Source organism: Micromonospora sp. 4G55, assembly GCF_016803375.1.
On record NZ_JAEVHN010000004.1, the window covers coordinates 1 to 53,730 of the forward strand.

The following is a 53,730-nucleotide window of genomic DNA, read 5'->3' on the forward strand; positions in this document are numbered from 1 at the left end:
TGGTACATCCGGCGGGTCCCTGGGGCGACGAGTGCCCCGTCGGGTCCCGCGGGAAGGTGGGCCGCCGTCGCGGGGGCTGGTTCCGATGTCTCCGGGGTGTCGTCGAGGTCGGCCGGTGTGGCGAGGTCGGCCCGTGTGGCGAGGTCGGCCGGTGTGGCGAGGTCGGCCGGTGTGGCCAGGTCGGCAGGTGCGGCGGGTGCGGCCGATGCGGCGGTAACGGCCGGTGCGGCGGTCCGCGTCGCGGAGTCGGCCGGTACGCCGCTGGCGTCCCGGTCGCCAGCCGGCGCACCGAAGCCCAGCGGTTCGGCTGCGGTCGGGAGCTTCGCTGCGGTCGCGCCAGCGAACGGCCCCGTGCCGGCCAGGTCGACGGGCTCCGGCTCGTCGGTCGTGCCACCAGCGGCCGGCGTCATGGCCTGCGGCACGGCGGGGCCGGCGGACAGCGGACGGAGGATGTCGGTCGGCTCGACGACCCGCGCTTCGGCGGTGCGCGGCAGGAGCGGCCAGCGGAACGACGCGGCGGCGGCTGAACCGAGCACACCGGCGGCGACGGCGAGCAGCGCGCCGTAGTACGGCGTGATCTGGTACCGGTCGACGGCGTCGCCGGGACCGGCGGTCAGGTAGGCGAACGCGACCAGCACCGTGCCGGCTGTGCCGGTCGCGCCGTTGACCAGCGGCGGATGCCCGCGCCAGCGGGCCAGCCCGCTGGTCGCCGCGCCGATGAGCAGGGCCACCGCCGGCAGAATCAGGATCGCCTGCCGGTGTGCCGCGTCGGCGTCGAGCCCGGCCGGCTCCAGCACACCGAGCCGTACGGCGGGCAACGGCCCGGCGGTTGCGAGCGACGGGACGACCGAGACGAGTGCCAGCAGCCAGACCACGCCGCCCACCGCCGCGATGTTCCAGCCCAGCGGCGGCTTCACCAGTACGGCGATCGCGGCACCCGCGCCGACCAGCGCGCCGAGGGTCGCGCAGATGCCGACGGCCAAGATCGGGTCCACAGAGAAGCGCTCGGCGGCCTGGGCCGGCCGGACGCAGAGCGGCGCCACGACGGTGGCGCCCAGCGCGGCGGCGGCGGCGACGGCGACCAGTCTGCCCGTGCTCCCCAGCACCCCGATCCGGCGGGCCAGGCGTGCGGTGACGACGGTGCCGGCTACGGCGGCGTGTGCCGCGAACCAGCCCACCCAGACGAGCTGGGCAGGCCACTGGTTGACGGTGGTGCCGGTGGAGGTGCCGGTGAGCTGGACGATGCCGAAGCTGAACGCGATGCCGAGCTGACCGGCACCGGCGAGCACGCCCGTCCCGAGCGCTGTGAGCAACAGGTTACGCCAGGTGCGACAGACCATGTCCGGCACGTTACGCACCCAGTGCAGCGGTTTCCGCGGAATGCCGGATTCAATGTCGGACCGCCGTGCCAGCGGTTACTTCAGTTCGACCAGGCGCGCCACGTACGTCGTGCCGCCCACATTGGTGGGCATGTGGACGGTGCCCGGTCGCGGTAGACGACGCCGCCGGTCGGATCGTCGGCGTCGATGCGGGTGCCGTCCACGGTCTGCACCACGTTCTTCGCGCCCTGGATCGCCACCACCAGGTACGGGTGGTCGTGCCGGTGCAGCGGCTGCCGCTCACCCGGCTCCAGCCGGCCGGTACAGCCCGAACAAACTGGCTGGCACCAAGGGATTCGCCGAGAATGCGTAGCCCGTGTGGGGAATTGGTCCGTGTCGATCATCGTGCACGAACGATTCCCAATGGCGTAGCTCGGCGCCGGTGGTTACCTGGGTGCCAGTCGTAGTTACCCGATAGGGGCCAACGACCTCGCCGCCGCCTGCCGACGCTCGCGCTGGTTACTCGAAGTCGTCGTGCCCGTGGTCGGGGATGGTGGTGGCGAGGTGGCGAGAGTGAGGGGGCCGGGGTGGCCTTGGAGCTGCCAGATCGGGCCGGAGGGGTCGAGGCCGGTGTGGGTGGCGTGGTCGCGGCTGGCGGTGGCGGCGGGTACCGGGACATGGGTGGCGGCGAGGTGTTGGTGGAGGTGGTGGGCGCGGTCGGCGGAGTGCAGCCAGAACAGCACGGGCCAGCGGGGTCCGCCGGCTTGGGCGAGGCGGGCGTAGCCGATGAGTTTGCGCATCAGCTCGGTCAGGGGTTCGCCGCCGGTGTCGTATTCGAGGAAGAACGGCACCTGAGCGCCGGGGGCGGTCCACACACCGTGTCCGTCAGGGCGGATCGGCGCGGCGAGGGCGTGGAGGCCGACGGGGTCGCCCGGGCGGGCGAACGCCCCGGTCTGCGAGCAGCGGGATTCCGGCCACCAGCGGGTGAGGGTGTGGTCGAGGTGGGTGCGGGCGTGGCCGGCGAGGTCGGTGAAGAAGCCGTTGACGCCGAGCCTGTGGCCCAGGGTGCGGGCGGCTGTCCACCGCCGCCGGTTCGTCTTCGCGTAGCCGGGTCGGGGTGGTGGTTGGTCGCGTTGGGCGGCGACGACTTCGGCGCCGAGTTGGTCGATGACGTAGTGAAACGGGAACGAGCCGCCGTCGGGCCGGAACGGCCGGAACCGGTCCACCACCCGCAGCGCGGTGAGTCGGGCCAGTCGGTGTTGGGCGAAGTCCAGGGACGGGAACAGGGCGTGAGCGAGTTGGGGCGTGGTGAACACGCCGTGGTCAGTGAGCCACTCGAGGAGGCGATGGTCGCGTGCGGTCAGGACGGACTGCACGCGCAGGACCTGATCAGGCACAGCTGAATCCCTTTCTGCGATGTGCGGTAGGGAAGAGATGACACGGAGGTGTCTCTGAGCAGCGGCTGGAGCTGTTACACCGGCCGGGTGCTGTACTGACAGCCGCTGGTGGGGGTCCGTGTCGTCGTCCGTCTGAAGACGGACCCCGAAATGCCGACCAGCACGGACCGGAACGCGGACAGCAAGCCGAAATTCGAATACGCCAGACGCAGCCACCCGTCCTCCCAGAGCAGCCGTTGGCGTGCGTAGAGGCGACCGGCAGGGAGCACCGGGTAGGGGTGATGCAGCGGGGTACCCGGGACCGCGGGCTCTGGCTGCCGCAGTGAGCGGACGACGCGGCGGCCGGGTGGGGACCAGGTGCGTCGGCGGCCCGAGATCGCCGGCACCAGACACGACGCCCGACGAGACCGCCGACAGGAAGAGTCTGCGCAGTGAGGGAGGGCCTCGGACGACGCCGAGACAGCTGGCGGCGGCCCGGGGCGTGGACGTTAGGGCCGACAAAGGCAAGGGGTGGTAGATAGGGGCCGTTTCCTCAGTCTGTGGGAAGACTGAGCCCTGCCATGCGACACGGCGACCAGTACCAGGAGGGACGGCCTCGCGTCAGATCTCCGGTGGGGACGGGCACTTTCGGCACTACCGTCTTGAGAAGTTCCGCACTCTCAAAACGGTCTTTGTCAGCTTCCGCGAACACCCCCACGTCTGACACGCCTCTGACAGCAGAGGCATAGGCTGTGACAGCCAGCTCACCGCACCATGCGGCAGCGTTCGCAGGGGTGCTGACAGCCCCAGTCGGACGTCGGCGGGCGTTCTGACAAGCGTTGAACCTGATTGTCAGACAGCGTTGTCAGACTCCGGCAAGGTGCGGGCCGCCCTGACAACCTTGACACCTCACCCCTCCTGGCGCCTCGGGCGTCTAAAGTGGCGGGACGAGCCTCACCGCGCCGGTCCGGATCCTGACAAGCGAGCAATGTCATCGGCGTCTATCGCTGACGCCGCCGCCCTGCCAGGCGTAGGAGCTGCGGGTAGACACCAAACATCAGGCCGAGCAGAAGTACGACGGACGTGTCCAGCTGGCGACGATGCGTCTGCGGCCGAGTTCTGACAGGGGCGACGCGGCTTGCATGCCCGGGTCTGACAACGGGTGTTGTCAGGCGCAGTACCTGAAGGTCCGACCGTCGACAGCACCCCGGCGCGGACATCGTCGGTTTACATTTGAAAATGTCCGATGCCGGATGACATGACATCGCTCTGTCAGCCGCCGACACCGAATGTCAGGCGCCGCCGGTCAGGCGCGCCGCCCCACGGGCCGATGTCACCGACGACGACTGCTAACAGCTAGGCCACGCCGTGAGGCGAATGTCTTGGCCCGGTAACCGCCGGACCTGCCCCATCGGGTGCCGCCGAAGGCCGCCGGAGCGCTGACAGCGACGACCCCGTTGCGGCGGCGCGTTCTGACAGGACCTTCCCGACCTACACCAGCGCGCCGCACAGACACCGCCTCTCCGGCCGGCAAGAAGAAAGGCCGGCACCGGGCTATGTGGAGAGTGAGAGGCGCTGTCAGGGGCCTGTCAGACCCGGGGGTGTTCGTCAGAGCTGACAGACGCCGATTTGACGGTGTTAGGGCATCTCGTCGCGCGGCGCGGAGCCGACATTCACATGAGCGAGCACACGCTGCAGCACGAGCACCCCACCCGGCCCGTCGACCACGGCCCGGCCTCGGACACCGGCGCCGACCCGACCCACCCGGATCCGGCGATGGGCAGCAGGCCCGGCACAGGCCCGCACGGCCGCGACAGCGATGTGTGGACCAAGCAGCGGATCCTCACCCTCGGGGCGGTCACCGATCTGCCCCACGACAGGCCGGATCTTCGGCCTCGGCCGCTGCCTGGCATACGAACTCGCCCGCAACGGCGACTTCCCCGTCCGGTCGTCCAAGCTGGCGGCGTTGCCGTTCGCCGTGGACCTTGCCGCGCTCGTCGCTGAGCGTTTGTGGTGCGAGCATGCGGGATCGCGCGATGGCGTCCGTCACGTGGTGGGTTTCCGCGCAGCTCATCTGGTTCCACCGAGGCGTTCGGCTCGGCATGGCCCGCAGTTGTGTGCGGGGCAGCCGCGGTGGCGGCCGCAGGAAGCGCCAGCGCGTCGGGACGTTGCTCTCCGCGCCCGCGTTGGTTGTGGATGGTTCAAGGACGGTTTGCACGACGTGGACGTCGTGTCGTTGCGTCGTGCACGTCGCCCCGTTCGGTCATGGGCGTCACCCCGGTCGGCATCGCGGTCGATGTTGGCGTCGTGGTGGCAGCCGGACGCAGGGTCGGCGAGCTGGTGCGGCCGGCCGGAGCGCGGCTCGGCAAACGGATCGAGGGAGGCGGGGTGTTCGCGGCGGCGTTGCAGGGCGAGGTCCCAGACCACCGGGCGGCGGTCGGGCGGCATGAACGCGACGTGGCGTTGATCGCCGCGTCGGATCAGGCCGCGGCGGGACAGTTCGGTCAGGTCGCGTTGTACCGATCGCACGGACTTGCGGGCGTAAAGCGCGAGGCGTTCCTGTGACGGGTACGCGCCGCGGCCGTTGGCGCCGGCGTGGTTGGCCAGGCCGATCAGCACGGCGAGGCATTGCGGGGGAACGTCGGGGGCGTCGTTGAGCGCCCATGAGACGGCTTCGATGCTCACGAGGAGGCTCCGAATCTCAAAGTTGGTGGCGGGGTGGCTACTTCTGGGCGGGAACCGTCGGCGGGCGTGGTCGGCCGCTGCGTGCCCGGTAACGGCAGGGAGCACGGGAGTCCTTGGCATCCGATCGCCGCCCACCACGGGCTGCCAGGCGTTCCCGCTCGCAGTCGGTCGTCATATCAACGGCCTCCGTGCAGTCGCTCCCTGATGATCAGATGGCATCTGACATCCCTTTTCCGGCTCATCACCGAGGGCGCTCTCCGCGGCGACGATGGCCAGGAGGAGGAACGCGTCACGGGCCCCGTGGGGTGGGACGCGACGATGAACGCTCGACTTTCGGAAAAGATCAAGTCGTTCTGACACGACCTGGTCAGGGGTGGGAAGTCTTCACCGAGCCGAAGGACCATGGCGTCGAGACCCCGGGCCTACCTCCGGGACCCGGACGGCCACCTGATCGAGCTTGGTCAGGCCACTGGGATCCTCGCCCAGATGGGTCGCGCCGCCTCCGCCTGAGCCTGATGGTCAGCGCCGCCGGCAGCTCTGGTCATGGCCAGAGCAGCCATCGTGATCGGGCCCATGGTGATCAGGCGGCGGGTACGGTGAACGTCGTGGAGGATCTCGGCGCGAAGGTCTCCTATCTCGCGCTCCCCGTCGGCACCCGGGTCTACGACGTCGACTCGGCACCCGTCGGCGTGGTCGAGCACGTGCTGACCGACGAACCGAAGGACATCTTCCACGGCATCATCGTGGCACCGTCGGGGCCGGACCAGTCCCACCGCTTCGCCCACCGGGAGCAGATCGCTGACCTGTACGAGCGGGGGGTCGTGCTGTCGGTACCCGGTGCCGAGATGCACGAGCCGGGCGAGGACCGGCCGGCCGGAGTGGTCGAGGAAGCGGCTCACAACCCTGTGCAAGCGGACCTGCGCCGCGCCTGGCAGCGGCTGAGTCGACCCCGCTGAACCCGCCGGGTAGGCCCGACGCCAGGGGACCATGATCGGCGGTGCCGCCGCTCACCCTGGCTCATGCCTCCCTGTGAGACGGAGCCTGGTGAGGGGGTCCATGTCTACGAAGACCCACATCCCGCGTCTCGCCTGGGATGCCGCCCGCGCCATCGTCGACGCCTCGGCCGACCCGGCGCAGGTGGCCTGGTAGTCGGGCCGGCCGGGTTCCAAATGTGGCGCGAAGCAACCCGACGGGCCTCGCCCCACGCGTGGGAAGAGGCGATAGCCAGGATCTCCCCCGGTCCGTCGGAATTCGAGTATGCGGTGGGTGTCCTGCTGGTTCACCGATCGGGAGGAGGCGAGGTCACCCCCTCTCCAGGAAGGCTGTCGAGGTACCAGGTCGTTTGGCACCCGGAGAGGTGAAGTGCCTTGACTGTCTCTGCTACGCGACGCTCCGGACCGCACCAGACCCAACCGAGGCGCATCGAGGTCGGGAGTTCGTAACTGCAATCTTGGTGTTGGCGGTCGGATGATCGCTCCGATCCGTGCCGGCATCCGCCCACACACACCGGCCCCGGCCGCGGAGCGAGGTGATGGGTCCAACGTGGGACGGCGATTCGGTCCAGAGGAGGATCAGGTGGAATACGAGGATTTCATCAACGCAGTAGCCACGCGGGCAAAGGTGTCGACCGATCAGGCGGCGACCCTCACCCGCGCAACGTTGGAGACATTGGCAGATCGGATCAGCGCCGGCCAGGCAGAGGACCTTGCCTACCAGCTTCCCGAAGGGCTCGACGATCACCTGCGCAAACCGCCACCGCACAGAAGGGAGGAACATGCCAAGTCGTTCGGGTTCGAAGAGTTCGTGCGACGGGTGGCGGACCACCAGGCCATCGACCGTGCGCTCGCCGGTCCCGGGGTCGGCGCGGTGCTCACCACGCTCCGTGAGGCTGTTTCCCGTAACGAGTTCGAGGACGCGCTGGCCCAGCTTCCAAAGGAGTTCCGGCAGGTGATCGAACCGGTCGGCGCCGGTGGCCGGCAGCGCCCCGGCTCGTAGCACGCACCGTTGCCCGAGAGAGAACAATTCTCGACGCCGCCACGCATCCCGACTGGTCCGGAAGGAGAACTGGTGAACTACGCCGAATTTCTCGAAGCGGTGGGGAAGCGGGCCGAAATGCCGGCGGCGGAAGCGGCGAACGTCGTCGGAGCCACGCTGACAACCTTGGCGGAACGGGTCAGTGGCGGCGAGGCGCGGCACCTGGCCACCCAGCTGCCCGAGGAGGTGCGAGGGTACCTGCACAAGGACGTGGACTTCGCCGAACAGCTCGACCTCGTGGAGTTCCTCAACGAGGTGGGGGTCCGCGCGGGAACGGATGACGACCGGACCGCCGAGGTTGCCCGCGCCGTGTTGACGACCCTGCGCGAGGCGGTGAGCGCCGAAGACCTCAAGGGCCTGGAATCCGAGCTGCCGAAGGACATCCGGCGGCTGCTTCATCCGTTGGACCGCGGCATCGGCGGCTGAACCGAGCCACGTCCTGGCCTGATCCGGGTACGGTGCGCGGGTGGAGGTTGGATTCGCCCCGCCCGTCTCCGGCTCGTGGGCCACACCAGAGAACATGATCCACGTCGCCCGCCGCGCCGAGCAGCTCGGATACCACTCGCTCTGGACGTTCCAGCGTCTCCTGGTCCCCGCTGACCTCGGCTGGAGCGAGACCTACCACAGCGTCCAGGACCCGCTGACCACGCTGGCGTTCCTGGCGGCCCACACCACGCGGGTCCGGCTCGGCGTCGCGGTGCTCAACATGCCGTTCATCTCTCCGGTGCTGCTGGCCAAGCAGACCGCGACCCTGGACATCCTCGCCGGCGGACGGCTCGACGTGGGACTCGGCCTCGGCTGGGCGGACGAGGAGTATCAGGCGACGGGGGTGAGCAAGCATCGGCGGGGCCGTCGGGCCGAGGAGTTCCTCGCCGTTCTTCGCGCCCTCTGGCAGGACGACGTCGCCGCGCATCGCGGCGAGTTCTACCAGATTCCGCCGACGCGCCTGGAGCCGAAGCCCGTGCAGCGGCCACACCCGCCGATTCTGCTCGGCGGCCAGGCGCCCGCCGCGCTGCGCCGGGCCGGCCGGCTCGCCGACGGGTGGGTCAGTGGCAGCCAGGCGGACCTGACGAGCATCGGCGAGGCGATCGCGACCGTCAAGGCCGCCGCTGCGGAGGCCGGCCGCGATCCCCGCTCACTGCGATTCGTCTGCCGCGGCGCGGTCCGCGTACGGCCCACGGGCCCGCCCGAGCGCGAGCCGCTCACCGGCACGCTCGAGCAGATCCGGTCGGATCTCGGCAGACTTGCCGAAGCCGGCATCACGGAAATGTTCGTGGACCTCAACTTCGATCCGGAGATCGGCTCACCCCGCGCCGACGCGCAGGCGTCGCTGCGCCGGGCCGACGAGGCGCTCGACGCCCTCGCACCGGCCCGCTGACACCCCCGACCGGCGCTCACCCGGCCGGTTCGGCTGCCGCGTCCGTCGCAGACCACGCCGACCAGCCGGTCACCGCTACCGCGATCACCGGCCCGGCTGGTGGCCGCTGGACGTACTGCGGGTACTTGTCGGCCAGCGCCGCGCGGGCCGCGGCCTCCTCCGCGCGGTCCTCCACCAGCCGGCCGTGCCCGTCCAGGCGGACCCACCACAGCCGCGACCAGTCCTCGTCGTACTCGTCGACCAGCAGGCAGGCATGCCCCGTCGCCCGGATGTTCTCCAGCCGGCGCAGCCGCCGGTGACGCTTGGGCTTCTCGTCCACCGCGTGGTAGACGACATCGTCGAGCAGGACGAAGCACACGGGCACCAGGTGAGGACGCCCATCCGCGCGGACGGTGGTCAGCCGGGCCACCCTGGCCGACCGGACCCGATGCCGGATGTCGTCGGCGGGCACGGACCCGACGGTAACAGCCGACACCGGTCATGGTGACTCGTTGTGGCCAGGCGTCGTCGAGCCGGTGGGTGTGCCGGCGGCGCAACCGGGTACGCCCCGTCGATTGGACGCGGGGGAGGCGTGATGGCGAGCGAGGCGCCCGACTACTTCCAGCCCGAGGCTGGACTGGTGCTCACGCACCTGCTGATCGTGCGGGATGTGGACCGTTCCCGGGAGTTCTACCAGCGGGTGCTGGGAGCGACGGTGGTGCGGGAACGCCAGCCGGCGATCCTGCGGTTCCACAACAGCTACATCGTGATCAACAGCGAGGGCGGTCCGACCGACGACAAGCCGGGGGTACGAGCACAGGCGCCGCCGGATCCGAACACGCTCAGCAGCGCCATGAACATCCGGGTCAGCGACGTCCGAGCCGTCTACGAGCAGTGGCGGTCACGGGGTGGGGAGTTCCTGACCGAGCCGAAGGATCATGGCGTCGAGATCCGGTGCTACCTGCGCGATCCGGACGGCTACCTGATCGAGCTCGGTCAGGGCACCGGGATCCTCGCCGAGATGGGTCGCGCCGCCTCCGCCTGAGCGACCGACACCCGCACCCCAGGTCGGCCGCATGCGGGGAACCCAGCGCGGGGCAGCCACGTCGTAGGGGGCATGACGGGTAGCAGCGCCCACGTACCCCACCCAACGGCCGCCACCGGCGTCCCCCGAGTCATGACTCCCGCTCGCGTCATGGGACTGGCCCTGGTCGCCGGCCTGGCGCTGGTCACCGGCTGTACGGCCGAGCCGGCCCCCGTGCCGCAACGGGACCGGGGAGTGCCCGCCGGCGGGTTCCAGCTCGTCGCGTTCGACTCCTGCCCCGAGGCGCTGCGGCAGCTGAAGACAGCTGCCAAGGCGTACGTCGGGCCCTGGGGGTTCGAGCCGAACGGGGACATGCGTACCTTCGGCCGCGCCGAACGGGCTGCGGCGCCCGCCGCGGCGGGGTCGGCGGACACGGCGTCCAAGGGCTACTCGGGCACCAACACGCACGAGGCCGGGGCCGATGAACCGGACCTGGTCAAGACCGACGGCAAGCGGATCGTCACCGTGAACCGCGGCAAGCTGTACGTGGTCGACCCGGCCACCCGCCGGCTGACCGGAGAGCTGGACCTCGCACCGGGTGCCGATGAATTCGGCGGGGCCGAAGACGCCCTGCTGCTGCAGGGTGACCGGGCGCTGGTGCTGCGCCGCAACGGGTGGGCCGGGATGACGAAACCGGCCGTCCCCCGGGGAGGCGCGGCCGACACCCGGATGCCGGACGGCATCGTCGGCCCCCAGCTGATCATGGTCGACCTGTCCGGCGCGCCGAAGATCGTCGGCGAATACCGGATCGACGGCAGTCTGGTGGACGCCCGCCAGGTGGGCGCCACGGTCCGGGTCGTGGTCCGCTCCGCGCCCCGGCTGAACTTCCCGTACCGGGAACGGGCCACCGATGAGCAGCGCACCACCGCCAACCGCGCGATCATCGACAACGCCACCGCCGACGACTGGCTGCCCCGGTACGAGAGCACCTCCGGCGGGCGAACCAGCACGGGACGGGTCGGCTGCGAACGGGTGAGCCGACCGGCCGCCTACTCCGGCACGTCGCTGGTGACCGTGCTCAGCTTCGACCTCGGTGCGGCCACGCTCGGCGCCGGCGACCCGGTCACCGTGATCGCCGACGGCGACACCGTCTACAGCAACGGACCCCGGCTGTACGTCGCCAACGACCAGCGCTGGCGGGTGCTGCCGATGCTGACCGCGCGCAACATCGCACCCGATCCCCGGGACGAGACCACCGAGATCTACCAGTTCGACACCTCGGGCGCGGGTGCCCCGCGGTACGTCGCCTCCGCGTCCGTACCGGGCTGGCTCATCAACCAGTACGCCATGTCGGAGTGGGACGGGCACCTGAGAGTGGCCACCACCAGTGGCCGCACCTGGGGCGACAGGCCGAACTCGACGTCCAGCGTGTACGTCCTGCGCACCGACGGCACAGCGCTGACCCAGGTCGGCAGGGTCACCGGACTGGGCAAGGGCGAACGGATCTACGCGGTGCGGTTCGTCGACGGCACCGGGTACGTCGTCACCTTCCGGCAGACCGACCCGCTCTACACCGTCGACCTGCGTGATCCGAAGGCGCCGAAGGTGAGCGGCGAACTGAAGATCAACGGGTATTCGGCGTACCTGCACCCGGCCGGCGACGGACGGCTGCTCGGTGTCGGGCAGGAGGCATCCGACCAGGGCCGGGTCCAGGGCACCCAGCTCTCGCTCTTCGACGTCGCCGACCCGACCAGGCCGACCCGGATCGCCCAGCATCACGTCAAGCAGGGGCACTCCGAGGCGGAGTTCGACCCGCACGCGTTCCTCTACTGGCCGGCCGAACGCCTGGTCGTGGTCCCGTTGACCGTCTACGACACGGGCCTGCCGAGCAACGTGGCGCTGGCGCTGCGGGTCGGTGACGGCGGGTTCACCGAGGCCGGCACGGTCGACCACAGGCTGGGCACGCACCGTCCCGACGAGCTGGCGATGATCCGCCGCTCACTGGTGGTCGACGGAGTCCTCTGGACTGTTTCCGACGCCGGCCTCAAGGCGACCAGCCTCGCCACCATGAAGACCCTCGGCTGGCTGCCTACGGCGTGACCGGAATGGTGGTGTCCGGGCTGCCCGCCGCCCCGGGCTTGGACCCGGTCGAGGTGTACGCGTACGGGCGGCCGGCGCTGCCTGCCCCGCGCCGACCACGACGACCCCTGCGCCCGCCGCCTCCGCCGCTGAACAGGCGTACGGGCAGCGGCATGGCCCCCGGCCTGCGCAAAGAGCCACGTCAGGCACGACGCACCAGGTTTGTTCGTCACGATTCGGGTCATTCGTGAGCGCGGGCGACATCAGGTCGGGGAGACGGTGAGGTGACTGGTCGTGGACCTCTTGCGCAGGAAGTCGGTCGAGCAGTCGATGCGCGACACGGAGCAGCCGGAGCACCGTCTTCGCAAGGACCTCTCCGGGCTGGACCTCACCGTGTTCGGCATCGGGGTCATCATCGGTACGGGTATCTTCGTGCTGACCGGGGTGGCCGCGAACCAGACTGCCGGGCCGGCGGTCGCGCTGTCCTTCGTCGTGGCCGGGATCGCCTGCGCGCTGGCAGCGCTGTGCTACGCGGAGTTCGCGTCCACCGTGCCGGTCGCCGGCAGCGCCTACACCTACTCGTACGCGGCGCTCGGCGAGCTGATCGCGTGGATCATCGGCTGGGACCTCATCCTGGAGTTCGTCCTCGCCGCTGCGGTGGTGGCCGTGGGCTGGTCGCAGTACTTCGCGCTGCTCCTGGAGACGCTCGGGGTGACGCTGCCGCCCGCCATCACCGGGGGCGAGGGCGGCGCGTTCAACCTGCCCGCCGCGCTGATCGTGTTGCTCCTCACCGCGGTCCTGGTCGCCGGCATCAAGATCTCGTCACGGCTGAACGCCGTGGTGGTCACCATCAAGGTGGCGGTGGTCCTCTTCGTGATCGTCGCCGGACTGTTCTTCGTCAAGCGCGACAACTACACGCCGTTCGTCCCGCCGGCCGAGCCGGCGTCGGGCGGCTCCGGCGCCGACGCCACCCTGCTGGAGGCCGTCTTCGGGCAGGCCCCCGCCAACTTCGGGATCAGCGGCATCTTCGCCGCGGGTGCCCTGGTGTTCTTCGCGTTCATCGGCTTCGACATCGTGGCCACCGCGGCGGAGGAGACCCGGGTGCCGCATCGCGACGTGCCGCGCGGGATCCTCGGTTCGCTGGCGATCTGCACCACGCTCTACGTCGCCGTCTCCCTGGTGGTGGTGGGCATGCAGAACTACGCCGAGCTGGACACGGAGGCACCGCTGGCCGCGGCGTTCCAGGCCGTCGGGCAGCCGTTCATCGCCAACCTGATCACCGTCGGCGCTCTCGCCGGGCTGACCACGGTGGTCATGATCCTGATGCTTGGGCAGAGCCGGGTCGCGTTCGCCATGAGCCGTGACGGGCTGCTGCCGCGCTGGTTGGGGCGGGTGCATCCGCGCTTCGGCACCCCGCACCGCATCACCATCATCGTCGGCGTGGTGGTGGCCGTGCTCGCCGGGTTCATCCCGCTGGAGGAACTCGCGGCATTGGTCAACATCGGCACCCTGTTCGCGTTCGTCCTCGTCGCGGCGGCGGTCATCCTGTTGCGCCGTACCCGGCCGGACCTGCCTCGCGGCTTCCGCGTCCCCTGGGGACCGGTGATTCCGGCTCTCGCGATGGTCGCCTGCGCCGTGCTGATGCTGTTCCTCACCGTCGAGACCTGGCTGCGGTTCTTCGCCTGGATGGCGGTGGGGATCGTCGTCTACTTCCTCTACGGCCGTCGTCGCAGTCGCCTCGCCCACGGCGGGCAGGACCGCCCACCGATGCCTGACCAGCCGGACCTCGACACCGGTTTCGGCTCCTCGTCGCCCCCGCCGCGCTGACCGGCTGATCGTCCCGGCCGAGGATTCCCGGAGCGGGTGTGGGTGGACCGGTGCCGCGCCTGGAGCGGCTGGGCCAGCCCCACTGCAACGTGCAGCCGGAGTTCAACCGCCACCTGACCGGCCTGCCGGCGGCCGGGTTCAGGCTGTTCGGGCAGTGTCGGTGATGTGCGCGAGTACGGCCGAGTAGTCCCGGTCGCCGAGGCCGGCTTCCTGGGCTGCCACGACCCACTGCCGAGCGGCCGCGGCGACCGGCAGTTCGACACCCGCCGACTCGGCGGCCGCCACGACCAGATCGGCGTCCTTACGGGCGAGTGACAGCGCGAACCGGAGCGGGAATTCGTCCGACTCGATCGCCGGCCGCCGCCGATCCGCTTGCGGGCCGACGGGAGTCGCGGACAGGACCTTGAACGCGATGTCGCGCGCAGTCCAAGCCCGTCCGCGAGTGCGAGCGCCTCACCGAGGACGGCGAGCACCCCGAAGAGGGTCGAATTGGCGACCAGTTTGGCGGCCGCGCCGGCACCGAGTGGTCCGACATGCATCGGCGAGCCGAGAGCGCCCAACAGCGGCATCCACTGTTGGGCAAGCTGCTCCGGCCCTCCGACGAAGATCCGCAGCGAACCCGACTCGGCCTCCGAGACGCTGCCCAGCACCGGCGCATCGAGCAGGCCGACACCATCGGGCAGCATCGCGGCCAACCGTCGCACCGCGGGCGGCCCGACGGTGGACATTTCAGCGAGCGTCGTCGAGGCGGTGGAACCGGCGGCGACGCCCTGCGGGCCCTCGACCACCTCTTGCAGCGCGGCCGGGCCGGACAGCATGGTGATGACAAGATCGGCCCGGCGGGCAGCCTCTGCCGGACTGCCGGCAGCGACCGCGCCACGCGCCACGAGATCGCTGGCCCGCTGCGGCGTGCGGTTCCAGACAACGAGGTCATGGCCGGCATCGAGCAACCGGCCCGCCATCCGGCTACCCATCCCACCCAGACCGATCACCGCGACCGTGGCCATGGCCCCATCCTGCCAACTTCCCCCGCCCGATGCCGCACCTACCGCCGACGTCACCTCAGGTGCGTACGAAGGCGACGGTGCCACCGGCGACCATGACGGTCTGGTCCGTGCCGCTGACAGGTGCGGCGGCACGGCCGGCGGGTCAGACCTGCGTGATCACGTTCTTGCCGTACGAGGTAAGGGTCTTCTCCTTGTCGTCGTGCATGAGGTAGAGGGCGAAGTTGTGCACCCCGATCTCCCCGAGCTCCTGCAGCCGGTCGACATGGGCTGACTCGGGGCCGACGAGGCAGAACCGGTCGACGATCTCATCGGGCACGAAGTCGGTGGACGGATTGCCGGCGCGGCCGTGGTGGGCGTAGTCGTAGCCCTCGCGGCCCCTGATGTAGTCGGTGAGCGCCTTCGGCACCACCCCGGAGTCGCCGTAGCGGGCGACCAGGTCGGCCACGTGGTTGCCGACCATGCCGCCGAACCAGCGCAGCTGATCCCGTTGGTGCGCGAGGTTCGTGCCCACGTAGGCCGGCGCTGCGACGCACATGGTGATCGAGTCCGGATCTCGACCTGCCGCGGTGGCCGCATCGCGTACCGCGCCGATCGTCCAGCGGGCGATGTCGGGATCGGCCGTCTGCAGGATGAAGCCGTCGGCCTGCTCGCCGACCAGCCGCAGCGCCTTCGGGCCGTAGGCGGCCATCCAGATTTCCAACCGGCCGTCCCGCACCCACGGGATGCGCACCGGCGTGCCGTGGTGTGCGACCTCGTTGCCTTCGGCCAGCTCCTTGATGACGTGCATCGCTTCTCTCAGCGTGGCCAGGCTCGCCGGCGGCTGGCCGATGACCCGCCGGGCCGAGTCGCCGCGGCCGATCCCGCACACCGTGCGGTTGCCGAACATGTCGTTGAGCGTGGCGAAGAGCGACGCGGTGACCGACCAGTCGCGGGTGCTCGGGTTGGTCACCATCGGCCCGACGATCAGGTGCTTGGTTGCGGCGAGGACCTGCGAGTAGATGACGAACGGCTCCTGCCACAGCACGCAGGAGTCGAACGTCCACCCGTAGCGGAACCCGTTGTCCTCGGCGGCGGTGAGGCCGGCCACGACGTCGCGAGCCGGCGGGTCGGTCTGCAGTACGACACCGAAGTCCACCGCTTCTCCTTTTCAGACGAGGTACTGACTGAGATCGCGCTTGAGGAACCTGCCGTGCCCGGCCGCGCCGTGGAAGGCGTTGTCGTCGACCACGACCCGACCACGGGACAGCACGGTGGAGACCTTTCCGGTCAGCTCCATGCCCTCGTACGCGGAATAGTCCACGTTCATGTGGTGCGTGCTGGCCGAAATGGTCTGCCGGGCCGTCGGGTCGTACACCGTGATGTCCGCGTCGGCGCCCGGCGCGATGACGCCCTTGCGCGGGTAGAGGCCGAACATCCGGGCGGGCGTGGTCGAGCTGATCTCCACCCAGCGCGCCAGGGTGATCTCGCCCTTCACGACGCCCTGATAGAGCAGGTCCATCCGGTGCTCGACGCCCGGCATCCCGTTCGGGATCTTGGAGAAGTCGCCCCGGCCCAGCTCCTTCTGGTCCTTGAAGCAGAAGGGGCAGTGGTCGGTGGAGACCAGCGACAGGTCGTTGGTGCGCAGGCCCCGCCACAGTTCCGCCTGGTGCTCCTTCGGACGCAGCGGGGGAGAGGCGACGTACTTCGCGCCCTCGAAGTCGGGCCTGGCCAGATCCTCCAGCGACAGGAACAGGTACTGCGGGCAGGTCTCGGCGAACACGTTCTGCCCGGTGTCACGCGCCTGGGTGACCGCGTCCAGGGCGTGCGCGGCGGACAGGTGCACGATGTACAGCGGCGCGCCGGTGACCTTGGCCAGCGCGATCGCCCGGGAGGTCGCCTCGCCCTCCAGCTCGGGCGGCCGGGTCAGGCCGTGCTGCACCGGGTCCGTCTGACCGTTGGCCAACGCCTGCGCGACGAGCTGGTCGATCGCGATGCCGTTCTCCGCGTGCATCATGATCATCGACCCGGTGTCCCGGGCCTTCTGCATCGCCCGCAGGATCTCCCCGTCGGTTGCGTAGAAGACCCCCGGATAGGCCATAAACATCTTGAACGTGTTGACGCCCGCGTCGATGCAGGCCTCCATCTCCTTCAGCGACGTGTCGTTGACGTCCGAGACGATCATGTGGAACGCGTAGTCGATCGCGCAGTTGCCGTCGGCCTTGCCGTGCCACTTGTCCAGCGCGGACAGCACGGACGTGCCCTTGGCCTGTACGGCGAAGTCGACGATGGTCGTCGTGCCGCCCCAGGCCGCCGCGATCGTCCCGGTCTCGAAATTGTCCGCCGAGAACGTGCCGCCGAACGGCATCTCCATGTGGGTGTGGCCGTCGATGCCGCCCGGCACCACGTACTTCCCGGCGGCGTCGATCACGCGCTCGGCGCCAGCCGCCCACTGCTCGGCCAGGCCCGAGTCGGGCGCGGCGAGCGCCGCGATCCGCTCACCCTCGACCAGCACGTCCGCCGGGTACGCCCCGGTGGCGTTGACGACCGTTCCGTTGCGGATGACGATGCTCACGGCTTCACCAGCGATTCGTACGTGTCGGGACGGCGGTCGCGGTAGAAGGCCCACAGGTCGCGGACCTCGGCCAGCGCGTCCATGTCGAGGTCGCGGACGACGACCTCCTCCGCGGTGTCGGAGCGGCGTCGCCGACCAACTGGCCGCGCGGGTCGACGAAGTAGGACTGGCCGTAGAAGTCGTTGTCGCCCAACGGCTCCACCCCGACCCGGTTGATGGTGCCGACGTAGTACTCGTTCGCCACCGCCGCCGCCGGCTGCTCCAGCCGCCACAGGTACTCCGACAGGCCGCGGCTGGTCGCCGACGGGTTGAAGACGATCTTCGCGCCGGCCAGGCCGAGCGCCCGCCAGCCCTCGGGGAAGTGCCGCTCGTAGCAGATGTAGACGCCGATGCGCCCCACGGCGGTGTCGAACACCGGATAGCCGAGGTTTCCCGGCCGGAAGTAGAACTTTTCCCAGAACCCCTTCACCTGCGGAATGTGGTTCTTCCGGTGCTTGCCGAGGTAGGTGCCGTCGGCGTCGATCACCGCAGCGGTGTTGTAGTAGACACCGGGCTGCTCCTGCTCGTACATCGGCACGATCAGCACCACGCCGTGCTGCTCGGCGACCTCGCGCATCAGCGCGGTCGTCGGCCCGTCCGGGATGGCCTCGGTGTACGAGTAGTAGTCGGCGTCCTGGATCTGGCAGAAGTACGGGCCGTAGAACAACTCCTGCAGGCAGACCACCTGTGCGCCCTGCGAGGCGGCGGTGCGGATGGCCTCGACCGCTCCTGCGATCATCGACTCCTTGTCGCCGGTCCACTTCTGCTGCACCAGCCCGGCTCGGATGCTGTTGCTCATCAGGATCGCGGCGTGGAAACCCGGCCGTGTAGGGCCGGGAGGTAACGCCGCTCCCTCCCCTCGATGCTCGTTTTGCGTGGTGGCTGGATAGAATGTGAGGCGTGGGTGAGGCGGTGAAGCGGGCATACAAGTACCGCTTCTATCCGACCCCAGGGCAGGCCGATCAGCTCAACCGCACCTTCGGGTGTGTGCGAAAGGTCTACAACCTCGCCTTGGAGGCGCGCACCCGTGCGTGGGCCGCTGACCAGCAGCGCAGCACCTATGTGCAGTCCTCGGCGTGGCTGACCGAGTGGAAGCGCACCGAGGAGCTGGCGTTCCTTAACGAGGTCAGCTCGGTGCCGTTGCAGCAGACGCTGCGGCACCTGCAAGCCGGGTTCGCCGCGTTCTGGCGCAAGCGGTCGCGCTACCCGCGTTTCAAGGCCAAGCGCAAGTCCCGGGCGTCGGCGGAATACACCCGCTCGGCGTTTCGCTGGCGTCACGGGCAACTCACCCTGGCCAAGATGGACGCCCCGCTGGGCATCGTGTGGTCGCGGCCCTTGCCCGAAGGGGCCGAACCGTCGACGGCCACGGTGTCCCGCGACGCGGCCGGTCGGTGGTTCGTGTCCCTGCTGGTCGACGACCCCACCGTCAAGCCACTGCCGCCGCTGTCCACGGCGGTCGGGGTGGACGTGGGCATCACGAGCCTGCTCACCTCGTCCACCGGGGAGAAGATCACCAACCCGCGTCATGAGCGCGCCGACCGGCGCAAGTTGGCCAAGGCGCAGCGGAACCTGTCCCGTAAGGGCAAGGACACCAAGAACCGGGCCAAAGCTCGGCTTGCCGTGGCCCGCATCCACTGCCGCATCGCCGACCGGCGGCGGGATAACCTGCACAAGCTGTCGACTCGACTCGTCCGCGAGAACCAAACGGTCGCGATCGAAGACCTCAGCGTGCGCAACATGCTGCGCAACCACAGCCTGGCCCGCGCCATCTCCGACGCGGCATGGACACGCCTGCGGAACATGATCGAGTACAAGGCCGCCTGGTACGGGCGGCAGGTGATCGCCGTCGACCGCTGGCATCCGAGCACGAAGACCTGTTCGGCGTGCGGGCGGATCAACAACGCGATGACCCTCGGCGTTCGCGCCTGGACGTGTCCCGGCTGTGATGCCGTGCACGACCGGGACGTCAACGCCGCGTGCAACATCCTCGCCGCCGGGCTGGCGGAGAGGTAAAACGCCTGTGGAGGGCCGGCAAGACCCGACCCGCGTCAGCGGTGAAGGCGCGGCCCGGTGAAGCAGGAACCCCCTCGGTTGACCGAGGGAATCCCCGCCCTTCAGGGCGGTGGAGGATGTCAATTCTCCCCCTTCGCGTGCGCGGTGCGCGGCATCGACAGCGCCAGGTAGACGAGGAACCCGGCGATCAGCCCGACCACCCAGCTGTAGTCGTAGAGCGGCTTGAGGAACGGGATGAGCCCGTCGGACGGGAACGGCCCCTTGCCGGGCGCGGAGTAGGCGCCACCGACCGCGAGGACCGCGCCGACGACGGTGGCGACGATGGCGGGCCAGTTCCACCCGCCGGAGAACCAGTACCTGCCCTCGGGGCGGTAGAGGGCCGGCAGTTGGAGGCTGGTGCGGTGGCGGACCCAGTACCCGGCGATGAGTACGCCGGCGACCGCGCCGAGCAGGCCGCCGTAGAACCCGAGCCAGACGAAGATGTAGATGTTGGGGTCCTGCACCAGGCGCCACGGCTGGATCAGGATGCCGAGCACGCCGGTGATCAGGCCCCCGGTCCGGAAGTTGACCAGTCGGGGCGCGGCGTTGGAGAAGTCGTACGCCGGGCTGACCGTGTTCGCCGCGACGTTCACCGACAGCGTGGCCACCACGACGGTGAACAGGCCGAGCGCGACGACCAGTGGGTTCTCGAACTTCGCGGCCAGTTGGATGGGGTCCCAGATGGCCTCGCCGTAGATCACGGCCGTGCCCGAGGTGATCAGGATGGACAGGATGGCGAAGAAGGACATCGTGGTGGGCAGGCCGAGGATCTGGCCGGTGGCCTGCTGCCGCTGGCTGCCACCGAACCGGGTGAAGTCGGGGATGTTCAGCGACAGCGTCGCCCAGAAGGCGATCATCCCCATCAGGGACGGCGCGAACAGCTTCCAGAAGTCGGCGCCCCAGCCCAGCTTCGACGGCTCGGACAGGATCGGGCCGAGCCCGCCCGCCTCGACCAGCACCCAGATCAGCAGGGCGACGGCGACCACGATGACGAACGGTGCGGCCCAGTTCTCGAAGCGCCGCAGGGTGTCCATGCCCCGCCAGATGATCGCCATCTCGATCGCCCAGAACAGGAAGAACGAGGCCCACAGCGTCCACGGGTAGTCCATCACCGTCGCCGCGTCGACCCACCAGGAGCCGAGCAGCTTGCCGGCGATCGCGTAGATCGCCTCGCCGCCGATCCAGGTCTGGATGCCGAACCAGCCGCACGCGATGAAGGCGCGCAGCAGGGCCGGGAGGTTCGCGCCGCGGACTCCGTAGAACGCGCGGGCGAAGACCGGGAAGGGGATCCCGTACTTCGTGCCCGCGTGGCTGTTCAACAGCATCGGGATCAGGACGAGCAGGTTGCCCAGCGTGATCGTGAGGAATGCCTGCACCCAGTTCATGCCGAGCTGGATGAGCCCGGCGGCGAGCAGGTAGGTGGGGATGTTGTGCGCCATGCCGATCCACAGCGCCGCGAAGTTGTACGTGGTCCAGGTGCGCTTCTCGATGGGAACCGGGGCGAGTTCCTCGTTGAAGTAACGGCTGTCGGCGATCGTCGAGAAGTCCCGCAACTCGACTCGGCCGTCCGGATGGGTGATCTGTGTGCCCGGCTCGACCGCGGTGGTCTCGGTGGGGGGCAGGGGTTCAACGGCCATCGGTCACCTCCCTGTCACGCTGCCGCAACAGCGGCCGGCCAACCGGCGCGTGCTGCGGGTGGGGGCGGATCAGCACGATCTTTACCGGAATGGTGGGTGTCCCGGGCCCGCCACGGGCAGCGGCAAAGTGTCCACGCTTGCCATGATCGGGGCACACTCTGTCCACGGGCATGCCGGCGCGGAGCTGTCAATCGCCGCGGTGGATGGATTCGGGTCTCCGGCCGGACCCTTGACCTGTCACGCGTCGTCGAGTTCGTGCACCAGCAGCGCCACGTACAACGACAACATCGACTCCGGGTCCTCCAGCGACACCCCGAGCACCTGCGCGATCCGCGACAGCTGCTGGTAGTACGCGGTGCGCGACAGGTGCGCCGCGCCGGCCGCCGCCGACTTGTTCCCGCCCTGCTCGCAGAAGCAGCGCAGCAGCTCCACCAGCCGGCTGCCCTGGCTGTCATCGCGCGCCAGCAGGGGTCCGAGCTCCCGGCGAGCGAAGGCCCGGACGCGCTCGTCCTCGCGCAGCAGGTGCAGCAGGCCACGCAGTCGCACGTCATCCAGGCGGTGGTAGAGCGGGGTGCCGGGGGAGCGCAGGGCGGCACCGGCGACGTGAGCAGCCTCCCCCAGACTGCGCCGCACGTCCGACACCTGCGACACCGTCGTTCCGACTGCCACCACCACGGCACCGGCGGCCGAGCGGTGCACCTCTCGGGCCAGGCGCCGCAGCACCGGGTCGACTCCCGCCTGCGCGGGCAACGACAACAACGCGCGCACGCTCGTCTCGTCCACGACGCCCACCAACGCCGGCACGCTCACCCGGCGCGCGGCCAACGCGGTGGCCTCCGCGAGGTCCCGCAACACCTCCTGCGTGGCCAGTGCGGGGGCGCGTGGCGTGATGCTCCCCGGCCGGATCGCCACCCCGACCAGTTGCCGCCGTTCCAGCGCAACGCCCAACGCGGCCGCCCGTGCCGCCAGGTCAGGAGGCGGCAGTGCCTGGCCGAGCAGCTGCGCGAGCAACATCCGGTGCGTCTGCCGCTCCAGGCTCTCTCGATCCCGCGCCACGAGCCGGTGCACCGCCAGTGCCGACGCGGCCCGCTCCGCGACCACCACGTGCCGGTGCGGGGGAGGGGCCGGCGAGAGCAGCACCAGCCGTCCCCAGTCGGCGCCCTGCGCGCCGACCGCGGTGATCAGCCAGCCGGCTTCCTCGTCGTAGGCGGTCCGTTGGGACACCGCCACGGACCGGGATCGTTGCCCCCAGTCGGTCAGCAGCTCGATCGGGTCCTGCCCGGCCGCGTCGTACGCCAGCACGTCGTGCCCCAGCGTCTCCAGCACGACCGGCAGGCCGGAGATCCTCGCGACCTCGCGCAACACCTCGGCCGGCTCCGCCCCGGCGACCGTGAGCGCGGTGAACGTCTCGTGCACCTGCTCAGCGGCCCGCAGCTCGGCGAGCTGCGCGTCCACGATCAACGCCACGACCGCCTCCGTGACGGACACGAACTGCGTCTCCCGGGCCAGCGTGATCAACGGCAAGCGGTGTCGGTCCGCAGCCGCCACCAGCGCCTCCGGCACGTGGTCGCTCCAGCGCCGGACCAGCTCCACCACGAGCCCCGCCGCGCCGACCGCGGCCAGGTCGTCCACGTACGTCGTCAGCGCGGTTTCCTCGTCCGGCAGCGCGATGCCGGTGGTCAGCACGAGCTCGCCGCCGCGCAGCAGATGGGCGATGTCGGCGACCTCCGCCGCGTGGACCCAGCGGACATGCCCCTGCAAGCCGGCGGACCCGGCGACGACGCGGGGCCTGGCGCGCCGGATCACGGGCAGCGCCATGGCTTCGGCGACCGTGGGATACATGCGGCCTCCCCGTGCGAGGGATGCACACAACGTAGTGCCATCGGTGCCGACCCGTACAGGTTGTCGGTGGCGGCGAGCACCGAAGTCTCGCGACACTCGGCTCAGTCACGAGAGACGGAGGACGCGATGGCGCATCGGGAGTTGCTGCATCGACACCGGTCCGTGCTGCCGAAGTGGCTGGCCCTCTACTACGAGGAGCCGATTGAGATCGCCAGCGCGCACGGTCGCCGGGTGACCGATCGCGAGGGCCGCACGTACCTCGACTTCTTCGGCGGCATTCTCACCAACTCGGTCGGCTACGACGTGGCCGAGATCAGCGACGCGGTCCGCGCGCAGATCGACACCGGCGTGCTGCACTCCTCGACGCTGTACCTGATCGAGTCGCAGGTCGAGCTCGCCGAGAAGATCGCGCAGCTGTCCGGCATCCCGGACGCGAAGGTGTTCTTCACCAACTCGGGCACCGAGGCCAACGAGACCGCGTTGATGCTCGCCACGCAGTACCGCCGTAGCGGGCAGGTGCTCGCGCTGCGCAACTCGTACCACGGGCGCGCGTTCGCCACCGTCGCGATCACCGGCATCCGCGGCTGGTCGGCCAGCGCGCTCAGCCCGATCACGGTGAGCTGGGTGCACGGTGGCTACCGGTACCGCAGCCCCTTCAAGGACCGGTCGGACGCCGACTACGTCAAGGCGTGCGTCGCCGACCTGCGCGAGGTGATCGAGACAACCACCGCCGGCGACGTGGCCTGCATGATCGTCGAGCCGATCCAGGGCGTGGGCGGGTTCGCCTCCCCGCCCGACGGCCTGTTCCGCGAGTTCAAGAAGGTGCTCGACGAGTACGGCATCCTGCTGGTCTCCGACGAGGTCCAGACCGGTTGGGGCCGTACCGGCGAGCACTTCTGGGGCATCCAGGCGCACGACGTCGTGCCGGACGCGATGACCTTCGCCAAGGGACTCGGCAACGGTCTGGCGATCGGCGGTGTCGTCGCGCGCGCGGAACTCATGGACTGCCTGCACGCAAACTCGATCTCCACCTTCGGTGGCAACCCGATCTCCACGGCGGGGGCCCTCGCCACCCTCAACTACCTGTTGGACCACGACCTGCAGGCGAACGCCGCAAAGCTGGGAAACCGCCTGATCCAGGGTCTTCGCTCGGTCGCCGCGACGCATCCGGTGGTCGGCGACGTACGCGGCAAGGGTCTGATGCTCGCCCTCGAGTTCGTCGGCCCGGCCGGCGAACCCCACCCCGCGGCCGCCACCGCCCTGCTGGAGGAGACCCGCAGTCGCGGACTGCTGGTCGGCAAGGGCGGCCTGCACGGCAACGTGATCCGGCTGGCGCCGCCGATGACGCTCACCGAGGAGGAGGCCGACGAGGCGCTGGGCATCCTCGCCGAGGCGATCGAGGCGGTGTCGGCATGAGGATCACGCACCGGATCGGCGGCAAGGCCTGGACCGGTATCGCCCAGCGCACGGGTGACGTGTACGACCCCGCGACGGGTCAGGTCGGCGGGCAGGTCGATTTCGCCAGCGCCTCGGACGTCGACGAGGCGGTCACCGCCGCCCGCGAAGCCTTCTCCCGGTGGCGCCACGCCTCGCTCGCTCAACGCGCGAACGTGATGTTCGCGTTCCGCGAACTGCTCAACGCCCGCAAGTCCGACCTCGCCGAGATCATCACCGCCGAGCACGGCAAGGTGCTCTCCGACGCGGCGGGCGAGATACAGCGGGCGCTGGAGGCGGTGGAGTTCGCCTGCGGCATCCCGCAGCTGCTCAAGGGCGGGTTCAGCGAGAATGCCTCGACCAAGGTGGACGTGTACTCGATCCAGCAGCCGCTCGGCGTGGTCGGGGTGATCTCCCCGTTCAACTTCCCGGCGATGGTGCCGCTGTGGTTCGTGCCCAACGCCATCGCGTGCGGCAACACCGTGGTGCTGAAGCCGAGCGAGAAGGACCCCTCCGCGGCGAATTTCCTGGCGGAGCTCTTCGCCGAGGCCGGGCTACCCGATGGCGTGTTCAACGTCGTGCACGGCGACAAGGAGGCGGTCGACCGCATCCTCGAGCATCCGGAGGTCAAGGCGGTCTCGTTCGTCGGGTCGACGCCGATCGCCCGGTACGTCTACGAGACCGGAACGCGTCACGGCAAGCGGGTGCAGGCGCTCGGCGGCGCGAAGAACCACATGGTCGTGTTGCCCGACGCCGACCTCGACCTCGCCGCGGACGCCGCCGTCTCGGCCGGTTTCGGCTCGGCCGGTGAGCGCTGCATGGCGATCTCCGTCGTCGTGGCGGTGGACCCGGTCGGCGACGAGCTGGTCGGCAAGATCAGCGAGCGGATCACCGGACTGCACGTCGGCGACGGTCGCCGCCCGGGCTGCGAGATGGGACCGCTGGTCACCGGAGCGCACCGCGACCGGGTGCGGTCATATCTGGACGCCGGCCGGTCCGCGGGCGCGAAGCTGGTGGTCGACGGACGCGATCAACCCATCGACGGTGACGACAGCGGCTTCTGGCTGGGGCCGACCCTCTTCGACCACGTCGACGTGGACATGTCCATCTACACCGACGAGATCTTCGGTCCGGTGCTCTCGGTGGTACGGGTCGCCAGCTACGACGATGCGGTCGACGTGGTGAACGCCAACCCGTACGGCAACGGCACCGCCATCTTCACCAACGACGGCGGCGCCGCGCGGCGGTACCAGAACGAGATCGAGGTCGGCATGGTCGGCGTCAACGTGGCGATCCCGGTTCCGGTCGCGTACTACTCGTTCGGGGGTTGGAAGGACTCCCTGTTCGGCGACTCGCACGCGTACGGGCCGCACGGCGTGCACTTCTTCACCAGGGCCAAGGTGGTCACCAGCAGGTGGCTCGATCCGTCCCACGGCGGCGTGAACCTCGGCTTCCCACAGAACACCTGAGCAACCGAGCAGGGCCAAGGCAGCGATCGAAGTGTCGACCGGCGCTTCGATCGCCCTTCGGGGAACATGGTGGCCATGGTGTTACCCAAGCGGTTGGCGCGGTTCAACCGGGTCGTCACCAACCGGGTGACTGGTCCGCTGGCCGGGCGGCTGCCGGGCTTCGGCGTCATCATGGGATGACCGACTGGGCGAGGAACGTGCTGGCGGCAGGCGGCTGTGACCTGGAGATCCGCGGCCGGCGCGTGCGGCTCACCGCTCCCCGCCTCGTGCACGACCCCGCCCGCCGGGACCTGCCGCCGGTCGTCCGCCAGCTCGTCGGCATGATCGGGGTGACGGAGTTCCTCCATCTCCGCACCGTGCCTTGTGCACAGCACGTCGACCAGTAGTGCTTTGTCAGGTCGGCGTGTCGCGGGGTGGGAGCCGAGGCGAGCTTCACCGCGTAGCCGGCCCCGGAACGACGTCGCGGCCGGCCTGGCGCACCCACTTGCGCAGCGTCTCGGCCGACCCGATCCCGAGCCTCGCCGCGATCTACTCGATCGTCTCCGGCCGCCGCTGTTGCGTTTCGAGCGCGATCACCGATGCATAGATGAAACGCTGTCGCATCCTGAGGAGACGTCTCATGCCGATCGCCAGAAAACTCGCCGGCACCGCCCTGGCCACCGCGCTCGTCGTCGTCGCCGCGACACCCGCCCAGGCAGCCGTCACCGATCCGTTGTACGACAAGCAGTGGGGCCTGCGGCAGATCCACGCCGAACAGGCCTGGGCGACCAGCACGGGTGCCGGTGTGGTGATCGCGGTCGTGGACACCGGCGTCGACCTCAACCACCCGGATCTGGCAGCCAAGCTTGTGCCCGGCGCGACCTTCGTCGACTGTGGCTCAACCTCCTGCGGCAACGGCGACTGGCGGGGCCCGAACGGCAAGCCCGACGCCAGCGACGAGCACGGCACGCACGTCGCGGGCATCGCGGCCGCCGCCACCGGGAACGGGGTGGGCGTCGCGGGCGTCGCTCCCGACGCGCGGATCATGCCGATCAAGGTGCTGGAAGCGGGCAGCGGCAGCTTCGCCGACATCGCTGCGGGCATTCGCTACGCGGCCGACCACGGTGCCAAGGTGATCAACCTCAGCCTCGGCGCGCTGCCGGGATCCCAGGCGCTCACCCTCACCGGCCTGGAGTCGGCGGCGACCGAGGCGATCGCGTACGCGCAGGCGAAGGGCGTCGCGGTCATCGCCGCCGCCGGCAACGAGACGGCACCGCTCTGCGACACCCCGGCCTGGGAACCTGGAGCTCTCTGCGTCGCCGCCACCGACCGGAACGAGGCGAAGGCGTGGTACTCCAACCTCGGCGTGAAAGCTGACCTGAGGGCGGTTGCCGCTCCCGGCGGCGCCGGCCTGGTCACCTGCGACGACGACGTGTGGTCCAGCGTCCCGGTGGGCACCGGCTCGGCCACCTGCGGGCAGGGCGCCTACGACGCCTATGCCGGCACGTCGATGGCCACCCCCTACGTCGCGGGGGTCGCGGCCCTGCTCTTCGCCCAGCAGCGCAGCCTCGACAACGTCTACTCGGTCCTGATGTCGACGTCCCGCACCCCGGTCGTCGGCCTGCGCGGTGTCTACACCCCGGCTTACGGCTGGGGCATCGTCGACGCCCAGGCCGCCGTGGCGGCGCCCCCGCACCTGACGCCGACCGGGACGTCCCGGCTGCGGCTCACCCCGTGCCAGCACCCCGACCAATGACGCCTGTTCGTTGAGAGGCCGGCGTACGCGACGTCCATGGCGGGCGGGATTCCGACCCCGGGTTCTGCCCGCCGTGGCGCGAACAGCGCACCGTGCGGCCCTGCCGGAAGTAGCCGTTTCCCAGCCGACACCGCGCCCCTTCACCGCAGCGGCCGTCTCGCGGCCACGGAGGTGCTCCGATCAGGGTCGAGCTCGACGCGACGACCGCGGGCTCGCCGCCGGTGGGGAGTCGGCGAGTTCCGCGATCACCTCGGCGTGACAGCGCTCCGGCACGCACCAGCAGCCGAGCCTGCGCCCGCGCAGATCCGGCAGGAGGGCGAGGAGTTCGGGGCTGTCGAGCAGGTACGCGCGGTACTTCTCGATTACCTCGTCCCGGGTGCCGTCCGGTCCGGGGCGGTACGGGCTGGACAACGGGGATTGCGGGAGCTGCCAGCCGCCGCGATACATGGCGCGCCCGACGTAGACCACGTCGGCGTACGCCGGGTCGTCGCGGTGGCCCTTCAGGTTGACGACGGTGGTTGCCCGCATGCCTCGGCTCCTCGGTTCTCCCGGCAAACGGTAGTCGGGCCGATCCGTGCCCGGCCAGCTTGCCGGTAGGCCAGACTGCACGGGTGAGGGTCACCGCGCTCACCAGCAGGTGGACGCCGTGGCGGTTCGTGACCGCCTTCGGTGTGGTCAGCCTGCTGTCGGACATGGTGTACGAGGGCGCCCGGTCGGTCATCGGCCCCTACCTGGCCACGTTCGGCGCGTCCGCGACGCTCGTCGGGCTGGTCACCGGCGCCGGCGAGGCGACCGCCCTGGCCGGGCGGCTGGCCACCGGACCCCTAGCGGACCGGACCCGCGCCTACTGGCCGCTCGTCCTGGTCGGCTACGCCGTGACCATGGTCGCCGTGCCCGCTCTCGGGCTGACCACCGCGCTGTGGCTGGCCGCGGCGCTGTTCGTCGCGGAGCGCGCCGGCAAGGCGATCCGCGGCCCGGCGCGGGACGTCATGCTCTCGCACGCCGCCGGGGCAGTCGGCCGCGGCAAGGGCTTCGCCGTCCACGAGGCGCTCGACCAGGCCGGCGGCGTGGCGGGGCCGCTGCTGGTCGCCGCCGTACTGGCCGTCACCGCCCACCACTACCGGCCCGCGTTCCTCGCCCTGGCCGTACCCGCCGTGGCGGCGATGCTCCTGCTGCTGTGGCTGCGCGCCGGCGTGCCCGACCCGCGTCGCTTCGAACCGGGCCCTCGACCCGGCGCGGCGCCCGCTGCGCCGGGCGGCCGGCTGCCCCGGGTGTTCTGGACCTATCTGGCGTTCACGGCGGTGACCACGGCCGGCTACGCCACCTTCGGGGTGCTCAGCTTCCACCTCGCCACCCGGCACGTCGTACCCGTGGCGGTGGTCCCGGTCGTGTACGCCGCCGCGATGGGCGTCGACGCGCTCGCCGCGCTGGCCTCCGGGTGGCTGTACGACCGGGCCGGCGTCCGGGTACTGGCCGCCGTACCCGTGCTGACCGCCCTGATCCCGCTGGCCGCCTTCACCACCACCCCGGCGACCGCGATCGCCGGGGTCCTGGCCTGGGGCGCGGTGCTCGGCATCCAGGAATCCACCATGCGAGCGACCATCGCCGACATCGTCCCCGCCGCGCGGCGGGGCACCGCATACGGCATCTTCGCCGCCGGCCTTGGCGGGGCGACGCTGGTCGGTGGGCTGCTCACCGGCGCCCTCTACGACTACTCGATCACCGCCGTGATCGTCACCGTCGCCGCCATCCAGGCCGTCGCCCTGGCCCTGTTCCTCGCCATCGTCCGACCGGCGACCTGACGCGACCTCCGGTCAGCTCACCTTCGGGGTGGCGCGGGAGATGATCCCGGCGAAGTCCACGCCGGTCGGCAGGGTGCCGTACGCCAGGCCGTGATCGCCGCCGAGCCGGGACGCGCAGAAGGCGTCGGCGACGGCGGGGTGGCCGTGCCGTACCAGCAGCGCGCCCTGCAGCACCAGGGCGAGCCGCTCGACGACGCGCCGGGCCCGCAGTTCGAGGTCGTCGCGGTGGGACAGGTCGGCCTGCACCTGGCGGACCGCGGCGTCGAGCCGTGCGTCGGTGCCGGCAGCGGCGCTCACCTCGGCCTGGAACGCCTCCATGACCTGCTGTTCCTTCATGAGAGCGCGCAGTACGTCCAGTGCGGCGACGTTGCCGGAGCCCTCCCAGATCGAGTTCAGCGGCGACTCGCGGAACAGCCGCGGCATGCCCGACTCCTCGACGTAGCCGTTGCCGCCCAGGCACTCGAGGGCCTCGGCGGCGTGTGCCGGCCAGCGCTTGCAGACCCAGTACTTGCCGACCGCGAGGGCGAGCCGCTTGAACGCGGTCTCGCCGGCGTCGCCGCGCGCGGACCGGTCGGTCGCTCCGGCGAGGCGCATCATGAGCATGGTGGCGGCCTCGGACTCGACCGCGAGGTCCGCCAGTACGTTGCGCATCAGTGGCTGGTCGACGAGGTACCGGCCGAAGGCCTGCCGGTGGGTGACGTGATGGGCGGCGGTGATCACCCCCTGACGCATCCCGGCCGCCGCGCCGATGACGCAGTCGAGGCGGGTCAGATTGACCATGTCGATGATCGTGCGGACGCCACGCCCCTCGTCGCCGACGCGCCAGGCGACCGCGTGCTCGTATTCGACCTCGGACGAGGCGTTGGATCGGTTGCCGAGCTTGTCCTTCAGGCGCATCAGGCGCATCGGGTTGCGGGTGCCGTCCGGAAGGACGCGGGGGACCAGGAAGCAGGTGAGCCCGCCCGGCGCCTGGGCGAGGGTGAGGAAGACGTCGCACATCGGTGCGGAGGTGAACCACTTGTGCCCGACGAGCCGGTAGCTGCCGTCCGGCGCCGGGCGGGCGGTGGTGGTGTTGGCGCGTACGTCCGAGCCGCCCTGCTTCTCCGTCATCGACATGCCCGCCAGCAGCCCTCGCTTCGTCAGCGGCGAGCGCAGCCCGAAGTCGTACGTCGTGGCGGTGAGCAGCGGCTCGTACTGCGCGGCCAGCTCCGGGTTGTGCCGCAGCGCCGGCACGGCCGCGTAGGTCATCGAGATCGGGCAGCCGTGGCCGGCGTCGGGGCGCCACGTGTAGAACTTGGCGGCCCGGGCCACGTGTGCGCCCGGTCGGTCGTCCGCCCACGGCGCGGCGTGCAGGCCGTGCGTGACCGCCGTGCGCATCAGCTCGTGCCAGGCGGGGTGGAACTCGACCTCGTCGATCCGATGGCCGTAGCGGTCGTGGGTGCGCAGGGTCGGCGGATGCTCGTTGGCCAGCCGCCCGTACTCGATGGCCTGCTCGCTGCCGCCCAGCCGACCGAGCTCGTGCAGCTCGGCGGCGGCCCAGCCGGCGCCCTCCCGCTCGAGCCCGTCGAGCAGTGCCGGGTCGTCCGCCGCGTCGTAGCCGGCCAGCGGTGGGACCTGGTTGAACACCTCGTGCGTCATCACGGCGATACTCCCAGCGCGCGGTGGATGAAGGCGATCAGGGCGGGGATGGTGTCCGGGCCGGCGACCCCGGCAGCCAGCGGACCGACCATGGCTTCGGCCAGGGCGCCGACCAGCGCGGTCGCGGTCAGGTCGGGGTCCTGCGGGGGCAGTTCACCGTTCGCCACACCGGCCGCGACGTGGCCGGCGATCAGTTCGGCGTACGCCCGACGGAAGACGAGCCGCTCGGCGTCGACCGCCGGGTCGACCGGCTCGGCGAGCAGGGCGTACGCAACCGCGGGGGACTGCAGCGCGCGCCCGGCGAACGTCTCCACGACGGCGGACATCTGCTCGGCGGCGGTGGCCTCCAGCGCCGCGGCGCGCGCGACCGCGTCGACCTCACGCTGCGAGGCCGTGCGGAACACCTCGGCGAACAGGTCGGCCTTGGTCGGGAAGTGGCGGTAGACGCTGCCCGTCGCCAGGCCGGCCCGCTCGGCGACGGCGGCGACGGAGCAACCGGCATACCCGTGCTCGGCCATGATTCCCAGGGCCGCGGCGATGATCCGCTCCCGGGAAGCGTGCAGCCGAGCCTTCACGAGGTCGGTGCTCCGGTAGGCCACGCAAGGATTGAACCACCATTCAATCCTTGGCGACAAGGTGGTGTACCCGGCAACTTGGGCGTGCTTCAGAGGTGCCGCTGCGACCGCCAGACGATCTCGGTGTGATCACGGGGTCTTGACATCCGCCGGCAATCTTCAGACCCTTTGTTCGGCTACCGAATTTACTGTCGGAAGGAAGTGCTTCCATGGCGGCTGCGACCTCTGGGCCGCGCCTGCGGGACGTCAACCGGGTCGCCGTGCTCGCCCTGATCGGCCGACACGGACCGATCTCGCGCGCCGACATCGCCCGGCGGCTCGGCCTCAGCCCGCCGACCGTCACCGCGGTCACCCGCTCGCTGATCGAGGCCGGGGTCATCCGCAAGGTCGACGACGGCGTCCCCCGGGGCGGCCGACCGAGCGAGCTGCTCGCGGTGGTGGGTCCGGCCGGGCACGCGGTCGGGGTCAAGGTCGCCACCGGGCGGCTGACCGGCGTGCGCGCCGACCTCGACGGCACCCTGCTGGACACGTTCTCCGCACCGTTCGACGAGGCCGCCGTCAACCCCTTCGAGGCGTTGTCCGAGCTGCTCGCGCCGCACCTGGCCGCGGTCGACGACGCGCCGCTGCTCGGGGTCGGGCTCGGTGTCCCCGGCTTCGTCGACAGCCGTACCGGACTGGTGGAGGCGCCGCTGCTGGGCTGGCGGCACATGCCACTGCGCGCCTACCTGACCCAGCTGCTCGACGTGCCGGTGCTGGTGGACAACGACGTCAACACCCTGGCGGCGTACGAGCACCTGTACGGGCTGGGCCGGCCGTACGAGGACTTCCTGACCATCACCCTCGGGCAGGGTGTCGGCGCGGCCGTCGTCTCCGGTGGTGACCTGCGCCGCGGCGGGCACGGTGCGGCGGGTGAACTCGGGCACCTGCCAATGGATCCCGCCGGCCCGCCCTGCCACTGCGGCAAGCGCGGCTGCCTCGAGACGTACGTCTGCGACGGCGCGCTCGTGGAACAGGCGCGCGAGGTGGGTGCCGTCGGTCCGGACGCCGGTCCGGCCGACCTGCGCGCGGCGGCGGACAACGGACACGCCGGGGCCCGGGCCGTCTACCGGGCCGCCGGCGCCCGCCTCGGCACCGTCGCGGCTGGGCTGGCCACCGTGCTCGACCCGCAGGCGGTGCTGGTCAGCGGCGAAGGGACCCTGGCCTGGACCGCACCTGGCCGAAGGATTCCTCACCGCCCTGCGCGCCGGCATGTTCCCGCCGCTGGCCGACGGGGTCAGCGTGCACGTGGACCCGTGGGACGACACGAAGTGGGCGCTGGGCGCCGCCGCCCTGGTGCTCCGGGCACCGTTCACGATGAACGCCGAGCCGCACGCCGACGCCATCCGGGCGCGGCTGGCCGCCTTTCCCGGTGCCGAGGTGGCCCAGTGACCGGGCCGCGTACCGCCACCACCGCAGCGCCCACGGCGCCAGGGAAAGCGCCGGCGCCGCGGGTCCGCCGATCCGGTGCCGCCCGCCGCCGGTTGCGCACGGCCGTTGCGGCGGCCGGCTTCCTCGCCCCCAGCCTGCTCCTGCTGCTCGGCTTCTGGATCGGCCCGATGCTCGGCACCGCCTGGGTGAGCCTGCAGGACTGGAACCTGATCGGCGTGCCGACCTTCGTCGGGTTGGACAACTACGCCGAACTGCTCGGTGACGCCGAGTTCCACGCCGCGCTCGGCCACACCCTGGCCTATCTGGCCGGCTACCTGCCGCTGGTGCTGGTCTGCGGGCTCGCCGTGGCACTGCTGCTGGACGCCAAGCTCCCCGCGATGACCCTCTACCGGGCCACCTTCTTCCTGCCGGTGATCAGCAGCTGGGTCGCCGTGTCACTGCTGTGGAAATGGCTGCTCAACCCGGCCGACGGGCTGGTCAACCGCATCCTCGGCGCGCTCGGCGTGCCGGGACCCGGGTGGTGGACCGACCCGGACTGGGCGATGCCCTCGGTGGTGCTCGCCTCCGTCTGGAAGGACGTCGGGTTCGTCGCGGTGATCCTGCTCGCGGGCCTGCAGGCCATCCCGCGCGACCTGCTGGAGGCCGCCGCCCTCGACGGGGCCGGCTGGTGGCGCAAGCTGCGCAGCATCACCCTGCCGATGATCTCCCCGTCGCTGTTCTTCGTCACCGTGATCAGCCTGATCAACGGCTTCCAGGTCTTCGACCAGGTGTGGGTGATGACCGAGGGCGGTCCGGGTGGCGCGTCCAGCGTCGTGGTCGAGCAGATCGTCAACAACGCCTTCTCGTACGGGCGGGTCGGCTACGCCTCGGCGATGAGCATCGTGCTCTTCGCGGTGATCCTCCTGGTCACCCTGGTCCAGCTCCGACTCCAGCGTAGGTGGGTGCACTATGAGTAGGAAGCTCCTGCGGTATGTCGCGCTCACGCTCGGCGCCGTGGCGATGCTCGGGCCGTTCGCGTGGATGCTGATCACCTCGCTCACGGGCGACGGGCAGCTCGCCCGGGTCGACGCGCCCCTGCTACCCGATCCGCCCACCGTCGAGCCCTACGGGCGGCTCGGCGAGGCCTTCCCGTTCTGGCGCTTCGCCGCCAACAGCGTGGGCGTCGCCGTCGTGTCCACCCTGCTTCAGCTCTTCACCAGCGCCACCGCCGCGTACGCGTTCAGCCGGCTGCGGTTCCGGGGCAGCGGCGCGGTGTTCGTGCTCTACCTCGCCACGATGATGATCCCGATGCAGGTGATCATCGTCCCGCTGTTCATCGAGATGCGTCACCTCGGGCTGGTCGACAGCTACGCCGGGCTGCTGCTGCCCACGATCGTCTCCAGCTTCGGCGTGTTCATGCTCCGGCAGGCCTTCATGGCGCTGCCGACGGAGCTGGACGAGGCGGCGTACGTCGACGGGGCCGGACACCTGCGGGTCTTCGCCCAGGTGCTGCTGCCGCTGGTCGCCCCGGCGCTGGCCACGTTCGCCGTCTTCGCCTTCATGTCGAGCTGGAACGCGTTCCTCTGGCCGCTGATCATCGCGCAGACCGAGACGCACATGACCCTGCCGGTCGGCCTGTCGCTGCTCCAGGGGCGGTACAGCACCGCCTGGAACGTCGTCATGGCCGGCTCGACCATGTCCGTCCTGCCGATCCTCGCGCTCTACGTCTTCGCCCAGCGCTACGTCGTGCGCGGCATCACCTTCACCGGAATCAAGTCCTAGCTTCCCCACCGGACACCCCCGAGGAGAGATCCGATGACCACAAGAAGACGAGTCCTGGCAGCTGCCGCCGGAGCGCTCGCCGCGGTGAGCCTGCTCGCCGCGTGCGGGCAGGACGCGTCCGGCGGCGCGGACGACGGCGCCACCGGCACCGTCACCTACTTCACCTTCTCCGCCGCGCCGGACCACCTGAAGGACCTCGACGCGATCAAGGCCGAGTTCGAGAAGCAGAACCCGGGCATCACCGTGCAGGTGCAGACGGCCGCGTACAACGACTACTTCACAAAGCTGCAGACGGCGATCGCCGGCGACACGGCGCCGGACACCTTCGAGCTCAACTACGAGAACTTCGTGACGTACGCCCGAGCCGGCGCCCTGCTGCCGCTCGACGAGCGGGCCAAGGCCGACAAGGACTACGACGCGAACCGGCTGTACCCGAAGGCGCGGGAAGCCTTCCAGTTCAAGGGCAAGCTCTACGCGGTGCCGTCGACGTTCTCCGACGTGGTGCTCTTCTACAACAAGAAGCTCTTCGACGCGGCCGGTGTCGCCCACCCCACGGCGGACTGGACCTGGGCCGACGAGCGGGCGGCGGCGGAGAAGCTGACCAACAAGGCCAAGGGCGTCTACGGCGACTACCAGCCGGTCACCTTCCACGAGTTCTACAAGGCCCTCGCTCAGAACGGCGGCTCGTTCCTCTCCGAGGACGGCAAGAAGGCGACGTTCAACGACGCCAAGGGCCTCGAGGCGGCGCAGTGGCTGCTCAGCAAGCCGGGTACGGTGCAGCCCACCGTCGCCGAGATCGGCGGCAAGGCCGACTACGACACCGCCCTGTTCACCTCCGGCAAGCTCGCCATGTGGCACAACGGCATCTGGCAGATCTCCAAGCTCGCGGGCACCGCCGGGCTGGACTTCGACATCGTCACCGAGCCCGGTAACACCCGGCAGGCCAACGCGGTGTTCATGAACGCCACGGCGGTGTCCGCGAAGACCAAGAAGGCCACCGCGGCCTGGAAGTGGGCCCGGTTCCTCGGCAGCTCGCAGAAGGCCGTGGAGACCCGGCTCGCCTCCAACTGGGAGCTGCCGGCGGTCAACGACCAGGCCGCGTTCGACAGCTATCTGAAGAAGACGCCGCCGGCCAACCGCAAGGCCGTGTTCGACGCGCTGGAGGACATCGCGCTCCCGCCGGTGCTCGACGCGCAGCAGTCGAAGATGCAGGACATCGTCACCCAGGCGCTGGAGAAGTCCGCCTCCGGCCAGGCCACCCCGCAGCAGGCGCTCGACGACGCGGCGGCCGCGGTCACCGCCCTCATCAAGTAACCGACCCGAGCGGGGCGCGGCCGTTTCGCACTCGGCCGCGCCCCGCGCCGGACCACACCGACACCTCCTGGAGGAGCCCCGTGCCGACCGCCGCACGGTCCGACCTGCGCACGCTGGTCGAGTCCAGCCTCACCCTCATCGAGGCCCACCAGCATCCGTCCGGCGCTTACCCGGCCAGCCCCGACTACCCCGTCTACCGTTACAGCTGGCTGCGCGACGGCGCCTTCATCGCCGACGCCATGAGCCGGGCCGGCCGAGTGGCCAGCGCCGACCGGTTCCTCCGGTGGTGCGCCACGGTGATCGACTCCCGCGCCGACCGGATCGCCGACCTCGTCGCGCGGGCCGACCGGGGCGAGGAGATCGGCGCCGACGAGATGCTGCCGACCCGGTACACCCTCGACGGCGGCGACGGTGACGAGCCCTGGTGGAACTTTCAGCTCGACGGGTACGGCACCTGGCTGTGGGTGCTCGTGACGCACACGGCCCGGCACGGGCGGGCGATCGACGCGTACCGGCCCGCGATCGAGTCCACGGTGGACTACCTGGTCGCGTTCGGCGACCGGCCCTGTTACGACTGGTGGGAAGAGCACGCCGAGCACCGGCACGTCGCCACGCTCGGCGCGGTGCTGGCCGGGCTGCGCGCCGTCGTCCACGCCCGCGACGCGCACGGCGAGCCGCTGCTCGACCCCGCCCGCGCCGCCGCCGCCGCTGCGACAGTCGACAAGCTCGGGGCGCTCGTCGCCACCGACGGCATCGCGGACGGGCACCTCACCAAGTGGCTGGGCGGCACCGCCGTCGACGGCAGCCTGCTGGCCTGCCTCACCCCCTTCGAGGTGGTCGACCCGCGCGGCCCGGTCGCCGAACGCACCTACGACCAGGTACGCGACAAGTTGCTGCGCGGCGGCGTCTACCGCTACCTCGGCGACACCTTCTACGGCGGCGGGGAATGGCTGATCCTCACCGCCTGGTTGGGCTGGCACGAGGCGCGCACCGGCCGGACCGAGGCGGCGCTGGGCCGCCTGGACTGGATCGTCGGCCAGGCCACCCCCGAGGGCCACCTGCCCGAGCAGGTCAGCGGCAACACCCAGCACCCCGGACACATCACCGAGTGGACCGAGCGGTGGGGGCCCGTCGCCACCCCTCTGCTGTGGTCGCACGCCATGTTCGTCACGCTCGCCCTGGAGGTCGGACTGTGAATGACCACCTGATCAGCCACCGCCCGGCCGGGACCGGCCACCCGTACCGGTACGACCTGGACCAGCGCGTCCCGGTGCATCCGCTGCGGGGCGAGGAGTACGAGATCCGGGTGCTCACCGACCCGCAGGTGACCGACGTCCGGGTCGAGTTCGGCGACGGCACGCAGGTGCCCGCCGAGCGGGTCGACCCGGCCACCGTGACCCTCGACTTCGGTGCGCCCGCCGCCTCGCCGACCGGCTCGGCAGGTCACCTGGCCTCCGCCGCCTCGGCCGCTCCGGACACCGGCGGCCGCACGGCATGGATCGCCCGGGCCACGGGGGGGCGGGGACGACGCGTACACCATCGCCGGCCGGACCGCGGCGGGCGGTGACGTCCGCACGGACGCCTTCCCGGTACGGCCGCTGGCCTGGCAGCCCGACGGCGGGCGGCTCGACGTGCGCGACCCCGACGGCGCCGGCGTCCTCGACCCGGGCAGCGTCGAATGGCTGACCGACAGCGACGGACCCCGGCGGGTGCGCTTCGCGCTGCGGCTGGCCGAGGGCGAACACGTGGTCGGCTTCGGTGAGCGGTTCCACGCGCTCGACCAGCGCGGCCAGGTGCTCGACGCGACGGTGTTCGAGCAGTACAAGCGGCAGGGACACCGCAGCTACCTGCCGATGCCGTTCGCGGTGGTCGTCGGCGGGCAGGCCGACTGGGGCTTCCACGTGGTGACCAGCCGGCGGACCTGGTACGACGTCGGCGCCTCCCGACCCGACCGCATGGTCGTCGAGGCCGAGATGGACCCGGCGAAGCCCGAGCTGCAGCTGCGGCTCTACCGCGGCGAGCCGGCGGCGGTGGTGCGGGACTTCCTCGTCGAGACGGGACAGCCGGGCGTGCCGCCCGCCTGGGTGTTCCGGCCGTGGATGAGCGGCAACGAGTGGAACACCCAGGCCCGGGTGCTGGCCGAGGTGCGCCGCAGCCTCGCCGAGGACATCCCGGTCGGGGCGATCGTCATCGAGGCCTGGAGCGACGAGGCGACCTTCGTGGCGTTCCGCGACGCGCACTACCAGGTGCATCCCGACGGCGCACCGCACCGCCTGGCCGACTTCGACTTCCCGGCCGACGGGGCCTGGCCCGACCCGAAGGCGATGATCGACGAGCTGCACGAGGCCGGCGTGAAGGTGCTGCTCTGGCAGATCCCGCTGATCCCGACCGACCGCGGCACCGACGGCCAGGTCGCCGCCGACCTGGCGACGCTCGCCGCGCGCGGCTACGCGGTCCGGGAGGCCGACGGCTCACCGCACCGCAACCGCGGCTGGTGGTTCCCCGGCGCGCTGCTCCCCGACTGGACCAACGCCGAGGCCCGACGTTGGTGGCTGGACAAGCGCCGCTACCTGGTCGAGGAGCTCGGCGTCGACGGCTTCAAGACCGACGGTGGCGAGCACCCCTGGGGTCACGATCTGCGGTACTCCGACGGATCACGCGGTGACGAGGGGAACAACCTCTTCCCGGTGCGATACGCGGCCGCCTACCACGAACTGATGCGGTCAGCGGGGACCGACGGCGTGACCTTCAGTCGGGCCGGCTTCACCGGGTCCGCCGCCTTCCCCGCGCATTGGGCGGGCGACGAGGACTCCACCTGGGAGGCCTACCGGGCGTCGATCACCGCCGGCCTGACCGCCGGGGTCGGCGGCATCTTCTTCTGGGGCTGGGACCTGGCCGGCTTCTCCGGCGACATCCCGGACGCCGAGTTGTACCTCCGCTCGGCGGCGGCAGCCTGTTTCGCCCCGATCATGCAGTACCACTCCGAGTTCAACCACCACCGCGACCCGTCGGTGGACCGTACGCCGTGGAACATCGCCGAGCGCACCGGCGAGCAGCGGGTGCTGGAGGTCTTCCGGCGCTTCGCCCGCCTGCGCGAGGAACTCGTGCCGTACCTGGTGGACCAGGCGGAGCGGGCGGTGCGGACCGGCAAACCACTGATGCGACCGCTCTTCTTCGACCACCCCGACGACAAGCGGGTCTGGGACTGGCCGCAGCAATGGCAGCTCGGCGACGACCTGCTCGTCGCCCCGGTCACCGAACCCGGTGTCACGACGTGGCCGGTGTGGCTGCCACCAGGGGAGTGGGAGGACTTCTTCACCGGCGAGCGGCACAGTGGCCCGGTCGAGGTTCACCGGAGGGTGCCGATCGACGAGATTCCGGTCTACCGCCGCCTGGCGTGATCCACCCGGCCGCGCCGGCCGCAACGGTTGATGCTCCCGCCGGCCGCGCCGCGGTCGACCGCCCGCCGGGGTTCGGCGAGCGGGCGGCGGAAACCGACGGGCATGCATAGTCAGCCGCCACAACGGGTAGAAGGACGTCACTGCATTGCAGCGGGTCAGGGGCGGCGCTGCCCCGAGCGGTTTCACGCGTCGATCCGCGCCGGCTGGTACCCCGGCCCTCGGCGAATGCCGCTGAGGTGTCGCCTGACCCGTTGGCGGTGCGAGATGACCCCATCATCGCGTTCCCAAGGAAGGCGGCCGACCATGTCGTTCCAGAATGGATTCGTTCGTCGATCGCAGTCGCTGGCCGGGGGGCCGCACAGCCCCGGCGCCCGAAGCTGGCGGCCGTTCCCGTCGGCCGGTTCACGCACGTGGCGCGGACGTGTCGTCCGCCGGGTCGGGTGATCGCCATGCCCGCTGTGTCCGTGCCCCGGCCGGCGCGCACCGCCCTGTCGGTGCCTCGCGGTTACGTGGAGTACCTGCAGGCCAAGCTGCTGGAGGCCGAAGCCAGCCTGACCGCGATGAGCGAGAAGTACGACCGGACGAAGGCCCGCTTCGATCGCTGCTACGCCCGCCACGGCATCACCCCCGAGGAAGACATCGTCAACTACATCAACGCGAAGGGGATGAACCCGGAGCTGAAATTCTGGTACGCCAAGGTCGAGCACTTCCAGCGGGAGGTGACCGCCTACGGGGCGGCGCTGACCGGACTCGACGCGGCGCGCCGGATGCTCGGCGACGACGGTTACCGCGTCCCCGAACACGGGCGCGCGCGCAACAACAGGCGTGCCCTGAACCGCGCCGGCTGACGACCGGCGGGGGCACTGTCAGGCGGGTCCGGCCAGGCCGTGCACGCCGACGAGGCGGGGGACGGCGACGCGGCCCAGTTCGGTGCCGGTGCCGGGATCGTGCCAGCTCACGCCACCCTTCTGGCCCACGTAGAGGCGTCTGCCGTCGCGGCTCAGCACGAGGCCGGAAACGGGTTCGCGGACCCGCCAGTCAGCCGAGCGGCCGGGGCGGGTGAGATCCGTCGTCCGGACCACCGTGCCGGCGCCGATGAAGAGGCGGTCGCTGTCGGCGGCGGCGTGTGCGGTCCCGACCCCCCTGGGCTGCGCGTCGGTCCGGCGTACGGCCAGCGCCTCGGTGTCGATCTCGGCGATGGTGCCCGACGTGACGTCGGCGACGAAGAGCCGACCGCCGTCGGGGCTGATCGTCATGGCGTGGCCGATCGCGGCCGCCGCACCGAACGGATGGGGCAGGTCGATGCAGTACGCCCATCGCTCGCCGAGGTGCAGCGTGTGGACGAACGCGTGCACGTTGCCCGGCCGCCCGCTGACGACGTCGCGGGTGTGCCGGTGGTCGGGCTGGTGGGTGTAGAGCGTGTAGAGGGTGGTGCGATCCGGCGAGAGCACAGCCTGGCGTCCGTCGCCGCGCATCTCCTCCTCCGCGCCGGGCGGCACCGGCGCTTGGCACGGGTGTGCAGCGGACCGGGTGTCCCGGTGGCGAGATCGACGACGCGGACCCGATAGCGGTCCGGCGCCGTCGCCGGGAGCCACTCGAGGACGAAGAGCCCGGCGAGATCCGCGGTGAACGTCTCCGGTACGAAGTTGCCCCGCAACTCCAGCCGGTGTCGGACGCCGGTGATGTCGGCGATCAGCACGGGGGTCACGTCCCGCCCTTCCGGGCGCCCCTTGGTGGCGCTCACCTCGTTCGACGTGAGCGCCACCGTACCGTTGGCCGAGACGGCCTGCGGCACCCAGCGTCCGGGCAGCTCGACCCGGGTGGAGGTGCCGTCCGTGGCGGTGTCGATCCGCCACAGGGCGGTGTCGGCGCCCTCGGGTGCGGTCGCGTAGATCGCCCGCCCGTCCGCGGTGGCGAGAGACCGCGGGATCGTCTGTCGGTGTGCACCGCGCAGTAGGCCGAGCCCGTCGTCTACCTCGACGAGCAGCGGGTCAGGGATCGTGACGGCACGGGCCTGGCTCGGGTGCCGAGCGCGATCGCAGCCGACCAACGCCGCGGTGCCCGCACCGGCGAGCACGGTCAGAAGGGTGCGACGCGAGATCCTCGTCGTTGGCATCATGCCCCGGTGACACCGCCACACCCGCCGAGGTTCCACCCCCGTTGCTGGAACCCGTCCGGTGCGGGCGGTGTCATGAGGGTGATCCAACGGGAGGTTTCCACTGGACGACGACGAACTCGTCACCCGCGCTCGGGCAGGTGACCTGGGGGCGTACGACCTCCTGGTCGCCCGGCACACCGCGTCCGCCTACCGGACGGCGGTGCTGCTCGGCGCGGGTTCGGACGCGGAGGACGTCATCCAGGAGGCGTTCGTGAAGGCATACCGCAAGCTGTCCCGCTATCGGGGAGAGTCGTCCTTTCGCGCCTGGCTGCTCGCGATCGTCGCCAACGAGACCCGCAACCTGCACCGCGCACGCAGCCGGCGGGACGGACTCGTCCTGCGGGCCGCGGCGGCGAACCCGGAGTCGCAGATCGCCGAGGACGGCGCGGTGGGCGGCGTCCTCGCCGCCGAGCGCCGGGCCACGCTGGTACAGGCCCTGCGGCTGCTGCCGGAGAAGGACCGTGAGGTGATCGTGTGCCGGTTCCTCCTCGATCTCAGCGAGGAGGAGACCGTGACGATGCTGGGCTGGCCCAGAGGCACGGTGAAGTCGCGGACGTCCCGAGCGCTGGCGAAGCTCCGCGCCCTGCTCGACCGCGAGGAGGTGCGCCGTGGATGACCTCGAACGGGAGTTGCGTGACCTCGCCGAGTGGCTGGACACACCCGACACACCCGCCGTGGCCGACCGCGTACGCGCCCGACTGGCCGCGCCCGCGCGAAGGCGACGCCGGTGGCGCTACTACCTCGCCGTGGCGCTCGTCGCCCTCCTCGTCGCGGTGCTGCCGCCCGGGCGGGCCGCCCTCGCCGACGCCGTGGCGGGGCTGCTGCGCTTCTCCGGCATCATCATCGACACGTCGTCGGCGCCGGTCTCACCCACCGGCAGTCCGTCGCCGCTGCCGTCGCAGCGGCCCGCCTCCCTCCACGAGGCGCAGGGGAAGCTCCGCTTCCCGATCCGCCTGCCGACCAAGCTGGGCCCGCCCGAGCAGGTGCTGGTCGCCGACGCCGACGGCACCGGCTCCTACCGGGTGGTCACCCTGCTCTACCGCGGGGGCGTGGTGCGCGTCGACGCCTTCGACGGTCGCCTCGACCCGGTCTTCCAGAAGCAGGCCGCCGGGCCGGGAGTGGAGTGGGTTCAGCTCGACGGAGGCTTCGCGGTCTGGATCGGCGGCCCACACCCGCTGGCCTACGTGGATCGTGCGGGCACGGTCCGTGTGGAGAGCGCGCGGCTCGCCGCCTCGACCCTGATCTGGGAGGAGGCCGGCGTGAGCTACCGGCTTGAAGGCGACCTGCCCAAGGGCGAGGCGATCGAGATCGCCAACTCGCTGAATTGAGCGACGGACGGCGATGACAGTCGGCCGGCTGATCGGGTGGGGAACCCCGAGGGCCCGAGCGGTGTCCTGAATGGTGCCAGGCACGAGCGGGGTCCGCGGGTACGACGGAGGGCGCGAGATGGCTGCATGGGGCAGGGTGTTGCTGGGGTCGGCGGTCCTGCTGGCGGCCTGTACGACCACGGGGCGGTCCGCCACGCCGGTCGGCGCTCCGGGGACCACGGCCCCGGCGAATCCTCCGGTGAGCGCCGCGTCCGGCTGCGGCTCACGGGTCGAGACGGGTGTCCTGCCGGACTGGGCGGACGCCGGGTTCAGCGGGGAGGCCCGGATCCCGCACGTCTTCGGCGCGAAGGGCGAGATCGTCGCGGTGCTGTTCGGTCACCCACTGGCGCTGCGCCGGGGCGAGGGGCCCACCAACAAGATCCTCTGGGTCGCCAAGCCTGCCGCGACGTCATCGGACCCGGCGTCGCCGGCCACCCTGGCGATCGCCGCGACGCTGGACGGAACCGATACGCGGGTGACCCGGGAGGTCGCCGGCGGCCCCGGGCCGTCGATCATCGACCTGCCGCGGGCCGGTTGCTGGCACCTCGAACTCCACTGGTCGGGACACACCGACACCATGGACCTCGGCTACGCCGAAGGCTAGCGTCATGCCCAGCACCGTTGTCGACGGCGTGGCGAGACGTGGAGAGCCTACGGCGGTAATCGATGATGCTGGCGACCCGTGGGCGTGGGACGCCCGAAGTTCGGCTACCCGAGATCGACCGGCCGGTCGACCAGGGCGGCCAGCCGCTTCGGCGCCAGGACGCAGTAGCTCTCGGTGAGCAGTTCGGCGACCTCGTCCCAGTCGGCCCCGTCATCGAGCACCATGCCGACGACGTCGGCGCCCCAGTCCGGCTTGAAGAACGGGTGGCCGCCGGCGATCAGCCCGGCGATCTCGTCGCCGGGCGACCGGAACGTCAGCACGCAGATCGGCTGGTCGGTCGCGGCAGCTCGGGCGTAGGCCGCCTGGTGGTCGGGGTCGACCGTGAGCACATGGGCGAACGTGCGTTTGCGGATCCGCCAGCGCGTGCCCACCCACGCCGGCTCCTCGTAGGTCTCCGGCAGCCCGAGGCAGACGGGCCGGAGCCGGTCGAGGATCTCGGGTGGGACGTCGCCAGGGCCAGTCATGTGCGCGACGCTAGCCGGCCCCTCCGACAGGGCGGAGACGGCAATTCGTCGTAGCCGGGGAGTACGACTGACGAAGACCGATGATTTTCGGCGCGGTGGACGGTCTACCCAAGGGAATCGAGCGGAAGGACGAGGATATGAGCGGCGTACGGGTGTTGGTGGGCACACGCAAGGGCGCGTTCACGTTGACGTCGGACGGCAGGCGCGGCGACTGGACGGTCGACGGACCCCATTTCGGCGGCTGGGAGATCTACCACCTGAACGGATCGCCGGTCGACCCGAACCGGCTCTACGCGTCCCAGTCCGGCGGCTGGTTCGGGCAGCTGATCCAGCGCTCCGACGACGGCGGCAGGACCTGGAACCCGGTCGGCAACGACTTCGCCTACTCCGGCGAGGTCGGTGAGCACCTGTGGTACGACGGCACCCCGCGCCCGTGGGAGTTCAAGCGCATCTGGCACCTCGAGCCGTCCCGCCACGACCCCGACACCGTGTACGCCGGTGCGGAGGACGCCGCCCTCTACGTCTCCACCGACGGCGGTCTGAAGTGGGAGGAGCTCACCGCCCTTCGTACCCACCCGACCGGGCCGACGTGGCAGCCCGGTGCCGGCGGCATGTGCCTGCACACGATCATCCTGGACCCGGCGAACAAGGACCGGATCTACGTCGCGATCTCGGCGGCGGGCGCGTTCCGCAGCGACGACGCCGGCGCCAGTTGGCTGCCGATCAACAAGGGTCTGCGTTCCGGGGAGATCCCCGACCAGGACGCCGAGGTCGGCCACTGTGTGCACCACATCACCCAGCACCCGACCCGGCCGGACACCCTGTTCATGCAGAAGCACTGGGATGTCATGCGCACCGACGACGCAGGCGCGAACTGGCGCGAGGTCAGCGGGAACCTGCCGTCGGACTTCGGGTTCCCGATCGCGGTGCACGCGCACGAGCCGGAGACCATCTACGTCGTGCCGATCAAGAGCGACTCCGAGCACTTCCCGCCGGAGGGCAAGCTGCGCGTCTACCGCAGCCGCACCGGTGGCAACGACTGGGAGCCGTTGACCAGGGGACTGCCGCAGTCCGACTGCTACGTCAACGTCTACCGCGACGCGATGGCCGTCGACACGCTCGACCCGTGCGGGATCTACTTCGGCACCACCGGTGGTCAGGTCTACCACTCGGCGGACGGCGGCGACAGCTGGGCGCCGATCGTCCGGGACCTGCCGGCCGTGCTCTCCGTGGAAGCCCAGGTGCTGCCGTGATCCGGGTCGTCCTCCCGGCCCACCTGAAGAACCTGGCTCACGTCACCGGCGAGGTACGTCTCGAAGTGCCCGGTCGGGGTTCCGGGCGGGTCACCCAGCGCCTGGTGCTGGACACCCTCGAAGCGCGATACCCCATGCTGCTCGGCACCATCCGCGACCGCCACAGCGGCAAGCGCCGCGCGTTCGTCCGCTTCTACGCCTGCGAGGAGGACCTCTCCAACGACCCGCCCGACGCACCACTGCCGGAGCGGGTCATCGCCGGCGAGGAACCGTTCATCATCCTCGGCGCGATGGCCGGGGGATAGCCCGGACCACGGCGACGGCAGGCGCGCGGACATTTGGCCGCCAGGCCGGCTCGCCCGTTCCTCGCCGGTGGTTTCGGGTACCCGGGGCGGATGGCGGAACTGCTCGAGGACGGCGACATCTACTTCCTCTACCGTCCCCGCGTCGAGGAGGAGCACGTCGACTCCCTGGAGGAGGTGCAGCGGCTGCTGGTGGTGATGCACCCGTGGCAGGGGCGGCACCTGCGACTCCTGGTGGTCGGGCGTAAACGCCTGCCCGACATCGAGGAGCACGACCGATTCTGGGCGTTCGTCGACGCGGTGGTGGACCGACCTGAGCAGCTGCACGAGGCGCTGCAGGCGCGCACGTACCGGACGAGGACCCGTGGCGAGCGGGAGCAGCCGCCGGCCCGGCCCGTGGCGGAGGGCGCGTACGTAATCGCCCGGCACGACGACCACACCCACCTGGCGTACGAACTCGAACTTCCGCTGCGCCTCGGCGAGGCGCAGCACGAACTGAGCATCGAGCCGGAGCCGAGCTACATCGTCACGGTGAAGAACCCACAGGCACCCTCCCCGCCCGGGGTGGGCCTGCGCGGGTCCCGGAAGGTCACGCTGCCGGCGGCGCTGCAGAAGAAGTTCCACGGTCGTCGCTTCGCCCCGCTTGACCCGCCCGGCTTCCTCGACCACCCCGGGACCGAACTCGTGCTCATCGGCGCCGCCCACGACGCGTCCGAGGAGCTGGAGATCGACCTGGACGCGGAGGTCGAGCGCGCGGCCCGGAGCACCATCTTCGGAGATCTGCGGATCGGGCGGCGGGAGCGTCCGGTCGCTCCGCTGTTCACCGGCGAGTGGGCCTGAGCCCGCAGTCACCGGTCCGGGCTGTCCGCCGGCGCCATCACCCGCAGCGCGTTCGCGTCCACCCCGACCCGGATCGGCGTCGTCCCGCACAACTCCCCGTCCACCTCGACCCGCGCCGGTCGGTCGGTCTCCAGCCACAGCTCGCGCACCGCGAGGAAGGGCTCGTCGCGCAGGGTCCGCCGGTGCCCGGTGGCGGCGTTGCGGACGGTGGCGCGGATCAGCCCCCGCCGCGTCGCCCCGCCGACCGGGTACGCGACAAGCAAGCGGTCGTCGGCGTCGGCGTCCGCGGTGATCGGCCGGCCGGCGTGGAACCCGCCGTTGGCCACGTAGAGCTGGTGGGTGACGAGTTCGTGCGTGGTGCCGCCGACGCGGACGGTGGCGCGCAGCGGCCGGTGCCGGCCCAGCAGCGCCAGGGCGGTCACCGGGTACGCGAGCCGGCCGGAGACCCGCTTCAGGCGCGGCGGCGTCCGGAGCATGATGTCGGCGGACAGGCCCACGCCGACGTGGTTGGTGAACCGCCTTTCGCCGGCGATCCCCAGGTCGACGTCGATGACCTTGCCCTGGGTGAGGATCGCGATGGCGTGATCGAGGTCCAGCGGGACGCCGACGGTGCGGGCGAAGTTGTTGGTGGTGCCCAGCGGCAGCAGGCCGAGCGCGATGTCGCGGTGGGCGAGCAGCCGCCCGGCGGTGCTGAGCGTACCGTCGCCGCCGCCCACGACCAGGACGTCCGGCTTCAGGTCGGCGGCCGCGGCGACGCTCTTCTCCAGCTGCCCGGGCCGGTCGGTCCGGTACGTGCCGAGCAGGTCGAAGCCGGCGGCGACCAACCTGGCCCGGGCCCGCTCGCAGTGTTCCCGGCCGCGGCGGGAGCCCGCGTTGATGACCAGCGCCGCCTTCCGGTCCCGCCGGATGGCCGCGGTCAGCTCCTGCTTCGTCCGCATGAACCCCGACCCTATATGCCGCCGGACCGTCGTCCGCTCCGTTGGCAAGCGTCGACTGCGCGATAATGCCGAAGCCGGGCGAGCAAGGGGTGCCAAGCAAACCCGTCAGGTCGCCGCCACCCGGCCTGCCGGCGCTGTGCCGGGTGGTGCTGGCCCCCGTCACCTCGGCGACGGGGTGCGCCCTGGCTCCGGGCTGCGGGACGGCTTGGGGCTGCGGGACGGCTCCGGGCTCCGGGACGGGCTCGACTTGGGCGATCCAGTGGGCGTCGGCGTCGGCTTCCCGGTCGGGCTGGCGGTCACGGTCGGGGTCGGCGTCGGTTGCGCCGAGGTCGGTTTCGGCGTCGCCGGGGCGGTGGGCGACGGGGTGTCGTCCGGGAACGCCGGCTCCTGGAAGCGGTACTTGTCCGGGTCGAGCTTCAACGCGGCGGTGGCCTGTTCCATGAACTGCCGCCAGATCGGCCCGGGGCCGGTGGACCCGTAGACGTCGTAGCTGCCGTCGGAGGTCCGCAGCGGCTTGCCGTCGACGGTGCCGAGCCAGACCGCGGCGGCCAGCGCCCCCGTGTAGCCGACCATCCAGGTGTGCACGTTCTGGGTGGTGCTCGTTCCGGCCTGCCAGGTGCCGGTCTTGCCGGCGGAGTCCCAGCCGTTGTCCAGCTTGGCCGCCTTCACCCGGCTCAGCGTCCAGTTGAGCTGGTTGACCGCCTCCCGGTCGAGCCCGATGTCGGTCTGCACCAGCTGTTCGTCGAGGATCTTCTCGTCGCCCTTGGTGACCGAGCGGACGAAGTGCGCGTCGGCCCGCTTCCCGCCGGCGGCGAAGGTCGCCATGCCGTTGGCGTGGTCCTGCACGGTGATGCCGTACTGGCCGATGCCGACCTCGGTGGAGAAGTGCCGCGCCAGCTCCTCACCCGAGTGGCCGCGCAGTTCGATCCGCTTCGGCCGCGGGTTGCCCTTCTCGTTGGCCCACATCGAGTCGACCCCGGCCTTGGTGGCCATGTCGATCACCTTGGCAGTGCCGAGCTGCTCGGTCAGCGCGAAGTAGGTGACGTTGAGCGAGGCGACGGTGGCCTCCCACAGCGCGCAGTCCGGCTGGCACGGTGCCCGTTCGGCGTTGCGGATCGGACCGGCGGGGCTGCCCTTCGTCCGGCCGGAAGCGGGGAACTCCTTGGTCTCCGGCGAGTCGAAGTGCTGCTTCACCGAGATCTTCTCCTGCACCGCCGTGGCCAGGTCGTACACCTTGAACGACGACCCCGGCGGGTGCTGGCCGAAGCCGCGGGCCTCGCCGTTCTCGTCCTGGTACCAGCCGGCGTAGTCGGCGCCGGAGCCGTCGCTGCCGCCGTGGTAGCCGAGCACCCGGCCGGTGCCGGGTTCGACCGCCACGAGCGCGGCCTGCCAGTTCTTCGGCTGCCCGCGGACCGCCTCGGGGGCGGTGTCGCGCCGGAGGTCGGCGGCCGCGTCGGCGGCGTCCTGGACCCGCTTGTCGATGGTGGTGACGATCTTGAAGCCGCCGTTGCGGATGTAGTCGGCGGGCTTGCCCTGGAACGGCTCGGTCTGCCGCAGCTCGCTGAGCACGTGGTTGACCACCAGGCCGGTCGCCGGTCGAGGTTGGACCGGCCGGCGGCGGGATCGAGCGGCTTGACCGTGTCCGGGTACGCCAGGTTGGCCGCCTCGTCCGCCGACAGGTAGCCCAGCTTCACCATGCCGTCGCGGATGTAGTTCCACCGGTCGATCGAGTTCTGCCGGGCCAGGGGGCTGCGCTGCGGATCGTAGCCGGGGTGCCCCTCGGGGTCGTCCGGGTCGGCCTCCGGCTGCTTCACCATGGCGCAGAGCACCATCGCCTCCGCCGTGGTCAGCTGGTTCGCCGCCGGCGCGTCACGGCGCACCGTCTTGCCGAAGTACGCCTGCGCGGCCGCCTCGATGCCGTACGAGCCGCGCCCGAACGGCACGGTGTTCAGGTAGAAGCCGAGGATCTCCTCCTTGCTGTACTTGTCGTCGAGCTTCCACGCGATGACCGCCTCGCGCAGCTTGCGCGAGTAGGAGACGCCCTTGAGGTCGGCGGCCACCCGGGCGTACTGCTGGGTGATCGTCGACGCGCCCTGGCGCTGGCCGCCGGTGACGTTCGACCAGGCGGCGCGCAGCACCCCGCTGAAGTCGATGCCCTCGTTGGTCCAGAACGTGCGGTCCTCGGTCGCCACGATCGCCTGTTTGGCGGCGTCGTTCATCTCCGGGAAGGGCACGATCGTGCGGTTCTCCGTGCCGAGCTTCGCCAGCGGGGTGCGACCGTCGGCGAAGTAGACCGTGGTCGACTCCGGCAGCTCCAGGTCGCTGGGCGTGGGCACGCTGTCGACGTAGTACGCCCCGGCGGTGAGACCGGTGCCGGCCAGCAGCGCGAGCACGGCCAGGATGATCAGCACGCGCCGACGCCGCCGTTTCCGCCCCGTCGGGGCGGCGGTCGGTCCGGATACGGTGCCAGCGCTGTCGTTGTTACCGGTAGGAGACACCCGCACCCGGTACCCCGCGGCCGGCCCGCCGAATCTTGACCGGCCCGTTGCCGTGAGTTCTCCCGTTCCGGGCCGCGTGATCCGCTGGTCAGGTCATGATGGCCGGGTGCCCCGCTGGCGATGGTGCGGTGAACGGGGGAACGGTCGTGCAGGACGTAACGGTCAAGCCGGTGGTCACCGGCGCACAGGTGCCCGGCCTGGCCGAGATGGTGTGGGACAACGCCCGACAGGTGCCCGACCTGGTGCAGTTCGTCCGCCCGGATCCGATTTCCCGGTCCTGGCCGGCGCGCCGGTCCGTGCAGGGCCGGGCGCTGCCGGTGACGTGCGAGCAGTTCCGCGACGACGTGCTCACCCTCGCGCGCGGGTTCGTCGCCGCCGGTGTCGCCCACGGCGACCGGGTCGCTCTGATGAGCCGCACCCGCTACGAGTGGAGCCTCGTCGACTACGCGCTGTGGTCCGTCGGCGCGGTCACCGTTCCCGTCTACGAGACCTCCAGCGCCGAGCAGTTGGGGTGGATCCTGTCGGACTCGGGTGCGGTGGGGTGTGTGGTGGAGACCGCCGCGCACGACGCGATGCTGGCCGGCCTGCGCGACGACCTGCCGGCGCTGCGCCAGACCTGGCAGATCGACGGCGGCGGGCTGATCGCCCTGGCGGGGCAGGGCCGCACCGTCGACGACGGGCAGGTCGACGCGCGGCGGCGGGCGGTGTCCGGCGGGGACCTGGCCACGATCGTCTACACCAGCGGCACGACCGGTCGGCCGAAGGGCTGCGCGCTGACCCACCGCAACATCTACTGCGACGTCACGAACGCGACCTCGGTGCTGCCGGAGCTGTTGCATCCGGGCGCGTCGACCGTGTTGTTCCTGCCGCTGGCGCACGTGTTCGCCCGACTGATCCAGGTGGGTGTGGTGCGCACCCGCACGACCATGGTGCACAGCGCCGACCCGGGCCGGGTCTTCGAGCAGCTGCGGAAGTGCCGTCCGACGTTCATCCTCGCGGTACCGCGGGTGTTCGAGAAGATGTACGCCAGGGCCAAACGGCGCGCCGAGGACACCCACCGGGGACGACTGTTCGCCATCGCGGACGCCGTCGCCGTGCGGTACAGCCGCGCCTTGGACACCGGGCGAGGTCCGAACATCCTGCTGCGGCTGGCGCGCGCCGCGTGCGACGTGCTGGCGTACCGGACGTTGCGCGCCGCCCTCGGCGGCCGGTGCCGGCTGGCGATCGCCGGCGGTGCGCCGCTGGAACAGCGGCTGGCGCACTTCTTCCGCGGCGCCGGCATCACCGTCCTGGAGGGGTACGGCCTGACCGAGACGGCCCCGGCGGTGACGGCGAACGTGCCCTCGGCGATGCGGATCGGCACCGTCGGCCGTCCGATACCCGGCGCGGAGGTCCGCATCGCCAACGACGGGGAGGTCCTCGTCCGCGGCGAGATGGTCTTCTCCGGTTACTGGAACAACCCCGACGCCACCCGGGCGACCCTCACCGACGACGGCTGGCTGCGCACCGGTGACCTCGGCAGCCTCGACCCCGACGGCTACCTGCGCATCACCGGCCGGATCAAGGAGATCATCGTGACGGCGGCGGGGAAGAACCTCGCCCCCACTCCGATCGAGGAACAGGTCCGCGCGCACCCGCTGGTCGGCCAGTGCATGCTCGTCGGCAACGACCGCCCCTACGTGACGGCCCTGGTCACCATCGACCCACCGGCCTGGCAGCGGTGGCGGGCCGCCCACGGCCACCCGGACGCGGAGGTGGCCGACCTGCGGGACGCCCCCGAGCTGCGCCAGGAGATCCAGACTGCGGTCGACCGGGCCAACGAGACGGTGTCCAAGGCGGAACAGATCAAGCAGTTCCGCATCCTGCCCCGGGATTTCACCGAAGCCGACGGAGAGCTCACCCCCACCCTGAAGGTCAAACGCGAGGCCGTCCAGGACCGCTACGCCGCCGACATCGAGGCCCTCTACCGCGGCCACTGACCCCGCCTCGCCGGCTGCCGCCACCGGCCGGCTACGGCGAAGGCGCGCCGGACGGGGCCCGCGCGGCGAGCGCCGCGCAGATCCGGGGCAGGGCCGTGCCGATCGGTTCGCGGATCACCTCGACGGCGAGGTCGTCGTACGGGGTCGGGTCGCGGTTGACGACCACCAGCCGGTTGCCCGCGTTGACCGCCACCGCGCACAGCGAGGCGACCGGCTCGACCTGCAGCGAACTGCCGACGGCGAGCATGAGCGGGCTGTGCGCGGCGATCCGCTCGGCGTGGCCGATTGTGGCCGCGTCGAGGTGCTGCCCGAAGAGCACCACGGCCAGCTTGAGGATGGCGCCGCAGTCGAGGCACCGGGGATCTGTGTCGCCGGCCGCCACCCGGGCCAGGGTCCGCTCGCTGGGCGTGCGCGCGCCGCAGCCGGTGCAGACCACCTCGTGCATCGTGCCGTGCAGTTCGAGCACCGTGCGCGGGCTGGAGCCGGCCTTCTGGTGCAGTCCGTCGACGTTCTGGGTGAGGACGCGTACCGCCACCCCGGCCCGCTCCAGCTCGGCGAGCGCGCGGTGCGCCGGGTTGGGCTCGGCCTGCCACGCGGCATGCCCGAGATAGGTCTGCCAGAACCGCGCCCGTACCGCCGGGTCGGCCAGGAACGAGCGGTGGGTGAACGCGTCGGCCAGTGCCGGATGACGGGTCCACACCCCGGACGGACCCCGGTAGTCGGGGATGCCGGAGTCGGTCGAGATGCCGGCTCCGGTGAGCACCGCCACCCGGGTCACGCCGTCCGCCCAGCCCATGTCGTTCATGACCGCCGATGGTAGGGGCGGAACCCGGTGCCGGCGAACGGGATTCCCGAGCCGACCCGCGGCCGGTTCGGGAACGCCGAGTCGGCGCGTGGTGGTGACCGCGCGGCTCAGAGCCAGGGCAGCGGGTCGACCGGACGGCCGCCGAGACGCACCTCGAAGTGCAGGTGGGGGCCGGTGGAGGCGCCGGTCGACCCGACCAGTCCGATCACCTGGCCGGCGCGGACCCGCTGGCCGGGCGACACCAGCAGCCGGGACTGGTGGCCGTAGCAGGTGGACAGTCGCTGCCCGTCCGCCCGGCCGTGTGCGATGCAGGTGTAGTTGCCGTAGCCGCCGTACCAGCCGACCCGCGAGACGCGGCCGTCGGCGGCCGCCAGGATGGGGGTGCCGGTCGGGGCGGCGAGATCCACCCCGGGGTGCAACTGCCAGACCTTGTAGTACGGGTCGAACCGGGTGCCGAACCGGCTGGTGAGTCGGCCCGCCAGTGGTCGGCCGAGCCGGCCGCGACCGACCGTGGCGACGGTGCGGGCCGGTGCCGCCACGGCGGGCGCGGCGCGTACCCGACGGTCTATCTCCTGCCGGAGCCGGGTCTCCTCCTGCCGGCGGCGGACGAGTTCGGCCTGGCCGGCGGTGATCGCGCCGGAGAGCGCGACGGCGCGGCCGGTGGGGGTGTCGTCGACGTCCGCGGCGTCCGCCACGGTCAACGGCGAGGCCGCATCCGCGTCCCCGCCGGCGGTCAGGGTGGTCAGCAGGTGCAGCACCGGATCCGGTCCGCGCCGCACCTTGGCGAGGTCGGCGCGGGTCCGGGCGAGCGTGTTCTCCAGGTACTGGATCCGGTGCTGGACATCGCCGAGCGCGGCGACCTGGCGGGCCTGTGGCGTGTCGGCCGGGTCCACCGGCGGCTGCGGGTAGAGGTCGGCGCCGGGATCGCCGGCGATGAGCGCGGGGGCCGCTCCGGGGTCCACCATCGACCCGCCGCCGGGCGGGCCCGGGACACCCACCTGCGGTGACGTGCCGCCGGTCGGCGGGGGTGGCCGCGGGCGGCGCCGTCGGTGCGGGCGACGCGGTGGCCGGCGGGA

Annotated in this window: 44 protein-coding genes and 5 pseudogenes; 27 read left to right on the forward strand and 22 right to left on the reverse strand. The window is 71.2% G+C overall.

What is annotated here, in order from left to right; genetic code table 11:
• From JNW89_RS00765 to JNW89_RS38430, 4 genes and pseudogenes are all read right to left on the reverse strand, one after another.
• Nucleotides 1-1,340: pseudogene (locus JNW89_RS00765) on the reverse strand (hypothetical protein); the annotation flags it as partial.
• Between the two features lie 75 nt (nucleotides 1,341-1,415).
• Nucleotides 1,416-1,636 (reverse strand): annotated as a pseudogene (locus tag JNW89_RS00770) (cupin); the annotation flags it as partial.
• A gap of 150 nt (nucleotides 1,637-1,786) precedes the next feature.
• A complete protein-coding gene (locus JNW89_RS00775; protein ID WP_238447191.1) occupies nucleotides 1,787-2,716 on the reverse strand; it encodes a replication-relaxation family protein in 930 nt (309 codons plus the stop codon).
• Between the two features lie 2,049 nt (nucleotides 2,717-4,765).
• Nucleotides 4,766-5,500: a helix-turn-helix domain-containing protein gene (locus JNW89_RS38430; protein ID WP_375155024.1), complete on the reverse strand. Its 735-nt coding sequence runs from the start codon at nucleotides 5,498-5,500 to the stop codon at nucleotides 4,766-4,768.
• Nucleotides 5,501-5,895: 395 nt separating this feature from the next.
• Here JNW89_RS38430 and JNW89_RS00785 point away from each other — a divergent pair, with 395 nt between their 5' ends.
• From JNW89_RS00785 to JNW89_RS00800, 4 genes are all read left to right on the forward strand, one after another.
• Complete coding sequence (locus JNW89_RS00785) at nucleotides 5,896-6,336, forward strand: PRC-barrel domain-containing protein (protein WP_238447193.1); 441 nt, start codon at nucleotides 5,896-5,898, stop codon at nucleotides 6,334-6,336.
• A gap of 619 nt (nucleotides 6,337-6,955) precedes the next feature.
• Entirely contained in the window at nucleotides 6,956-7,375 is a 420-nt protein-coding gene (locus JNW89_RS00790; RefSeq protein WP_238447194.1) for a DUF2267 domain-containing protein, read from the forward strand.
• 72 nt (nucleotides 7,376-7,447) lie between these two features.
• Complete coding sequence (locus tag JNW89_RS00795; protein ID WP_238447195.1) at nucleotides 7,448-7,840, forward strand: DUF2267 domain-containing protein; 393 nt, start codon at nucleotides 7,448-7,450, stop codon at nucleotides 7,838-7,840.
• A gap of 40 nt (nucleotides 7,841-7,880) precedes the next feature.
• Nucleotides 7,881-8,792: a TIGR03619 family F420-dependent LLM class oxidoreductase gene (locus tag JNW89_RS00800; RefSeq protein WP_238447196.1), complete on the forward strand. Its 912-nt coding sequence runs from the start codon at nucleotides 7,881-7,883 to the stop codon at nucleotides 8,790-8,792.
• Nucleotides 8,793-8,808: 16 nt separating this feature from the next.
• Here the strand turns inward: JNW89_RS00800 and JNW89_RS00805 are convergent, their stop codons facing one another.
• Nucleotides 8,809-9,243, reverse strand: a complete 435-nt coding sequence (locus JNW89_RS00805) for a TIGR03668 family PPOX class F420-dependent oxidoreductase (RefSeq protein ID WP_238447197.1) — start codon at nucleotides 9,241-9,243, stop codon at nucleotides 8,809-8,811.
• Between the two features lie 123 nt (nucleotides 9,244-9,366).
• Here JNW89_RS00805 and JNW89_RS00810 point away from each other — a divergent pair, with 123 nt between their 5' ends.
• The 3 genes from JNW89_RS00810 to JNW89_RS00820 all read left to right on the forward strand — a co-directional run bounded on the left by JNW89_RS00810 (nucleotide 9,367) and on the right by JNW89_RS00820 (nucleotide 13,701).
• Complete coding sequence (locus tag JNW89_RS00810) at nucleotides 9,367-9,816, forward strand: VOC family protein (RefSeq protein ID WP_238447198.1); 450 nt, start codon at nucleotides 9,367-9,369, stop codon at nucleotides 9,814-9,816.
• Nucleotides 9,817-9,966: 150 nt separating this feature from the next.
• Nucleotides 9,967-11,895, forward strand: a complete 1,929-nt coding sequence (locus JNW89_RS00815) for a beta-propeller domain-containing protein (protein WP_238447199.1) — start codon at nucleotides 9,967-9,969, stop codon at nucleotides 11,893-11,895.
• 273 nt (nucleotides 11,896-12,168) lie between these two features.
• Entirely contained in the window at nucleotides 12,169-13,701 is a 1,533-nt protein-coding gene (locus JNW89_RS00820) for an amino acid permease (RefSeq protein WP_238447200.1), read from the forward strand.
• A gap of 138 nt (nucleotides 13,702-13,839) precedes the next feature.
• Here JNW89_RS00820 and JNW89_RS38435 read toward each other — a convergent pair whose 3' ends face one another.
• The 5 genes and pseudogenes from JNW89_RS38435 to JNW89_RS00840 form a co-directional block, all read right to left on the reverse strand.
• A complete protein-coding gene (locus JNW89_RS38435) occupies nucleotides 13,840-14,115 on the reverse strand; it encodes an NAD-binding protein (RefSeq protein WP_375155025.1) in 276 nt (91 codons plus the stop codon).
• Nucleotides 14,116-14,252: 137 nt separating this feature from the next.
• Nucleotides 14,253-14,708: pseudogene (locus JNW89_RS38440) on the reverse strand (NAD(P)-dependent oxidoreductase); the annotation flags it as partial.
• A 142-nt stretch (nucleotides 14,709-14,850) separates the two neighbouring features.
• The gene (locus JNW89_RS00830) at nucleotides 14,851-15,843 is read right to left on the reverse strand and encodes a TIGR03842 family LLM class F420-dependent oxidoreductase (RefSeq protein ID WP_238447202.1); all 993 of its coding nucleotides are present in this window, start codon (nucleotides 15,841-15,843) and stop codon (nucleotides 14,851-14,853) included.
• A 12-nt stretch (nucleotides 15,844-15,855) separates the two neighbouring features.
• Nucleotides 15,856-17,259: a dihydropyrimidinase gene (gene hydA, locus JNW89_RS00835; RefSeq protein ID WP_238447203.1), complete on the reverse strand. Its 1,404-nt coding sequence runs from the start codon at nucleotides 17,257-17,259 to the stop codon at nucleotides 15,856-15,858.
• A pseudogene (locus tag JNW89_RS00840) lies at nucleotides 17,256-18,097 on the reverse strand (nitrilase-related carbon-nitrogen hydrolase). Before JNW89_RS00840 ends, hydA begins: the two are co-directional and overlap by 4 nt.
• A 101-nt stretch (nucleotides 18,098-18,198) precedes the next feature.
• On the opposite strand from JNW89_RS00840, the gene JNW89_RS00845 reads away from it, so the two are divergent.
• Nucleotides 18,199-19,311, forward strand: coding sequence for a transposase (locus tag JNW89_RS00845; RefSeq protein WP_238447205.1), 1,113 nt, complete (start codon nucleotides 18,199-18,201; stop codon nucleotides 19,309-19,311).
• A gap of 119 nt (nucleotides 19,312-19,430) precedes the next feature.
• On the opposite strand, the gene JNW89_RS00850 is transcribed toward JNW89_RS00845, so the two are convergent.
• Entirely contained in the window at nucleotides 19,431-20,987 is a 1,557-nt protein-coding gene (locus JNW89_RS00850; protein WP_238447206.1) for an NCS1 family nucleobase:cation symporter-1, read from the reverse strand.
• A 237-nt stretch (nucleotides 20,988-21,224) separates the two neighbouring features.
• Nucleotides 21,225-22,829 carry a PucR family transcriptional regulator gene (locus tag JNW89_RS00855; RefSeq protein WP_238447207.1) on the reverse strand — a complete coding sequence of 535 codons (1,605 nt, stop codon included), beginning with the start codon at nucleotides 22,827-22,829 and terminating at the stop codon, nucleotides 21,225-21,227.
• Between the two features lie 126 nt (nucleotides 22,830-22,955).
• Here JNW89_RS00855 and JNW89_RS00860 point away from each other — a divergent pair, with 126 nt between their 5' ends.
• The 4 genes from JNW89_RS00860 to JNW89_RS00875 all read left to right on the forward strand — a co-directional run bounded on the left by JNW89_RS00860 (nucleotide 22,956) and on the right by JNW89_RS00875 (nucleotide 27,467).
• The gene (locus tag JNW89_RS00860; RefSeq protein ID WP_238447208.1) at nucleotides 22,956-24,245 is read left to right on the forward strand and encodes an aspartate aminotransferase family protein; all 1,290 of its coding nucleotides are present in this window, start codon (nucleotides 22,956-22,958) and stop codon (nucleotides 24,243-24,245) included.
• Nucleotides 24,242-25,732, forward strand: coding sequence for a CoA-acylating methylmalonate-semialdehyde dehydrogenase (locus JNW89_RS00865; protein WP_238447209.1), 1,491 nt, complete (start codon nucleotides 24,242-24,244; stop codon nucleotides 25,730-25,732). Before JNW89_RS00860 ends, JNW89_RS00865 begins: the two co-directional genes overlap by 4 nt.
• 176 nt (nucleotides 25,733-25,908) lie before the next feature.
• The gene (locus tag JNW89_RS00870) at nucleotides 25,909-26,118 is read left to right on the forward strand and encodes a hypothetical protein (protein ID WP_238447210.1); all 210 of its coding nucleotides are present in this window, start codon (nucleotides 25,909-25,911) and stop codon (nucleotides 26,116-26,118) included.
• A 233-nt stretch (nucleotides 26,119-26,351) separates the two neighbouring features.
• A complete protein-coding gene (locus tag JNW89_RS00875) occupies nucleotides 26,352-27,467 on the forward strand; it encodes a S8 family peptidase (RefSeq protein WP_238447211.1) in 1,116 nt (371 codons plus the stop codon).
• A gap of 180 nt (nucleotides 27,468-27,647) precedes the next feature.
• On the opposite strand, the gene JNW89_RS00880 is transcribed toward JNW89_RS00875, so the two are convergent.
• Complete coding sequence (locus tag JNW89_RS00880; RefSeq protein ID WP_238447212.1) at nucleotides 27,648-27,995, reverse strand: DUF4326 domain-containing protein; 348 nt, start codon at nucleotides 27,993-27,995, stop codon at nucleotides 27,648-27,650.
• 83 nt (nucleotides 27,996-28,078) lie between these two features.
• On the opposite strand from JNW89_RS00880, the gene JNW89_RS00885 reads away from it, so the two are divergent.
• A complete protein-coding gene (locus JNW89_RS00885) occupies nucleotides 28,079-29,269 on the forward strand; it encodes an MFS transporter (RefSeq protein WP_238447213.1) in 1,191 nt (396 codons plus the stop codon).
• A 12-nt stretch (nucleotides 29,270-29,281) separates the two neighbouring features.
• Here the strand turns inward: JNW89_RS00885 and JNW89_RS00890 are convergent, their stop codons facing one another.
• Nucleotides 29,282-30,910 carry an isovaleryl-CoA dehydrogenase gene (locus tag JNW89_RS00890; protein WP_238447214.1) on the reverse strand — a complete coding sequence of 543 codons (1,629 nt, stop codon included), beginning with the start codon at nucleotides 30,908-30,910 and terminating at the stop codon, nucleotides 29,282-29,284.
• On the reverse strand, nucleotides 30,907-31,506 hold the full coding sequence (locus tag JNW89_RS00895) for a TetR/AcrR family transcriptional regulator (RefSeq protein ID WP_238447215.1): 600 nt from the start codon (nucleotides 31,504-31,506) through the stop codon (nucleotides 30,907-30,909). The genes JNW89_RS00890 and JNW89_RS00895 overlap by 4 nt, the downstream gene beginning before the upstream one ends.
• A gap of 185 nt (nucleotides 31,507-31,691) precedes the next feature.
• Between JNW89_RS00895 and JNW89_RS00900 the strand changes: the two genes are divergently transcribed.
• From JNW89_RS00900 to JNW89_RS00930, 7 genes are all read left to right on the forward strand, one after another.
• Nucleotides 31,692-33,866, forward strand: coding sequence for an ROK family protein (locus JNW89_RS00900; RefSeq protein WP_238447216.1), 2,175 nt, complete (start codon nucleotides 31,692-31,694; stop codon nucleotides 33,864-33,866).
• Entirely contained in the window at nucleotides 33,859-34,671 is an 813-nt protein-coding gene (locus JNW89_RS00905) for a carbohydrate ABC transporter permease (RefSeq protein ID WP_238447217.1), read from the forward strand. Before JNW89_RS00900 ends, JNW89_RS00905 begins: the two co-directional genes overlap by 8 nt.
• Before the next feature lie 33 nt (nucleotides 34,672-34,704).
• A complete protein-coding gene (locus JNW89_RS00910) occupies nucleotides 34,705-35,985 on the forward strand; it encodes a sugar ABC transporter substrate-binding protein (protein ID WP_238447218.1) in 1,281 nt (426 codons plus the stop codon).
• An 80-nt stretch (nucleotides 35,986-36,065) separates the two neighbouring features.
• On the forward strand, nucleotides 36,066-37,181 hold the full coding sequence (locus tag JNW89_RS00915) for a glycoside hydrolase family 15 protein (protein WP_238447219.1): 1,116 nt from the start codon (nucleotides 36,066-36,068) through the stop codon (nucleotides 37,179-37,181).
• Nucleotides 37,178-37,552 carry a hypothetical protein gene (locus JNW89_RS00920; protein ID WP_238447220.1) on the forward strand — a complete coding sequence of 125 codons (375 nt, stop codon included), beginning with the start codon at nucleotides 37,178-37,180 and terminating at the stop codon, nucleotides 37,550-37,552. Before JNW89_RS00915 ends, JNW89_RS00920 begins: the two co-directional genes overlap by 4 nt.
• A gap of 64 nt (nucleotides 37,553-37,616) precedes the next feature.
• Complete coding sequence (locus JNW89_RS00925) at nucleotides 37,617-39,386, forward strand: TIM-barrel domain-containing protein (RefSeq protein WP_238447221.1); 1,770 nt, start codon at nucleotides 37,617-37,619, stop codon at nucleotides 39,384-39,386.
• Between the two features lie 440 nt (nucleotides 39,387-39,826).
• Nucleotides 39,827-40,234, forward strand: a complete 408-nt coding sequence (locus JNW89_RS00930) for a hypothetical protein (protein WP_238447222.1) — start codon at nucleotides 39,827-39,829, stop codon at nucleotides 40,232-40,234.
• Nucleotides 40,235-40,252: 18 nt separating this feature from the next.
• On the opposite strand, the gene JNW89_RS00935 is transcribed toward JNW89_RS00930, so the two are convergent.
• Nucleotides 40,253-40,861, reverse strand: coding sequence for a YncE family protein (locus JNW89_RS00935; protein ID WP_238447223.1), 609 nt, complete (start codon nucleotides 40,859-40,861; stop codon nucleotides 40,253-40,255).
• A gap of 843 nt (nucleotides 40,862-41,704) precedes the next feature.
• Between JNW89_RS00935 and JNW89_RS00940 the strand changes: the two genes are divergently transcribed.
• From JNW89_RS00940 to JNW89_RS00950, 3 genes are all read left to right on the forward strand, one after another.
• Nucleotides 41,705-42,160, forward strand: coding sequence for an RNA polymerase sigma factor (locus JNW89_RS00940; RefSeq protein WP_238447224.1), 456 nt, complete (start codon nucleotides 41,705-41,707; stop codon nucleotides 42,158-42,160).
• Entirely contained in the window at nucleotides 42,153-42,872 is a 720-nt protein-coding gene (locus JNW89_RS00945; protein WP_238447225.1) for a DUF4367 domain-containing protein, read from the forward strand. Before JNW89_RS00940 ends, JNW89_RS00945 begins: the two co-directional genes overlap by 8 nt.
• Before the next feature lie 238 nt (nucleotides 42,873-43,110).
• Nucleotides 43,111-43,515: a hypothetical protein gene (locus tag JNW89_RS00950; RefSeq protein ID WP_238447226.1), complete on the forward strand. Its 405-nt coding sequence runs from the start codon at nucleotides 43,111-43,113 to the stop codon at nucleotides 43,513-43,515.
• 104 nt (nucleotides 43,516-43,619) lie between these two features.
• Here the strand turns inward: JNW89_RS00950 and JNW89_RS00955 are convergent, their stop codons facing one another.
• Nucleotides 43,620-44,039: an MmcQ/YjbR family DNA-binding protein gene (locus tag JNW89_RS00955; RefSeq protein ID WP_238447227.1), complete on the reverse strand. Its 420-nt coding sequence runs from the start codon at nucleotides 44,037-44,039 to the stop codon at nucleotides 43,620-43,622.
• Between the two features lie 80 nt (nucleotides 44,040-44,119).
• Between JNW89_RS00955 and JNW89_RS00960 the strand changes: the two genes are divergently transcribed.
• The 3 genes from JNW89_RS00960 (at nucleotide 44,120) to JNW89_RS00970 (ending at nucleotide 46,434) form a co-directional block, all read left to right on the forward strand.
• Entirely contained in the window at nucleotides 44,120-45,292 is a 1,173-nt protein-coding gene (locus tag JNW89_RS00960) for an exo-alpha-sialidase (protein WP_238447228.1), read from the forward strand.
• Entirely contained in the window at nucleotides 45,289-45,597 is a 309-nt protein-coding gene (locus tag JNW89_RS00965; protein WP_238447229.1) for a MoaD/ThiS family protein, read from the forward strand. The genes JNW89_RS00960 and JNW89_RS00965 overlap by 4 nt, the downstream gene beginning before the upstream one ends.
• 90 nt (nucleotides 45,598-45,687) lie before the next feature.
• Nucleotides 45,688-46,434, forward strand: a complete 747-nt coding sequence (locus JNW89_RS00970) for a hypothetical protein (RefSeq protein ID WP_238447230.1) — start codon at nucleotides 45,688-45,690, stop codon at nucleotides 46,432-46,434.
• A gap of 8 nt (nucleotides 46,435-46,442) precedes the next feature.
• On the opposite strand, the gene JNW89_RS00975 is transcribed toward JNW89_RS00970, so the two are convergent.
• The 3 genes and pseudogenes from JNW89_RS00975 to JNW89_RS00985 form a co-directional block, all read right to left on the reverse strand.
• On the reverse strand, nucleotides 46,443-47,372 hold the full coding sequence (locus JNW89_RS00975; RefSeq protein ID WP_238447231.1) for a diacylglycerol kinase family protein: 930 nt from the start codon (nucleotides 47,370-47,372) through the stop codon (nucleotides 46,443-46,445).
• A gap of 159 nt (nucleotides 47,373-47,531) precedes the next feature.
• Complete coding sequence (locus JNW89_RS00980) at nucleotides 47,532-48,941, reverse strand: penicillin-binding transpeptidase domain-containing protein (protein WP_238447232.1); 1,410 nt, start codon at nucleotides 48,939-48,941, stop codon at nucleotides 47,532-47,534.
• Nucleotides 48,942-49,228: 287 nt separating this feature from the next.
• Nucleotides 49,229-49,591: pseudogene (locus JNW89_RS00985) on the reverse strand (biosynthetic peptidoglycan transglycosylase); the annotation flags it as partial.
• Nucleotides 49,592-50,016: 425 nt separating this feature from the next.
• Between JNW89_RS00985 and JNW89_RS00990 the strand changes: the two are divergent.
• Entirely contained in the window at nucleotides 50,017-51,849 is a 1,833-nt protein-coding gene (locus JNW89_RS00990) for a long-chain fatty acid--CoA ligase (RefSeq protein WP_238447233.1), read from the forward strand.
• A 31-nt stretch (nucleotides 51,850-51,880) separates the two neighbouring features.
• Here the strand turns inward: JNW89_RS00990 and JNW89_RS00995 are convergent, their stop codons facing one another.
• On the reverse strand, nucleotides 51,881-52,654 hold the full coding sequence (locus tag JNW89_RS00995) for a Sir2 family NAD-dependent protein deacetylase (RefSeq protein ID WP_238447234.1): 774 nt from the start codon (nucleotides 52,652-52,654) through the stop codon (nucleotides 51,881-51,883).
• A 107-nt stretch (nucleotides 52,655-52,761) separates the two neighbouring features.
• The coding region (locus JNW89_RS01000; protein ID WP_306344778.1) for a M23 family metallopeptidase at nucleotides 52,762-53,730 on the reverse strand (969 nt) is incomplete at its 5' end.

What these genes read in the sequence shown, in the direction of transcription:
- JNW89_RS00815 (WP_238447199.1), top strand. Translation starts at nt 9,967, where the DNA reads ATGGGACTGGCCCTGGTCGCCGGCCTGGCGCTGGTCACCGGCTGTACG.
- JNW89_RS00970 (WP_238447230.1), top strand. Translation starts at nt 45,688, where the DNA reads ATGGCGGAACTGCTCGAGGACGGCGACATCTACTTCCTCTACCGTCCC.
- JNW89_RS00855 (WP_238447207.1), bottom strand. Translation starts at nt 22,829, where the DNA reads ATGTATCCCACGGTCGCCGAAGCCATGGCGCTGCCCGTGATCCGGCGC.
- JNW89_RS00995 (WP_238447234.1), bottom strand. Translation starts at nt 52,654, where the DNA reads ATGAACGACATGGGCTGGGCGGACGGCGTGACCCGGGTGGCGGTGCTC.
- JNW89_RS00910 (WP_238447218.1), top strand. Translation starts at nt 34,705, where the DNA reads ATGACCACAAGAAGACGAGTCCTGGCAGCTGCCGCCGGAGCGCTCGCC.
- JNW89_RS00870 (WP_238447210.1), top strand. Translation starts at nt 25,909, where the DNA reads ATGACCGACTGGGCGAGGAACGTGCTGGCGGCAGGCGGCTGTGACCTG.
- JNW89_RS00875 (WP_238447211.1), top strand. Translation starts at nt 26,352, where the DNA reads ATGCCGATCGCCAGAAAACTCGCCGGCACCGCCCTGGCCACCGCGCTC.
- JNW89_RS00860 (WP_238447208.1), top strand. Translation starts at nt 22,956, where the DNA reads ATGGCGCATCGGGAGTTGCTGCATCGACACCGGTCCGTGCTGCCGAAG.
- JNW89_RS00960 (WP_238447228.1), top strand. Translation starts at nt 44,120, where the DNA reads ATGATTTTCGGCGCGGTGGACGGTCTACCCAAGGGAATCGAGCGGAAG.
- JNW89_RS00935 (WP_238447223.1), bottom strand. Translation starts at nt 40,861, where the DNA reads ATGCGCGGCGACGGACGCCAGGCTGTGCTCTCGCCGGATCGCACCACC.
- JNW89_RS00905 (WP_238447217.1), top strand. Translation starts at nt 33,859, where the DNA reads ATGAGTAGGAAGCTCCTGCGGTATGTCGCGCTCACGCTCGGCGCCGTG.
- JNW89_RS00900 (WP_238447216.1), top strand. Translation starts at nt 31,692, where the DNA reads ATGGCGGCTGCGACCTCTGGGCCGCGCCTGCGGGACGTCAACCGGGTC.
- JNW89_RS00810 (WP_238447198.1), top strand. Translation starts at nt 9,367, where the DNA reads ATGGCGAGCGAGGCGCCCGACTACTTCCAGCCCGAGGCTGGACTGGTG.
- JNW89_RS00785 (WP_238447193.1), top strand. Translation starts at nt 5,896, where the DNA reads ATGGTCAGCGCCGCCGGCAGCTCTGGTCATGGCCAGAGCAGCCATCGT.
- JNW89_RS00975 (WP_238447231.1), bottom strand. Translation starts at nt 47,372, where the DNA reads ATGCGGACGAAGCAGGAGCTGACCGCGGCCATCCGGCGGGACCGGAAG.
- JNW89_RS00880 (WP_238447212.1), bottom strand. Translation starts at nt 27,995, where the DNA reads ATGCGGGCAACCACCGTCGTCAACCTGAAGGGCCACCGCGACGACCCG.
- JNW89_RS00850 (WP_238447206.1), bottom strand. Translation starts at nt 20,987, where the DNA reads ATGGCCGTTGAACCCCTGCCCCCCACCGAGACCACCGCGGTCGAGCCG.
- JNW89_RS38430 (WP_375155024.1), bottom strand. Translation starts at nt 5,500, where the DNA reads ATGCCAAGGACTCCCGTGCTCCCTGCCGTTACCGGGCACGCAGCGGCC.
- JNW89_RS00865 (WP_238447209.1), top strand. Translation starts at nt 24,242, where the DNA reads ATGAGGATCACGCACCGGATCGGCGGCAAGGCCTGGACCGGTATCGCC.
- JNW89_RS00955 (WP_238447227.1), bottom strand. Translation starts at nt 44,039, where the DNA reads ATGACTGGCCCTGGCGACGTCCCACCCGAGATCCTCGACCGGCTCCGG.